Here is a 46,480-nt window from a genome sequence, read left to right as displayed (position 1 = left end):
CGCGCCATGCCTGGCGCACAACGGAAAAACCCCGCCGAGGCGGGGTTCACATCATCCGTTCGGGGCGATTAAACCGCCCGCACGAACCGGTTACTTGCTGTTGGCTTCGTCACGCAGCTCGCGCCGCAGGATCTTGCCTACGTTGGTCTTCGGCAGTTCATCGCGGAACACGAAGGATTTGGGGACCTTGTAAGCGGTCAGGCGTTCGCGGCAGAACTCTTTCAGTTCATTTTCAGTAACACCTTCCGCGGTTGCCACCAGGTAGACCTTAACCGCCTCTCCACTCTTGTCATCGGGAACACCGACAGCGGCACACTCAACCACTTTCGGATGACCACTGACCACGTCTTCAATCTCATTGGGGAAGACATTGAAGCCAGACACGATAATCATGTCCTTCTTGCGGTCGACGATGCGGATGTAGCCATCTTCCTGGATAAGGGCAATGTCACCCGTCTGCAGGAAACCGTCGTCAGTGAAAGACTTCTGGGTGTCTTCCGGACGCTGCCAGTATCCGCGCATCACCTGTGGCCCCTTCACACACAATTCGCCGGGCTCGCCAAGAGGCGTTTCGTTGCCGTCGTCGTCGATGGTTTTGATTTCGGTGCCGGGAATCGGCAGGCCAATGGTGCCAAGCTGGATCGCGCTGTTCGGATTGAAGGTGACAACCGGAGAGGTTTCAGTCATGCCGTAACCTTCACTGATTTCACACCCTGTAACACGCTGCCACATCTTCGCGGTGTCGCTGGTCAGCGCCATGCCGCCGGACGACGTCAGTTTCAGGGCACTGAAATCCAGGGCCTTGAATTCTTCGTTGTTGCACAGCGCCACGAACAGCGTGTTCAGCCCCAGGAATGCGGTGAAACGATGGTTTTTGAGCTCTTTCACAAATCCGGGGATGTCACGGGGGTTCGGGATAAGAACGTTGTGGGCGCCAGCTTCAAGCATGATGCCGCAGTTCAGGGTGAACGAGTAGATGTGGTAAAGCGGCAGCGGAGCAATAACCACTTCCGTGCCTTCCTCCACCGAATCTTCCATCATCGGCCGAGCCTGCAGGAGGTTGGCGACCAGATTGCCGTGGGTCAGCATCGCGCCCTTGGCCACACCGGTGGTGCCACCGGTGTACTGCAGAACGGCGATGTCGTCTTTCTTGCACTCCACCGGGGAGAATTTTTCCCTGGCCCCTGCACTGAGCACCGCCGGGAGTTTGTGAGCCTGGGGCAGGCTGAATGCCGGCACCATTTTCTTCAGGTGCTTCACGGCGGCGTTCATCAGCGTACGCTTCAGCGGCGAATGCATGTCGGCAATTTCGGTCACAATGACATGCTCGATGCCGGTATGAGGAAGCACTTTCTCTGCGTTATGGGCCATGTTCGCCAGCACTACAAGCGCCTTGGCACCGGAATCATTGAACTGGTGTTCCATTTCGCGAGTGGTGTACAGCGGGTTGGTATTCACCACGATCAGGCCCGCGCGCATGGCCCCAAACACTACGACAGGGTACTGGGACACGTTGGGCATTTGCACCGCAATCCGGTCGCCCGGCTTGAGGTCGGTCTTGTTCTGCAGCCAGGCGGCAAAATTCCGGCTCTGGGTGTCCAGGTCGCGATAGGTGAGCGTGGCGCCAACGGCGCTGAACGCGGGGCGGTCAGCGTACTTGTTCACGGCCTGATCAAATACGTCAACCATGCTACTGTATTTATCCAGGTCTACGTTCAGGGACACGCCAGCGGGGTATTTGTCCTGATAGAACTGCTCAAAATCCATCACCATCTCCTGTTTGGCATTTGTGCTTATAATGTTTACCAATGTCGTTTTGGTCAAAAAATCAACCAGACAAAAGTATCAGCCTCGAAAAGTCGGGAGAGAATAGCAGTTTTGTGAACGATGAGGTAGTTTTCAAAGCAGAACTGTAGCGGTTGTAGCCACCAACCTAATCACACCAACACTGGAGCCCATCATGAGCGACACTTTGGACACGCTTGAGAACATCACCTACGACGAACTCCAGGAAGGCGACTCCGCAACCTATGTGAAAACACTGACCGAGGACGAACTGGTGTTGTTCGCTGCTGTCTCCGGAGATGTGAACCCGGTCCACCTGGATTCGGAGTTTGCCGCCGACTCCATGTTCCAGGAACGGATTGCCCATGGCATGTGGAGCGGCTCACTGATTTCCGCGGCCCTGGCCACCGTGATGCCGGGCCCCGGCACCATATACCTGGAACAGAGCCTGGCGTTCAAGCGCCCGGTAAAGCTGGACGACACCCTGACGGTGACATTGACAGTACTGGCCAAGGAACGCAAAAACCGCGTAACCCTATCCTGCGATGTCCGCAACCAGAACGATGAGCGGGTGGTGACCGGTGAGGCGAAAGTGATCGCTCCTACCCAAAAGATGTCCCTGAGCAAGCCACAGCTACCAAAAATTACCATAGCGCACTAGCGTATACGGGCCACTGAATTAACCCGGCAGGAAATCGATGGGGAATCGCACCGTCCTGGGTTCCACATCGTCCTGGCCAAAATTGAACAGGCGCACGCGCATGGCAATGCGTTGCTCCAGGCTTTGATTGCCCAGCTCGGAGCTCACCACCTCGCAACGCGATACTGACCCATCCGGTTCGATCACCAATTCCAGCATAACCTTACCTTCCAGCGTCGGGTCCTGACGCAGCTCGCGTCGGTAGAGGGAGTAGAGTGACGTTTTCTGGGCGTCGAACACCTGGCGGATGTTGCTCATGCCCCGCTGCCCCGGTCCGCCGGTGGGCTCCGGCGCAGCTTCTGGTACTGCTTCCTGCGCCACCTCCACGTTTCGAACCTGATGGCCAGCCACTGCCACCTCAGTTTCTGGCGCGGCTTCCCGAGTGACGCCGCCGCTGCCAGCAAGCGCCCTGCCGGGGTCAGTTTCGGCACCGAACAGATCTCCATCGCCGCTTGCGGTCTCGGCATCGACGTTGGCCGCCAGGGTGTCCACGGCGTCCGGCTCTGGAGCCCGCATACTGGCAAGTTGGTCCTGCATTGCCATCAGACCCGACCTGGAGGCGGTTTCACGCGCCTGCTCGACCGTTTGGGAAGGAGCGGGTGTCGGGCGCACAGGCTCGGGTGGGGGCACCTCTTCAGCCAATTCCGGCTCCACCGCTTTGGGTTCTGTACTTTCAGGTTCGGGCTCGGGCTCAGATTCCGGAGCCGGCTCGGGTTCAGGTTCAGGTTCAACCTCAGGCACTGGAATCGGCTTTGGCGCCTCGCGTTGCTCTACCAGTCGCGCCAACTGGGGCGGAATCTTCTCCGCCTCGCTGCGGTCGGGTTCCGGAAGCTGAAACGCCGGAATAAGCAGCGCAGGAGGCAGAAAGACCGCCACCATCACCAACAATGCCAGCACAAAACGGCGGTTTTCTCCCTTTTCCGCGCCCCATGGCAATCCGGATGAAAGGTGTTTGGTCGCGAAATTGTTGGGAGACACCTTTTTGAGAGAAAGGTCCTGACGCTCAGCCATTGCCGACCTCCTTCGCCGACTCAACGGCCAGCCGGACCTGCCGGAAGTCTTCATCGATGCAGGTTTGCATGATCTTTCTCAATAACCGGTAGTCGGTGGCGCGCCCTGCCATTATGGTCACCTCATGACCCTGCTCCGGCACCTGGCCCCTCCGGTTACGCACCCAGGCAAGCTCATCCGCCAGCCCACCGATGGTGCTGTCCCCGGTTTCAATGCCATCCAACCGTGCAACTTCCCGGCCCTGCACGAGAATGGACCGGCCGATTACCTGGACCATCAGGGTTTCGACCGCCTCCTTGTCCGCGGTCGATTGCGGCAGTGGGACATCGGCCGTGTTCTGCATAACCTTTACATCGGACGAGTTCACCATCAGGAAGAACACCAGGATCGTGAAGATGTCCATCAGGGACACCAGATTCAGGCCTCCCGGGCGGTGCATACGGCTGTAGTGGCGCTGGATACGACGGGCACGGCGGGAGGTCTTCATGCACCCTCCCCTTCGACCGATAACGTCCGGTTTTCAGGTGCGTCTGCCAGTGCCACATCCGGGAAAAGCTCTCCCTTCACCACACTGGCCGCAACAACTGCCGGATAGGAGCGGAGCGTATCCATCGCAGTCACCAGAGTCTGATAGTCGATGTCCGGGCTGACCTCCAGAACGATGTCAGTCTTCTCCGGCACCCGCTTCTTGATCTGCTTGAGAGTTTCCCTCAGGCCGTCGAAGTCCTGTTCCCCCTCAATCAACGGCAGGGTCCGGATCACGCCTCTCTCACTGTCCAGCACTTCCAGGCCCTGGGGTATCAACGCCACCACCAGCCGCAGTTCATCAGCCTGTGGCGCCTCACCCGACTCCATCCCGGGAAAGTCGAGCTCAATCATACGAATCTGGCTAAAGACCATGCCCAGCAGCAATACCGGGACTAACACGATCATCAGATTCAGGAATGGCGTGATATCCAGTTCCGGATTACTGACAAGCCTGCGATGTTTTCGTCTCATGCGGCAAACCCTGGCTCAGGCGGATTGGGGGGCGGGCTGCTCGGAGATAATGTTCAGCAGCTTCACCCCGGCCATCTCGAAACTGTCGACGATTTCATTGGTGCGGGTCTGAAGCAGTGCATGAAACATCAACAGGGGAATGGCCGACATCAGCCCGAACGCCGTGGTATTCATGGCAACGGAGATACTTTCCGACAACAGCGACGCCTTCTGGGACGGATCTGCAGCGGCAACTGCCGTAAACGCGGCGATAAGGCCGATGATCGTGCCCAACAAGCCCAGGAGTGTCGCGATGTTGGCCAGGGTTGCCAGGTATTGGGTACGTTTCTCAAGACGGGGCAAGACTTCCATCAACCCCTCTTCCATGGCGTACTCAACATCTTCGCGGGAGTGATTATTCAGTAGCCGACCAATGCCGGCGCTCATGATCGACGCGATGGCACTGTCAGAGCCTGTCGCGGCTTTCATCGCCCGCTGGTAATCCCGCTTCCTCAGCAGCGGCAGTATGCCCTTTTCAAAGGCAAGCCGGTTCCGGCGGCGCACCGAAGCGAGATAGATGAAACGCTCAACGGTAATCGCCAGGCCGATGGCCAGCACAATGGCAATCGGATACATGAAGGGACCACCTTCCTGAAAAAAACGAACAACAGTTTCCAGCATATTCAGACTCCCGGTTCTCTACTGCAGGGAAAGAGTGGAATCCAACAATGGATTCAGGGTTTCACGAAACGTCCGGTGACGCTCAAGGGTCAGCGGGTCCTTGGGTTCGAGCAGTTCCTCGCTTCCGGCATCCAGTTCAGCGCGTGAACGCCGCGGCAAGGTCGGCGGCTGCCAGGGCAGGATATAAAGCACGCCGGGATCATCGTCTCCGGTATGGTGGTTGATTCCCTCCACGCCCAGTGCGACGGTGTTATCCGCGGCCTGAGACACAACCGCTTCCGAGGCATTGGACGCCTCATTGGCAAAGGCCATCACTGGACCAAGCATCAAAATCATGCTGGCAGCCGTCAATCGTCGATAAAGGCGCATTCAGTCCAACCTCCTTTCAAGGTCCGCAATCCACCCGGCCACCTGCTTGTCCTCGGTGCCCGCCAATGAGCGGTAACGGCGGTAATGCGCCAGTGCGCCGTCCAGGTCCAGCAGATACAGCTCTGAGATAACGGCAAGGTTGTAATGCAGTTCGGCGGTAACCGGGGAGTGGCTGAGCCCCGTCTCCAGCACCGTCACCGCCTCCTCAAATCGTCCCTGTTCTCGCAGTAACAATGCCAGGTTGTTGGCCGTGAGCGCGTTGCCCGGGTTCATATCAAAAGCCTCACGGTACCGTTCGAGGGCCTCTTCCTTGCGTCCCTGCTGGTGTGCCTTCCAGGCCTGACGTGCCAGTTCACTGGCCTCGGCGGTGTTGACGACCACCGGCTCCGGCCTGGGCTGGCTGGCGCACCCCGCTAGCAACGCGAGACACCCAGTGAGCAGAACCGCACGTGCTGTTTCAGGCATCATCGTTGACCTCCTCATTCCACGTCATCCAGCGCACCTCCCGGTCGTACCTGCCGGGGAACAGGTCCGCCAGAACTTGCAGGCTGCGTTCCATCCACTCATCAAACCTTCCGTCCGCCAGGCGTTGATGATTCCTTGCGTGCAGGTCAATAGCCTTCTCTTCGAACGGGTAGGCCTCCTCTTCAAGCAACATCCGGTACTGGGTTGCCTCAAGGTCGCTCAGATTCGCCGGCGCTTCTGACGTCATGAGATCCTGCGCCATCACCCGGTACAGCTCTGCCCGACGGAACAGAATTTCCGAACCTGCGCCCTCGCCAATCAGCTTCTCAGCTTGTGAGAGACGCTCCCGCGCAGCCGAGAGGGCCGCTTGTTTGCGCCCCAGGGATTCGGCCAATGGAATCTGTAGCGGAACATCGGCAAACCGCTCGGACTCCTCCGCCCCCAGCACGATGGCTGCCCGCCCAGCCCACGTCAGCGTGTCTTCCGAATGCCACTGGCTGGCGAGCTCTCGCTCTACCAACTCGATTCGATATCGCCGCGGCTCCACATCGTCGAGCACAAGACGCTGGCGCAGGGTCTGACTAAGGATATGGCTCTCGGAATCGGCAGCAGCGGAATCGCGGTTGAGCCACACGACGTAGATGCGATTGCGACGCGCATGGGCCTCTGCCTTGTGATACAGCTCAGCCGCCCTCAGTTGCTGATCCCAGGACGGCGACTCTCCTTCGTCGGCACGCATGATTTCATCCGCCGCGCGCACCCATTGGCCCGATGACTGATAGGCAAACACCAGCTTTTCGCCTACGGTTGGGGTCAGGTCATGCTGAGGGTAATCCGTGCGAAATCGGGTCAGTTCATTAACGGCAGCCTGCCAGCGCTCTGCCTTCAGAAGTGTATTCGCTGCGTCGTAACGGCCCTTGATCGCAATGTCCGACCCCGGAAACGCAGACTCCACACGCTGAAAATGCGCCACGGCGGTGTCAATGCGGCCCTCGCTCGCCGCTTTCTCCCCCTGGTAGTAGATGCTGCTGGCTAGTTGCCGTTTCAGACTGTCGGTATCTTTGGCCCGCCCTTCCTGTAACAGCCCCTCTGAAATCAGTGCCAGTGCTTGACGCCAGGCATTTTCAGCAAGCCCATAAGACGCCATCGCCAGGTTCGCCTCACCGGCTGCGACCCAGGCACTGTAGCGTTCGGCTGGGCTGACCAACGGATGGGCTATGGCAAGCTCGGCAAACCGATGGGCGTCAGCATAACGATGCTCCGCGAGCATTCGGTTGGCGATATCCGCCGTCAGACCAGCCTGACGTTCGTCCTCTGGGAACTCAGCCGCGAAGCGGTCGGCGGCTGCAGCCAGGTCGTCCAGTGTCGCGGGAAGTGAATTGCGATTGTCCAGCGCATCACGCTGAATTACGATGGCAGCCCAGGCGGCATCCGCCGCCCCCGGATACTCTTTTGTCTCATGATCCGTGTCATAAGCCGCACGCTGGTAATGCTTGAAGGCGTCAGTGTGGTCACCTGCCTGCAGGAACGCATCACCGGCCATGCGAAGAACGTCTCCCTTCTGGCCGCTCCGGCCAGCCAACTGACTGTAGTAACCCCCAGCCAACCGGAAAGATGCCACTTGGCGCTCCACTTGCCCCTCTTCGGCCTGATCATAGTGATAGTCCGCCAGTGACCGGCTGAAATTCTGCCAGCGTTCCTGATCCGCTTTCGCGAGTTGCTGGTAACGGGCATCGCCGGCAAATGCCTGGACATACTCAGCCCTGGCGGCCCTTGCGCGATCAGTTTGCCCCGCCATGCGCCAGACATCCACATTCTGGGCCAGAAAGGCCGGTACGGCGTTATGCGCCTGGAAATCGCGAACAAAGGCATTGTTCACCGCCACGCTGTCTTCAAAACGCCGGTTGCTGGCGTAGTAATCTGCCAGCCTGTCGTACAGCAGGTACCCGAAGCCCTTGCCACCCGCATCGGTCAACCAGCTTGCCAGGGATTCAACGCCCCGGTCTTCCGCCGCCATCAGAGCGACAATCCTGAAGGTGTCGTCAACCAGTTCAGCGTCGCTGGCAGGAATGCGGCGAAACCCACTGGTTTCCTCACCGACACCGTCCAGTACCGCCAGGAACGTCTTTGCGGCCCTTGTCCGGCCAGAAGACCCTTGCTTGTACTGGCTCCAGCCCTGCATATATCGGGCCTTGGTTTTCAGGCTATCGGTGCCGTCACTCGAGATCACACGGCTGTACTCGGACTCAGCCTCGGCATAGTCTCCCGCCGAAAACGCTGCCTCGGCAATGCGGAAGCGGGCCTCAGGTACCAGGGAGGACGAAGGATACAGACCAACCAGTTGGCGTAACCGGTCAATAGACTCCTCCGCCTGCCCCGTGTAGGCATGAGCCTTCGCCATCTGGTATAGCAATTCATCAAGCCGGCCCTGGTAGGCGCCCCTGTCGAGAATGGATTCGTAACTTTCCAGCGCCTGCCGGTATACCTGTTGTTCGCGTTCTTCGCTGAAGCTGACGTCCTCGTCAGTCACCTTCTGGATATTGGAAAGTCGGTTAAGTGCATCAATGCGTACTTCAGGTTCATCAGAGTGTTCAAACAATCGCTGGTATCGACGGGCAACTTCTGTTGGCGATATGGCCGGCATCGGTCGGGACTGGAATTCCAGAAAAACCGGGCGCATATCAGCGATGGTTTCGCCGTCGCGACCGAGCTCTACCCGGAAAGATTCCTGTGCCTGGGCACTCGCCGCGAACGCCGTAAACAGCACCGTCAGGGAAATTGACACCACTGGCTTCATTGCTGACCTCGCTCAAGGTTTTCCAGGGCCAGATACTCGTACAGGTGGGCAATCTGCTGCTCGGTCCGATCCAACGCAAACGCCATACGGTGATCCTGCTCTTCGACATAGGCCAGAGCCAGTTCATCCAGTTCCGACTCTGCCCTGCTCAGAAGTGCATCGGCCGTGCGACGAACCGTCCGTATCCGCTCCAGCGCATGGTCGGTGCGTGTCACCAGTTCAGTGAGCTTGCGATCTTTCTTTTTCAATCTTCCATCAAGCCTGCCAACGGACGCTTTCAGATCGGCCAATGTCCTGGCTACACCTTTCAGCGCCTCTTGTTGTGCAGGAGAGATGGTCCGGGCTTTCAGGTTCGCCAACCGCTGCACCAGCTCTTTGATTTCTTCGTTGAAGGGACCGCCATCAACGTTGTGCCCCACAGGCCCCAAACGTTCACTGATGGCCCCCCGAAAAACAGCAAGGCTGTCTTCCCGCTGATTCAGTGTTTGCCTCATCTCCTTCAGTTCAGCCACCCGGTTGACGGCGGCCTGGGCAGCGGGCTGCTCAATGAAACGAATCAGATAGGCAGTACGGGGCTGTGTGAGCGTACGGTTGTCGGCAAGGAACCATTGGGCCTCAGAGTTCCGTGCGTCCAGTACCAGCGCCTGATACGCACCTTTCTGACGGATCTGGTCAGCCAGTTTGCGAAGGGTCACCCGTTCACTTTCATAGGACGCATTTGCTGCCAGATAAGCTTCACCCGCCTGCCCCAGGTAACCGGCGAGGTCGTACCCCCTACCCGTTCCAAGCCAGGCATTGGCCACACCGGGATAGGCCAGTGGGTACTTTTTGGCGCGATGCCAGGACTGCATTGCCGCCCGCTGGTTGCCACTGGCAGAGAGCGCAAGACCGTGAAGGTAGAGGCCATGGGATGTGCTGTAGCTTTCCAGGGAGATTTTCTCCAGGAAGCCGATGGCCTTTTCGTAGTCTCCGTGATCGTAAGCAAGGTAGCCGGCGCGAACCAGTAGTCGGCTTCTGAGTTCCTGGCTGCGTTGGCTGTCGACGTCTTCTTCGGACATGGCCAGAGCCACTCGAAGTGCAACCAGTGCTCGCGATGGATTCCGGTCCTGCCTGCCGTAGTCAGCCGCAATGTTCATGTAACCCAGCGCAGCCCAATAGCCTGGCTCCATGGACGCCAGCACCTTCCCGGCCCGATCGGTATGCCCCGCCTCCCGCTCAATCTCGGCCAATCGATAAAGCGCCTTTTGCCGGTCACTGCCACTGGCCCGCTTCGCAGCAGTTTCAAGGTATTCCCGGGTTTTGTTGTCTCCAGAGTCCGTCGGCAGTTCCGCCAGCAATAGTGCCGCCTGCCCGCGGTAATACTGTCCTTCGATCAGTTCTTTCAGCAGCCGTTCAGCCTCCTGATGACTCCCCGTGACTAACAATGCTTTAGCGCGAACCAGGCGTTCGGCTTCGGTAGTGGCATTCCGGGTATAACGCAATGCTGCAGCCGGTTCATGGGTGTCCAGGGCGAATTGTGCGAGCCCCAAGTGCAACGACGCCAAATCGCTGCCTCCGGACGCCAGCCCCGGGATAAGGGCCGCGGTCAGACTGAGAGCAAACCGTGTGGAGACTTTCCGAAACTTAGCGAGCACGACCATCCTTTCGCCCTATTTCCATTCCTGAAACGAAACCACTGGTTCGTAGTCCGGCGCCGCGGCATCCAGAGACAGCTGTATGCGGGATTCACCGGGCCGCTTCCGAAATTGATGGGTCGCTTCACGGCGAACAAAGCGTTCATTCGCTGAACGTGCCGTCAGAACCGCTTTTAGTTGATGGGCGCCATGAGGCAGGTTACCGATATAGAGCCGCTGGACACCGCCCTGCTTCAGGGAGTCACGTTCCTGGTCGGTATAGAGGTGGGAAGCAACTGGCGTGTCGTTCAGGTACAGTTCCACCGAGTCCAGATCCAGCCCCTCCCGATTCCTGAGTGTCAGGAAAACTGCCACTTGCGTGTCGACTGGGTAGAGTACGTTCTCCTCCAGTTGGTACAACGTCTGGCTGAGGTCCGCCACATCGGCTTTCAGGCGGTCGATCTCCTGGTCCAGCGATTCAGCAAAGGCGCTACGCGTCAAACCGAGCTGAGATGCCACCATCATGACCAAAATGACCGGCCACGCCACCCTGACCTGGCGCCCAACCGTTACTGTTTGCTGCGCTCCGGCGACCATACGCTTCCTGCCTCTAGCAATGCTCTGTAACAAACCGGCAGAAAGAGTAACACTTGGTAACAGGCAAGAACGGTATCCAGATCACCAATTGGAAATCCGAAACCGTCGGATTTTTTGACAGGAGCAAAACGTCGAGGAATCTCCCGTTCACGGGAGATGCACGGAAATTATTCTAATCAACTGATTTATATCCACTATTTTAAACTGGCCCCGGATTTGCTCCGAGAGAAGCGCGGGACAGCCTTCTGGCCACCCCGTTTGATATGCCGAGCTTAGCCGATGCTCTCAACCGCATCGGCTTTTTTTATTTGCTCAGTTGTTTCATGGCCGATTCCAGGCCTTCAATGGTCAACGGATACATGTGGTCATTCACCAGCTGACGGGTCATACCGAGCGACCCACCCATGCCCCAGTAGCTCTCCGGCAATGGATTGATCCACACCACCTTGCGGAAGTGATCGGTAATGCGCTGAAACCACGTTGCGCCCGCTTCCTCGTTCCAGTGTTCGATGGACCCGCCGGGGTGTGACACCTCATAGGGCGCCATGGTGGCATCCCCTACAAAGATCACTTTGTAGTCCGGCGTGTACTTGTGAAGAATGTCCCAGGTGCTCGTTGTTTCGTTCATCCGGCGGATGTTGTTTTTCCACACGCTTTCATAGATGAAATTATGAAAGTAAAAGTACTCCATGTGCTTGAATTCGAGCCGAGCAGCCGAAAAGAGCTCCTCGCAGACCCGCACATGAGGGTCCATGGAGCCACCCACGTCGAAGAAGATCAGGACTTTGACCGCATTGTGCCGCTCGGGAACCATCTTCAAGTCGAGGTACCCGGCATTGCGGGCAGTGGAGCGGATAGTATCGTCCATGTCGAGCTGGTCCGCGGCACCCTGGCGGGCAAACTTACGCAGCCGACGCATGGCCACCTTGATATTGCGAATGCCGAGAGTGACGCTGTCGTCCAGGTCCTTGAACTCCCGTTTTTCCCAAACCTTTACGGCGCGGCCATGACGCCCCTTGTTCTGGCCAATGCGAAAACCTTCCGGGTTGTAACCGTTCGCACCAAAGGGTGAGGTACCACCAGTGCCAATCCACTTGTTGCCGCCCTGATGACGCTCCTTCTGCTCTTCCATGCGTTTCTTGAAGGTATCGATCAGCTCTTCCAGCCCGCCGAGGGAATCGATTTTGGCCTTGTCCTCTTCTGACAGCTGCTTTTCAAATTCTGCGCGCAGCCAATCATCCGGAATCAACGCCTGCATCAGGTCATCGAGGTTTTCTATGCCCTCGAAATAGGCCTGGAACGCCCGGTCGAATTTATCGAAATGGCGCTCGTCCTTGACCAGGCAGACACGAGCCAGGTAGTAAAACTCTTCCATATTCGCAAAGGCGAGCCTGTTCTGCAGAGCTTCAAGCAGGTCGAGGAGTTCGCGCAGACTGGCGGGCACCTTGGCCCGCCGGACTTCGAGAAAGAAATCAATCAACATAGGGTGCTGCTCTTGCTGTATTTCAGCTGCGACGACGGGCCATGAAGGCCAACTTCTGCAACAGGTGAACATCCTGCTCGTTCTTCACCAGTGCGCCATACAGCGGCGGCAAGGCGGAACTGGTGTCCTTCTCCTGCAACATTTTGGCAGACAGGTCATCCGCCATCAGCAGTTTGAGCCAATCGATCAGTTCTGAAGTGGACGGCTTCTTCTTCAGCCCTGGCACCTTGCGAACGTCGAAGAAAACTTCCAGCGCATCGCGAACCACCTGCTGCTGCAGACCCGGGAAGTGCACGTCCACGATGCTCTTCATGGTGTCGTGATCCGGGAAGCTGATGTAGTGGAAGAAACAACGGCGCAGGAAAGCGTCCGGCAGTTCCTTTTCGTTGTTACTGGTGATCACGATGATAGGCCGATGCTTGGCACGCACAGACTGCTGTGTCTCGTAGACGAAGAATTCCATGCGATCGAGTTCGAGCAGAAGATCGTTCGGGAACTCGATATCCGCCTTGTCGATTTCATCGATCAGTAGTACCACCTGTTCCTCGGATTCGAAGGCTTCCCACAACTTGCCCTTGACGATGTAGTTGCTGATGTCCTTGACCTTCTCGTCACCGAGCTGGGAATCCCGCAGACGGGAGACCGCATCGTATTCGTACAGTCCCTGTTGGGCCTTAGTGGTGGATTTGATGTGCCAGGGAATCAGGCGCAGGCCGAGGGACGCAGCCATTTCTTCGGCCAGGAGGGTTTTACCAGTGCCGGGCTCGCCCTTGATCAGTAGCGGGCGTTGCAGCGTTATGGCTGCGTTGACGGCCATCTGCAGGTCATCAGTCGCAACATATTTCTCGGTACCGGTAAACTTCATGCTGATAGTGTCCTGTTCAATTAACGGTTAAACGTCTGTTTGAAAATAGACTCAGAGTATAGAGAACCGAAGCCGTTCTGATAAGAGCCCTGTTCGATTAACCGCCAACTACCGATCCTTTCCGCCATCCTTATCGTCGTTTTCAGACTCGTCGTCGGTGGGCTCACTATCCTCATCAGTGGCTGGCAAATCGTCGAACTCGGAGAGATCAAAGTCCTCCAGCCCGAATTCGTCTTCACCGTCCTCCACTTCCGCATCAGCAACGGGGATATCGTCCTCGGGCAACGCTTCGTCTTGCTGGAGTTCCGGCACTTCTTCAGGTTCCGGCAATTCTTCCGGTTCGGGTTCTGGTTCCGGCACCGGTTCTGGTTCAGGTATCTCTGCGGGTACGTCTTCAGGCGCCTGTTCAGGTTCGGGTGCGGCGGTAGCCTCTTCCTCCGGCGTTTCCTCTGCGACCAGGGGCGGCTCCTCGTTGTTGCCCTGATCCTGCGCGGATTTTCTGCGCTTGACGAACAGGAATGCCACCCCGGCGACAGCCACCACACCCAAGGTGCCGGCAGCGGCCCATACCCAGAACGGAATGCCGCTCGCCGCCTCCTCAACGGTGGCCGGCGTTTCCGGTTCCGCCTCTTCCTTATCGACAGGCTGCTCCTCAAGCGGCTTCGGTTCTGGCTCTTCAACCTGGCTGATATCGATCGGCCCGGAACTGGACACAGGCGATTCAATTTCGGGAGCGGGTGAGGCCTCTGGCAACTCATCCTCCATCACTGGCGCTTCCTGCGAGGGCTCGTCAGAAACGACTGCCTCAATTGGGGCTTGTTCGCCCTCGGGCTGAATATATCGGGTAACGGTACTGAAGCGTCGGGAGAACGTTTGACCGTCCGCAACAACGCTGAGTTGGTATTCACCGGCATCAGGCAGTCGTGTGATGGTGTCCGTATAGACGCCGTCCTGCGGCGGCTCATCCGGAGACAACACCTTGTTACCGCTGCGCCCGTCCTCTGAGGTTAATGACACACTGACATCGATAACCCCCAGGAAGTCCCGGTTTTCAATTTTTCGGTCTTCCTCAAAGAAGGCCACCTGAAGGGATACTGGTTCGTTTTCCGTGAATGTTGGCGGGACCGGGCTCACCACCATCCGCAGATCGCTGACGACAGTGACCCGACTGCCCTCACCCAACTCGCCGTTGATCGTCCAGTCGCCCGCCTCAGGATCGGTGACGGTAATCAGGTCGTATTCCGTTTCGCGCACCCAACGCATTCCCTCGGTGGCTGAGTCCGGCCCTGCCTTGGTGCCGCCGGGACTGACCAGTTCAAGCGTTCGGTTGGCGGCAGACTCGTCACCAGCGCGAAAAATCAGCGCGGTAAATTCCTCTACGCCACCATCCACCTGAAAGCCATTATCCTCAATGGGAATCTGCTGCTGCGGTACAGCGGTGTTCAGCGCTTCAAGAAAAGCCAGAGTCAGTGCATCAGCGGACGATGCCAGGGCATAGCGGCCCCCGGTGCGTTCCGCAAGGCTCTTCAAAAGAGAAAGATCTGCCTCCTCGGACAATGCGACGGTATGAAGGGTGGCACCACGGCTGCTCAAATCGTCCAGCAATGCCCCCAGAATCCGCTCACGCTCGCGATCATTGGCGCTCTCGTTGTCGGAGATATCCACTTTGCCATCGGTGAGTAGAATGAAGTCCGTATTGTCGAGGCTCTCCGAGCCCAACAGGTAATCATCACTGGCAACCTGAATCGCCTCCCCCAGATTGGTCCGAAGGGCGACCGAATTGATCTCATCTGAGCGTTCGACAGCCAGCCCCCGCCAGTCATCAGCGACTTTGCCATGGGGCACCAGCATGTTGACGTACTGACCAAAGGTCCAGACTCCGGCATTGGCTTGCCGAGGCAGCATACGCGCCAACAGGCGCACAGCCGGGCGGCGCAGGTTGTCCGGATCGTTGGTTTTCATGGAGCCGGAGATGTCGACAATAATTCGGACATCGGCACTGTCGGGTAACTGCAGGGTTGGCGCCTGCTGTGCAAGCGCCGTAATTGGCAGGATGAGGATGACAGCAAACAGGCGGCTTAGAAGTCGCATCAGGGCAGCTCCATGCGAGGTGGTGATCAAGGAAAGTCTCAGCGTTTAACCAGCCGGTATCTGACGAGGTCAAGAACCCACACCAACACCATAACCAGGGATGCTATGCCCATGTTCACAAAGGCCCGGCCCGCGTTGGCGGCATCACCCAGAATGGTTTCGTAGCCGCCGTGCAACCAGGCCGGCATCCACCAGCCAGCTACCTCACCGGACTCGACCGGGGTCAACAGGAGGACAATCAACGCGGCCTGCAACAGCGTGCGGATGGCATAAACCGGAATTACCCGAAACAGGCGGGATATGGTGTAGAAGAACACCACGAAGGCGACGGCGTACAGGGCCCAGAATATTCCGTAAGCAAGGTTTGTTTCTGCGTCTATCATCAAAGGATCCAGTGAATTATGTGTTCTTCCCAATCGTCTTCCGGTACATCGGCTTCCGAGATCACGCGATTACGCACCGATACACCCGCTTCATGAACCGTATCGGGGTCACCCGACCGTAGCGGGTGCCAGTCTGCAAGCGCACGCCCTTCCGCCAGTGTGCGGTAGGCACAGGTATACGGCAGCCAATGGTAGTCGCTCAGCGTATCCGGTGTCAGCACCGTGCATGCAGGCACTTTCTGCAAACGCTCGGAGTACACGCTGCACTGACAGGTGTCCTGCTCCATGTAACGGCATACCAGCTCAGTGTAGTAGACATCGCCGGTGTCTTCGTCTTCCAGCTTGGCCAGACAACATTTTCCGCAGCCGTCACACAGGGACTCCCATTCCTTGGCGGTCATCTCATGGAGACGTTTGCGTTGCCAGAACGGAATCTCTGCAATCATTCCCGGCCGGGCTCCGGTTTACGGCGAAAGTCTACAACGTAGCCGCTGGATTCCTCAGGCATCTGCAGGAAGAAATCCTTGTCGGCAATAGCCTCCAGAACCTGCTTGCCAGACGTTCGGGCAAGCTTCCGTTCCGGTGTCATGATCAGGTCCATGGCGTGTATTGGCTGGCCGAATATGCCCCGCAGGCTATCCGGCAGTTCATCCCAGGCCTGGCCCCGTCGAACGTAGATATACGTGTCCGGCTTCTTACTGCTGCGAAACACCGACACAAAGGTCTTTTCGGTCATGATTTCAGTAATTCCTCAATCTGTTCCTGCACCGGTGCCAGGAGGTCACGGCGCCAGCCCTCGTCAAACAGCCCGGCAGCCAGGTTTCGCTGTTGTACAACAGCCTCAAGACGCTTGCGAGGCGCCAGCAGTTCCACCGGCACATCCCGTTCCTCCGCCGCCTTCACCATCAGGCGTTTGAGCTGTTTATAGAACATCTGGTCCTGGCGGCTCAGCGGAGCGGCAATAACGTCGATGCCGGAATTATCCGCGGTCGATGCCTCCGCAACCATATTAATAATCGTATCCCCGTAGCGCCTGACCACGGCCGGAGGCAAGCCCTGGGTATTCGATAGCTCCCGTACTGACTGTGGCAGTCTCTGGGCGATGGCAATCAGCAGCGCATCGGCCACAACACGGTTGCGGGGCCGATCCCGGAGGCGCGACTCATGTTCCCGCCAACACACCAGGGTTTTCAGCACCCCCTGCTGTTGGCGGCTCAATGTCCAGCCGCCGCGCAGTTTCAGGTAATGGCTGTCGGGATTATCCTGGGCTGCCAGTTCCTTTGAAAATCGAGTGGATTCGTCAGCCAATGCCGCTTCAAGGCCCCGTTTCTGCAACCGAGTAATCACCCAGTGATACAAGGGAACAAGGAAGCGAACGTCATCCAGAGCGTAGCGTTCCTGAGCCGCGGAAAGCGGGCGAGAAACCCAATCCGAGCGCGTCGCCGATTTATCCAGTGATTCACCGAAGAGAGTTTCCACCAGCCGGGCATAACCGACGGAAAAGCCGGCACCGCCCAGCGCGGCGCCGATCTGCAGGTCGAGAATGCCCTCCGGTTCCAGCTGCAACCAGTGCCGGAACAGTTCCAGATCCTCACTCATGGCGTATAGCAATTTGGGGGTGTCCGGGTCGGTGAGCGCGTTGCGAAAGCCCTCTGACGCCTCTGCGACCGACGGGTCTACCAGGCAGAACCGCTGCCCCATCCCCAACTGGACCAGACCAGGAATCGGGAAGAAGGTGTTGACCCGTTCGAACTCGGTATCCAGTGCAAGCGGTTCGCCTTGCCCTTCGGCAAGCCAGCGGTCCAGGTCGTCCGGCTCCCGAATCCAGGTAACCGTGTCGGGAGCCGCAGGAACGGAAGCGGCCGGGGTGTTGGAATCCATATAATAATCCCGGTCAGGTTTAATCAGTCAGAGGTTTTCGGCCACGGAAGGCATGGGTCAGGGTAAATCCGTCAACATAACCCAGTTCGCCCCCCACCGGGATACCATGGGCAAGACGGGTAATCAGGATATTGCGGCCATCCAGCCTGTCGGCAATGTAGTGGGCAGTCGCCTCACCTTCCACAGTTGGATTGGTCGCAAGGATCAGCTCCGTCACCCCTTCTCCGTGGATGCGTTGCAGCAGCCGCTCAATACCGATTTCCTCGGGGCCCACGCCGTCGATGGGCGACAGATGCCCCATCAACACGAAGTAGCTGCCGCGATAATCGCCCGCCTGCTCAATGGCAAGAAGGTCGGAGGGGCTTTCCACCACGCAGAGCGTACCATTCCGTCGTTCAGGGTTTTCGCAGATATTGCAGGTAGGCGTATCGGCGAAGTTCTGGCAGCTCTCACAGCGGCGCACACCGGTCATGGCACGATCCAGTGCGTCAGAAAGCCGCGAGCCTCCAGAGCGGCCGCGCTCCAGCAGGTGGAAGGCCATACGCTGGGCCGTTTTCTGACCGACGCCAGGCAGACAGCGGAGAGACTCCACCAGTTCGTCTACCAACGGACTAAAAGCCATCAGCTATCCTCGATCAGAACGGCATCTTGAAGCCCGGAGGCATACCCATACCGGACATCATGCCGGACATTTTGTCTTTCTGGTTTTCCTCAACACGGCGCACGGCGTCGTTGATAGCAGCCGCCAGCAGGTCTTCCAGAATCTCCTTGTCTTCGCTCAGCAGGGACGGATCGATATCCACTTTCCGCACGTCATGACGACCGTTCATAGTCACCTTGACCAGGCCCGCGCCGGCTTCGCCGGTAATCTCGGCCTTGGCGGCCTCTTCCTGGGCCTTCTTCATTTCTTCCTGCATCTGCTGGGCCTTTTTCATCAGGTCGCCCATATTGTTCATCACGCTCACCTTCTACAGAATTGCCTTAGAGAGTTGCCACCACGTGGCTCCAACCGCAGACCTTAGCCGGACTTTGCCTGATTCGGCGGCCGGATACTGTTTTCGACGACCCGAGCCTCGAATCGTTCAACAATCGACTGCACTGCGGGATCACTGCGAATTGAGTCTTCCGCTGCCTTCTGGCGCGCCTGCCGCTGGCGCTCTTCCCAGGCAGCCGGCGTTTTGCCCTCAGCATCGCCCTGCTCCACACGCAGGGTTATGGTGGCGCCAAACCGATTCCTCAACGCCTCGATAATTTTTTCTTCATGGCGGGCGTTCAACAACCGTGCGTGACCTTCATCGATGGTCAGCACGATTTCATCGCCGTTGCGAGTCATAGCCGCATTACTGGCGAGGTTACCCGGCATGCCCACAATGCCCAGGCTGCGAAAATCACGTTCCCAGACAAATTCGCCGGTATCCGCAGGTTCTTCGATCGGTTCGGCCGGCTCAGTCGATTCGGTCGACGCTGCTGATTCTACCTGGGGCACATCGGCCTGAGGCGCTTCGACGTATTCCGGCTCAGGCGCTACGGGCTCGGGCTCATAATCCTCCGTGCTGGCCGCTTCGGCCGCTGCAGATTCAGCCGCTTCATCCAGGCTCGCCAGCCAGGCAGCGTCAGGCTCCTCTGGCGCGGGAGCGGGTTGGGATTCCAGTACGGGCTCCTGGGCTTCCGGTTGAGGCTCCGGCTGGGGCGTCGGTTCGGTTCGTTGTTCTGGCTCTGCCCGCTGTTCTGAATCTGGCTGTTGAGGCGCTTGTTCAGGCTCAACAGCCGCTGTTATTGTCTCCGACGCTGCCGGGCCAGGCTCAGGGTCTTCCCGGGACTCCTGCCCTGATGATGACGTCCCGGAGGCCACCACCGGTGGTTCACGGCGGTCAGTGCCAGGCCGGAAGGCCAGCATTCGCAGCAACGTCATCTCAAACCCCATGCGGGCATCGGGAGTGACCGCCAGGTCCTTACGGCCCATCAGCGCGGCCTGATAGAAGAGTTGCGCGTCTTCCGCGCTCAGCCGGCGCGCCAGGGATTCCACCTGCGCGGCATCCCCAAGGGCATTATCGACACTGCCCGGCACCACCTGTTCCATCGTCACCCGATGGAACAGCGACAACAGGTCCGCCAGGATCACGCTGTAATCCGGCGCAAAATCGGAAATACGATTGATCTCGGACAGCAGCGCGGGCCCGTCGTCTTCCACCAGCGCATTCACCAGGTTCTCGATATCGCTTTGATCAATCGTGCCCAGCATGTTGCTGACATCACTGCCGCTGAGCGTCTGATTGCCGAAGGCAATGGCCTGGTCTGTCAGGCTCAGGGCGTCCCGCATACTGCCATCCGCGGCACGTGCCAATAGCCACAGGGCCGGTTCTTCGAAAGGAATGCCTTCCTGGGTCAGCACGTGGCGCAGGTGCCCGGCAATGTGTTCGGGCGTCATCCGCTTGAGGTTGAACTGCAGGCAACGGGACAACACGGTCACCGGCAGCTTCTGGGGATCCGTGGTCGCCAGCAGGAATTTGACGTGTTCCGGGGGTTCTTCAAGGGTCTTGAGGAAAGCGTTAAAGGACTGGTTGGTCAACATATGTACCTCGTCAATGAGGTACACCTTGAAGCGGCCACGGGTTGGCGAGTACTGGACGTTATCGGTGAGTTCCCGCATATCATCCACGCCAGTACGGGAGGCTGCGTCGATTTCGATCAAATCAACAAACCGCCCTTCCTGGATTTCCTGGCAACTGGAGCAGGTTCCACACGGCGTGGCGGTAACGCCGGTTTCGCAGTTCAGGCATCGGGCCAGCAATCGGCCAATGGTTGTTTTGCCTACGCCCCGGGTACCGGTAAACAGATAGGCGTGGTGCAGCCGCTGGTTGTCCAGGGCGTGGATCAGTGCCTGGAGCACATGCTCCTGGCCGACCATATCTTCGAATGTCCGGGGGCGCCACTTACGGGCAAGTACCTGGTAGCTCATGTTCTGCCAACTGCCGTTAAAAATGGGTTTAACCATAGCACGGTCAGGATGTTAGAAGAAGCCAACAAGAAGCAATCAGAGAGGGATAATCGGGGGCGTTAAAAGGAAAAATCTGGGGGTGACTCCATCAGCGACACTCCGGCACACAAGTCCACCGCTTCGGCTGCTCCCTTCCGGGCCTGACCGGGTTCACGGTTTATCGTTGCGGAGGCACCAATGGAGCCACCATAACGGGCTTTGGGGCGAAATCCCTCAAAGCGGCGCGCATATTAGCAAAAGGGTTCCGGCACTACAATGGCAGCGGCACTTCATCGCATCGGAACCAGCAGGCGACGCTGTAACGGGTACGGTGGGCCGGCAACACCTCATGGGGAATTTCTTCGCTCATAAACAGCGCCATCCGCCCTGCCAGTGGCAATACGACGCCACATACCTCGTTCTCGTTTTCACGATTGAAAATCTGCAACGCGCCGCCGTCGGCCTCCTGCCAACCCTCATTAAGGTACAAAACCAGGCTGACAACCCGCGACGCCCTGCCCTGGAAGCTATCCACATGGCGACGGTAGAAATCACCGTTGTGATAGGTGGCGTAGTGTGCCTCAAACCGTTTCAACCCCAGGAACAACCGCTCATTCAACCCCAGCCTGACCGACTCGAAGAACTCGAACAACGCCGCCTGAACCGGCGTCACGCCCTGCAGCCACGCAATCTTGTCTCGCCTTACGGATCTGTCCTGGAGCAAGTCCTGACCACGCCCCACACCCGCCTTACGCAGTGCCTCGGTCCGGTCCAATATCCGAACTTCACTACGAAGCCCCTTCAAAAGGGATGGAGTTAACAGCACAGACACATCCTGGCTCATCCAGCCGTGCTCCGTTAGACCATCCGCCAAGTCATCCAGCCACTGATCGCCTCCCGGCGTCGATAGGTCGACTCCGGCCTGGCAAGACTCGGGAACTGAGGCAGCAATCTGGTCAATCATTCATCAAACTCCGACGGGGACGGCCGATTTTATGATGGTTTCTCGCCGTAAGCACAGTTTTAATTTACCCTGAGTATAGGGACATGCCGTAACGCTTGCGGCACCTCAGACCGACAATCCATTGACCACCCAGAAAGCTGTAACGAGGCACTACGTGACACTAAAACCCGGGCACTGGTCGTTCACCCGATGGACAACCATCGGGCAACTGGAAGCCATGGAGGTACACCACCCCTTGTTCCACGCCCGCCTTTTCCTGCAGGGCGCTCACCTTACTCACTTTGCCGCCCGTGACGAACCACACTGGCTGTGGATAAGCGACACCGCGCGCTTTGAACCCGGCGTGGCCATCCGTGGTGGCATCCCGATATGCTGGCCCTGGTTTGGGGCGCCCGAGAAAAATCCCCCGGAAGTTCGCCGCAGGCTGCTGACCACCAGCTCCCACGGTTTCGCCCGCACAGCAGTGTGGAAGCTGGAGGATGTCAGGGAAACCGCGCACGACGTGGAAATCAGCCTGTCACTTGATGCAAACAGTGACTTTTCTGATGCCTGGGACGGCCGCGCCCGGTTACTGATGACCTTCCACTTCTCGGCTGACGGCTGCCAACTGGCGTTGACCACCACCAATCCGGGTTCGGAACCGCTGGCGTTTACCCAGGCACTTCACACCTATCTTCCGACCCCGGACATTTCCAAAACGCTGGTCAGAGGCCTCGAAAACTGCGGATACGTGGACTCCCTGAAAGACTGGAGCTACCACACACAGCAAGGGCCAGTGAGCTTCGAGGGTGAAACCGACCGCATCTATGAAAGCGGCAATTCGCTGATCGTTGAAACCCCATCAGGGAACCGGCGCATCACCGCCATCGGCAGCGACTCCACGGTTGTCTGGAATCCGGGGCCGGAGAAAGCGGCACGATTGTCGGATTTCCCCGACGTTGCCTGGGAGTCCATGCTGTGCGTTGAAAGTGCCAATGCCCTCGGCGATTACCGGGTGCTGAATACAGGCCAGAGTCATACCCTTGGCGTTATGATAGGAAAAGAGTAGAAACCACATGGGTCTAACATCGATTCTGAAGTCACGGTTGATCCCGGCGGAGCTGGAGAACCACATCAACCGCATCCGCAAGCCGATAGGTTCTCTGGGATACGATCCCTGGGGCTACAACAACGAAGTGATGAAGTACGGCTTCTCCCTTACCCGCCAGATCTATGAAAAATATTTTCGGGTCGAAGCCACCGGCGTTGACAAAATCCCGTCAGAGGGACCGGTGCTGATCGTCCCGAATCACAGTGGGCAACTGCCGATTGATGGCCTGTTGATTGCTTACGCCCTCGCCTCCCGCGAGCATAACCCCCGCATTCCCCGGGCGATGATCGAACGCTTTTTTCCGACGGTCCCCTACCTTGGCAATTTGCTGAACGAATTTGGCGCGGTTTTGGGCGATCCCACCAATTGCGCCAAGATGCTGGCCAACGGCGAGGCCGTCATCGTATTCCCCGAAGGCATTCGCGGGTCTGGCAAGCTGTATCAGGATCGCTACCAGCTCAAGCGGTTCGGTAACGGCTTCATGCACCTGGCCATGAAGTACAAGGCACCCATTGTGCCAGTGGGCGTGGTCGGGTGTGAGGAAACCATTCCCGCCATCGCCAACATCAAACCACTGGCTCGGTGGCTCGGCATTCCCTACGCTCCGGTGGCCATGCCGTTTGTCTTGCCGGCCAAAGTCCACCTGAACTTTGGCGATCCAATGGTGTTTGACGACCTGGAAATTCCCGAAGAACAGGTGACAGAGCGGGTTGAACAGGTGAAGGCAGCGATCAGTGAATTGATCGATACCGGACTGAGCGAAAGGAAAAGGCTGTTCTGATGGTTGAAAAAAGCAGACCCCAGATTCTTGTAACAGGTGCAGCCGGCGCCCTGGCTCAACAGGTAATCAGCCGCCTGCGGGATACCTGCAACCTCGTTGCCGTGGATTTTCGAGAACAGGTCTATCTGGGCGACGATATCCCCAGCTACTGCATCGACTTCAACAAACGCTCCTTCGAAGACCTTTTCCGGCGTTACCGGTTTGATGGCGTCATTCATCTCGGCCGCATCATGTCGAGCCAGCTCACCCGAATGCGCCGGTACAACGCCAACGTTCTCGGTACCCAGAAACTGCTGGACTTGAGCCACAAGTACAACATCAAAAGGGTGGTGGTCCTGTCGACCTTCCACGTCTATGGCGCGGTGGCCTACAACCCGGCGCTGATAGACGAGGAAGCTCCGCTGAAAAGTGCGGGGCTGAGCGCGGACCTGATTGATTCCGTGGAACTGGAGAACCTGGCCAACATCTACCTGTGGCGCTACCCGGACCTGAATATCACCATTCTGCGGCCCTGCAACATTGTCGGCCCAGGCGTGCGCAACTCCATCAGCACCTTGCTGGGCATGGAACGGGCACCTGTTCTGGCCGGTTTTTCACCGATGATGCAGTTTATCCATATCGATGACATGGCGGATGCCATCGTGCTGGCTTACAACAAACCCCAGCGGGGAATTTTCAATGTCGCGCCGCAGGACTGGGTGGCCTACCAGCATGCGTTGAAGCTCTGCGGCTGCGGCCGCATACCAGTACCATCCATTCCCCCCATACTGCCCAGGATGATACTGCGCACACTCAACCTGCGAAGTTTTCCTTCGTACCTGATGCACTTTTTCAAGTATCCTGTAGTCATCGACGGCAGGGCGTTCGCCAGGGAATTCGGTTTCACTCCCAGGCGCCCGCTAAAAGAGATATTCCGGTTCTACCGGGAGAACAAGAAGCCGGTGTGAACGGCACAGGATCGAAATCGGTGCCGTTATGGAAAGTGGCGCATAGCGCAGGAAGCGAAACATGTTGAATAATTTCAGCCTGATCAGTCATTCCACGGCAGCCATTGCCTTTGGGTTGCTATCGCTGCTGATTGCCACACGATACCTGCGCCGGGACATTGATCGTTCTTTGCTCCTCGCCGCCGTGGTCACCACGCTGTGGGCCGGCTCACTTGTTACCCAAAGCCTTTGGGGCGAACCAAGCTTTTTTATTCGCTACCTGCTGGAACTTCTGCGTGATGCCGCGTGGATTACCGTCCTCTTCGCCCTACTTCGCGATTCATTCCGGTCTGCCAATCTTGTCGGTCGCCTACGAAAAGTGCTGGCGGCAGCCACCCTGATCCTGGTTGCTCTCCTACTCGGCAGCGGTGTCCTGGAATATTTCTTCGGGCTCAGCATTCTGGACGGTAAAACCAAAGTGGTTGGCCAGATAGCCCTATCCTTACTCGGCTTATCGCTGATTGAGCAGATCTGGCGAAACTCCGTGTCATTCGGTCGGTCCAGCATGAAGTATGTCTGTATTGCCGTTGGCAGCCTGTTTGCCTTTGATTTCTTCATGTATGCCGACACCCTGCTCTTTGGCCAGGTCTCGGAGTCGTTCTGGAACGCCCGTGGCCTGGTCAACGCTGCACTGGTGCCCTTGTTTGCTGTCAACGTGATTAACACCCGCAAACAGCCAGTGGATTTCCAGCTCTCCCGTTCAGCCGTCTTCCACGCCGGAGCCCTGATACTCGCCGGTGGTTACCTGTTGTTCCTGTCACTGGGTGGCTACTACGTCAAAACCCTGGGAGGCGAATGGGGCGACGCCCTGCAGGTACTCTTCTTCAGCATCGCACTGGTATTCCTCGTCACCCTGCTGGTCTCGCGCCGTGTGCGTTCCCGGCTAATGGTGTTTATCAGCCAGAACTTTTTCGATTACAAATACGACTACCGCGACGAATGGCTGAAAATGACCCGGGAAATGGCCGACCTCAGCGACAGCCCGCCACTTCCGGAACGGGTCATCCGCATTCTTTCGAGCCTGGTTGAAAGCAACGCCGGCGCACTCTGGATACGAGAGGAAAGAGGCGACTTCATCCTCAAGAACGCAGTCAACATGGTCACGCCCAAGTACACGACCATCGACGCCAACTCCGAACTTGTCCGCTTCTTTGGGGAACGGGAGTGGATTATCGACCTTCATGAATATCGTGGCGATCCGGTCAGCTACAACCTGCTGGAGATCCCCGACCCGATATCACATACACCGGATGGTTGGCTGGTCATTCCCCTATACCTCAGCAACGACTTATACGGTATTGCCATGGTCGGCAACCCTTACGCGCGCGTTGAACTCAACTGGGAGAACTTTGACCTGATCAAGGTTGTCGCCCGACAGACCTGTAACCTGCTTGCACAAACTGACGCCCAGAACCGGCTTTCCAGGGCCATGCAGTTTGAGGCCGTAAGCAAAGCGTCTGCCTTCATGGTGCATGACCTGAAAACACTGATTGCTCAACTATCGTTGCTGGTGAAAAACGCCCCCAGGCACCGGAACAACCCGGCCTTTATCGACGATATGATTCACACCACTGACCATGCCGTGCGCAAGATGTCGAACCTGGTGGATCACATCCGCAAGCCAGCGGACGAAACCCTGGTGACCGAAGTGATCGACCTGACTGAGGTTGTCAGCCAGTTGGCGGAGCACTACTCCCGCCGCCAACCTGCACCGAGGGTTGCCGATAATCCCGGAAACATTTTCATCAATGCCGATCGGGAGCAACTCTACAGTATTCTCGGCCACCTGATTCAGAATGCGCAGGATGCCACCCCACCCGATGGCGAAATCACTCTCACCCTGAAAACCGCCAAGGGCAACGTTGTGCTGTTCATCCAGGACACCGGTTCCGGCATGACCGAGGACTTTATCCAGACCCAGTTATTCAAACCGTTCGAAAGTACCAAGGGGCTGACGGGCATGGGCATTGGTGCCTATCAGGCCAGGGAGTATGTGCGCAATGTTGGGGGTAATATAGATGTAACCAGCGAACCGGACCTGGGCTCCTGTTTCTCAATCCGGTTCCCGCTTGCCCGGTTCAAACCGGAACAGGCCCCGGAAGAACCCGAGCGACTGATTACCGGCGACCCACTGCCGCAGCAGAATGCCAAATAATTGGCGAAACCGAAATACAACGAACACTATCATTGCAAAGTGTCAATCTTCGGTTAAGAATCAGGGTTTAGAGGATTGATCGCAAGACCGTCACCATTACAAAAAGGGATTTGTAACCGTTGTGAGTAGACGACTGCTAATCGTAGAAGATGATCCGGGTTTACAAAGCCAGATGCGCTGGTGTTTCAGCGAAGATCTGGAAGTAAGCGTTGCGGCTGACCGGGAGTCAGCCCTGACCGCACTGCGTCGAAGCGAACCCGATGTCATTACTCTGGATCTGGGTCTGCCTCCGGATCCAGGTGGTGCAAAAGAAGGCTTTCTACTGCTTGAAGAAATTCTTCGGTTGTCGCCCATGACCAAGATCATTGTGGTCACCGGACGGGAAGACAAGGAGAACGCCGTCAAGGCCATCGGCATGGGGGCCAGTGACTTCTACCAGAAGCCGCTGGACGCGGACATTCTGACCTTCGTGGTGAACCGTGCCTTGCGATTGGCCGAACTGGAACGTGACAACCGGGAGCTGGCCCGTCAGCGTAATGGCACCAACATCAAAGGTATCGTCGCGGCCAGCCCACAGATGCTTGGCATCTGTCGCACCCTCGAAAAAGTGGCCCCCACCGACGTCACTACCCTGATTACCGGTGAAACCGGCACGGGCAAGGAGCTGCTGGCAAGGGCGCTTCATGATTTGAGCCACCGCTTCGATAAACCTTTTGCGGCCATTAACTGTGCCGCTATTCCTGAGAACCTCCTTGAAAGCGAACTCTTTGGCTTTGAGAAGGGCTCGTTCACCGGCGCCACCCAGAGCAAGAAAGGCAAAATCGAAAGCGCCAATGGCGGCACCCTATTCCTGGACGAGATTGGCGACATGCCCATGCCCCTCCAGGCCAAGCTGCTCCGCTTTCTCCAGGAGCGCGTGGTCGATCGGGTGGGCTCGGTCAACCCGGTTCCTGTCGATGTCCGCGTGGTGTGCGCAACTCACCGGGACGTACAGCAGTTGATCGATCAGGAGACTTTCCGCGAGGACCTTTATTACCGGATCAGTGAAATTACTCTCGACGTTCCCGCACTTCGTGAGCGCGAAGGCGACGCCCTCGTTGTTGCGCAGTCGCTGTTGCAGTCATTGGGCAAACAAATGGATCGGCCCAACCTGGCCTTTACCGAAGACGCCATCAAGGCCATCAAGACACACCCATGGCCCGGCAACGTGCGTGAAATGATCAACAAGGTGAAAAGGGCCACAATCATGGCCGACGGCAAACGTGTTACCGCCGCCGACCTTGAGCTAAACTGCGACCTTGAAGGCCCCGAAAGCCAACTGAATCTCAGGCAGGTCAGGGAAAATGCGGAACGTGCCGCCATTGTGCAGGCACTGCAATCCTGTAGCTTTAATATGGCGCAGGCCTCACGTCTGCTCGGCGTAACCCGACCAACGCTGTATAACCTGACTGATAAATATCGGATTGAAACATCCCCCGAATCGTCAGGCGCCTGAATAGCAGGCAAGGAATCCAGAACAAGACCCGATAAGGAAAAGGACCAGGGCCATGAAGCCAGTTTCAGCAGTACGTGCCACCCTCCTCTCAGTCGCAATCTCATTCGCTCTCGCCGGTTGTGGCGACAGCAATGAGATGAGCCAGGACGACATCCAGTACCTGAGTCATATCGACCAGTCACGTTTTTTCCAGCGTCAGGGTGAACTCAAGGCGAGCACATTGGAAGCCAGGAGCGCGATCGAGCTTCAACCGGAAAAGATCGAACCGTATTTCCTGATCGTCAACAATCTCCTCAAGGCAGGCGATGCGGCCAATGCCGAACGGCACCTTAACCAGATCCTGGAGCGCCTCCCTGCAGAGCAGATCGATGCAAAGGTTCAGAACCGCGCCAGCCTGATCCTCGCAGAAGCCAATCTGCTTCAGGAAGATTTTGAAGACGCCCTGGCGGCTCTCGATGACATCACCTCCCCGGACCGACCGGTGGAAACCCAGGCGGCACTGCTGGAAGGCCAGATTTACCTGGCATCCAATGAACTTGAAAAAGCCCGCACTGCGTTCAACAGAGCACGGGAAATAGACTCCGGAGAAGTTGAATCGGTGATAGGACTTTCGAAAACGGCGTTCGCCGGCGGCGACGTATCGAAGGCCCGAAAACTGGTCACCGAGGCGGAAGAGGTCGATGAGGCGAATGGTGAATTATGGCTCTGGAAGGCCGAGCTCGCCGCTTCTCAGGAAGAGTGGCAAAAAGCGGAAGATGCCTATATCCGGGCCCTCGAAGACATCGGTCAGTACGATGTAATGACCCAGCGCAAATACGCCACGATTTCGTCCCTTATTCGCGTCCTTAGAGCCCAGGGGAAGCAGTCAGAAGCTTTCGTATACGAAGAAATACTGGCCAAGTCCGCCCCCGGTACGATCAAGAGCAACCTGATGGCCGCCCAGGCGGCAGTGGAACAGGGTGACCTCGATGAGGCCGCGCGTTATCTGGAGGAAGTCCTGGCGCAAGCTCCCAACCATGAACAGACATCGTTGATGCTCGGCCTTGTCCGGTTCAGGCAAGGCCGGGTAGAGGATGCTGAAAAGCTGCTGGCACCCATCGCAGAAGCGGGAAATTCAGAAACCGCCAGCAAATTACTGGCCGCCGCACGGCTGCAAATGCGAAATCCAGAAGGCGCCCAGGCCATACTCTCCAATCTGGAGGACAAAGACTCCGATCCGGAAACGCTTGCCATGGTGGCCATTGCCACGCTTGCCAGCGGCGACCTGAAAACGGGCGAAACGCTTATGGACAAGGCCCTGGCAAGCAACCCCGACAACCACCAGCTGAGGCTACGGTATGCGACCTACCTCAACCAGCGGGGTGAACATGACCGGGCGATCGCCGAGGCAACCCGGGTTCTTGAAAGCGCCCCTGAGTTGGAGCAGGCACGCAGCGTCATCGTTGAAGCTCAGGCTCGCTCTGGCAACATGGACGAGGCTGTAAAATCCGCCTCTCAGTGGATTAAAGAAGCTCCTGACAGTATCAATGCCCTGATGACCAGGGGAAGCCTCGCAGCCACCGCAGGCAATGTGGACGCGGCTAAAACAGACTTCAACAAGGCCAGGGAAACAGCGCCCGAATCATCAGCACCGCTGATCGCTCTTGGTAGACTGGCGCTGACTCAAGACGATCAAGCGGAAGCGCAGAAGCAGTTCCGGGCAGCAGTCAGGCTAGCCCCGGATAGCCGCCAGGCGCTTCAGGGGCTGGCGACCGTTCTGGATCGCGAAGAAACCACAGGTTTCATGCGGGAGATTCTCAAAGAGAATCCGGAAGCGACCGGCCCTCGCCTGATTCTGCTTGAGGTTGCCCTCTTGGATAACAATCAGCAGGAAGCGGACGATTTAACCGCCTCCCTGCTGGAGCGAAACGAGCAATCGACCCCATCACCCGCAACGCCCTTCGTTGCAGGCATCTATAGCAGCGCAGCAACCGCATTCCAGAGCTCGGGAGAAACAGCCCGGGCGGCCGCTCTCCTTGACCGGGCTCGCGCACTGTTCCCGGACAACCAGGACATCGCTCTTCAAGCCGCTCAGCAAGCCTTCAACGAAGGCGAGGAAGACGAAGCGCGGAGAATTATTCAGGAAACCAAGCAGCAACACCCGGAATCCTCTGCGCCCTACGTGACGGAAGCCGCTTACTTCGAACGGCAAAAAGAGTATCAGCAAGCGGCTGAACTCTACCAACTCGCCCTCGACAAGCGCCCCAGCGCCGAGCTCGCAAATGGATACGCGACAAACCTGCAACGATCCGGCAAGGCACAGGAAGCACTCTCTTTCCTTGAGTCCGCCCGCAAAACGTATCCCGGCAGTAACCAGCTGCTTCTTACGCTGGCGCTGCTGCAGCAATCCGAGGGACAGCATGAAAGCGCCAAGTCGAATTATGAGACCCTGCTTGAAAGCGCACCCGGCAACGTTGTGGTGCTAAATAACCTGGCCTGGATCTATCACGAAAATGGGGACAAGCGGGCAATCGATCTGGCGAAGCAAGCCTACGAGCTTAGCCCTGGCAACGCGGCAGTCGCGGACACCTACGGATGGATCATGCTCAAGGCCGGTAATCACGAAGCCAGTGTACCCATTCTCGAAAAGGCCCATGAACTACAACCGGAGTCGGAAGAAATCGCACTGCATCTGGCAGAGGCGTATCGAAGCGTAGGCAAAAATTCTGCAGCAAGGAAAGTGCTGGAAAAATTTGGTGGCCAGGGATAAAAGGAACTTATGCACACGGTTACAGGATATTCCCGGCAGTACCTGTGGTTGCTAACGGTTCCTTTGCTCGTCTTTGGGCTTTGGGCTGAATGGCAGACCTTCTTTAGCCTCTGGTACGACTCCATCATCTACAACCATGGGTTCCTGGTGCTGGCCGGCACCCTGTTTTTGCTTTACCTGAGAAGGGAGTCTCTGGCTAAACTGCGCATCAATGCCTCTCCACTGCCCTTATTCCTGCTAGCCGGTGCCAGTGTCGTCCTGCTGCTGTCTCAGGCAGCGGACATCCGGGTGTTTCGGCTGCTGTTGGTTCCCGTGCTTATTATTTTCTGGGGTTGGTCCATTTGGGGAAAGGGATTCCTGAAAGCCGCCGGCGGCCCGATTATGCTGCTCATATTCGCGGTACCGGTTTGGGATGACCTGTCTCCCCTGCTCCAGCACATCACCGTTTTCTTCAACAATATCTTCCTTCAGTTGGCCGGGATACAGGCCACCATTAAGGAATTCTACATCATGCTGGAAGTGGGCACCTTCCTGGTCGAGGACGGATGCAGCGGTGTGCGATACCTTATGGTTGCGCTCTTTCTCGCCAGTTTCTACGGGCAGCTCCACTACCGCTCATACATGGCCACGGTCCAGCTTGTCCTCATCTCCGCCTTACTGTCGATGCTGGCTAACTGGATTCGGGTCTTTGGCATTATTGCGGCCGGCCATTACACCAACATGGAAACCTCGCTGGTTGAAGACCATGAACTCTTCGGCTGGGTGGTGTTTGTTATCTTTACCCTGGTCCCCCTCTTTTACATCTCAGCGAGGCTGGACAAGCCATCTGAAGACACTGCAGATACGCCAGCCGTAGCCCGCCCCCCAGCACGGGCGCGCTCATCCATCGCCTGGCCAGTCATTGCTTCTCTGCTTATTGTCTGGCCTTCGCTGGTACCGCTTGCCGTTCACGCGAAAACCGAAAGAATGGCCGCGGAGTGGAACCCCACCCTGCCGGACTCAGTACCGGAATGGCGAGGCCCGCTCAGACACGCCAACATCTGGCAACCAGACTACCAGAAACCGGACATAGACCTGGGTGGTGTTTACGTATCCGATGACCTACAGCAGGTGCAGTTGCAAATCACCGGTTATCGCCTTCAAACCCAGGACAAAGAGCTGATCTACTTCCGCAATCGGCTTTTCGATAGCGATGACTGGACTCTCGTATCCCAGACCGGGCAGACACTGGATATCGACTCCTATCCTGGCCTGAACCGCGTTAACGAAACCATCATCAAGCGCCAGGGGGGTGGAGAACAGATCATCATCTGGTCATGGTACGACATAGGCGACACCCTTACGGACTCGCGGATCAAAGCCAAGATCATTGGCGCCTTCAAAAAGATCACCGGCGACAGCCGCGGCGCTCTATGGGCACTGGCAGGGCGCTGTAAGGGCAAGGAAATTGCTGATTGCGACCAGCAACGGGAAGCGTTCAACCAGTTTCTTGAGAGTGTTCAACGCTAGCTTCATTTATGTTTTTCAAATGGGGCATTGCACTGAACTCATTGATCAGGGAGGCGGTTATCCGCTTATCACGGGCGGCCTTATCGGCAAGGTAATCTGATATCACTCCGTCCCTAATCCGCTGCCAGGTTATGCGCTTCGCCCTGACATCAAACATATCATTCAGATACAAACGCCCCTTGGTTTCTAATTTGGTTGCCTGGCAACGCGACTGCTCAATATCCGACACAGCGCAAACCATCATCTGCACGCCAAGCTTAGCCACTTTCTCACACAGGCTATTAGGATGATCCTCTTCTTTGATCTCTGGGCGTCCCTGATAGATCACGTCACCATCGTCCACACCCTCTGAGACGAAATGCACAGTCGCACCCACACACTCCGGCTCGCGGTTGTATATCGCCCAATCTGTGGTGAACAATCCCCGGTAGAACTGGGAAAGCCCCCCGTGCAGGTTTAGCACGCCATGCTTTGGAATAGACAACATATCCGCTTTGAGAATCGAAGCACCGCAAACAGCAATAACGTCTGGGTTCAAATTACGAATCCAGCGTTGATATTCAGGGTTACTGCTTTTCTAATAATTCCGTTTAATTAACGCTGCAGATCGCATCGATAGAGCATGTGTTGATGTGCTATTTATGTTTTCAAAATCGCAACTCCTGTTGGTAACGTTGCTTTTAGCCAGAGCGCGCGCTAGTGTCTAAATCCAACAGTCTATCCAAAATACTGGGTTGCTCTGGTTTAAAAACTTCAGGTCTGAGCATTTAATTGAAAGATTTCATTTTTTTCTAACGATAGGTTTCTTCTGAAGAAAATCGGCAAATTCTAATCATGCATGTTAACTCGAAAAAGATCAGGTGGCTGTTAGCGGTTGTTTTAGCCGGTATGGTCAGTGGCTGTGAAAATAGTGAACTGGCCCCCGCAACCCCCGCCGACTCACATTCGGTGCCAACCTGTATTGATATTACCGCTGAGGATTCCACCCAAATTAACATGGAGGATATCCGCGTAGAAGCAATTGCGACTGGTCTCGAGGTTCCTTGGGACCTGGAAGTTTTGGATGATGGCAGGGTACTCGTCACCGAACGAAAGGGAACAATTCGATTAATTGATCCTGAAACCGGCTTGAGACAAGAGCCCTGGGCAACTATACCAGTGCTTTCGAAAGGTGTGGTGGGTTTAATGGGGATTGCTCTGTCGCCTCAGTTTAATGAATCCGGATACGTTTATGTCGTGGGCACCTATGACGCTGTCGGGAAATCCAGCGTCGACTCGCTGGTGTACAAGATAAAGAAAATCATCATTGCTCCTTTTCAGCCGGATATTCAGTTTCCTGTTCGTAACCGCGTATACCGCCTGAGAGACGAACATGGTTATGGCCGCGACCCGACCATAATGATTGATAACCTGCCCTCCCACGAATGGTACGGCACCAGCTCATTGGCTTTTGGTCCGGACAACATGATTTACATTACGACGGGAGATGCCGCAGTACCTCACTTGGCACAGGATGACTCCTCCCTGGCAGGAAAATTGCTCCGTTATCGAGAAGATGGTGGCATCCCTGATGGTAATCCGGTCAATAACTCACCTGTTTATGCCAAGGGATTTCGTAATTCTCAGGGTTTAGACTGGGATTCGAAGGGCAACTTATTTGCCACTGAACATGGCCCCGTTGGTTATGACGAACTCAATCTGCTAATCCCCGGCGGGAATTATGGGTGGCCAAATTTTATAGGACCGAACGTGGGCGCAGAATACCACGACCCAATACTCACCTGGTTTGCTGGGATTGCGCCTTCCGGGCTCGCCGTCTTTGATCGCCCAGGGCATCCGTGGCATGGCGATTTGCTGATTGCCAGCCTGAAAACAAGACAATTGAGGCGAGTAGCTACTTATGAAGATACAGGTGGAAATAACAGGATTTGTGAGCAGGTTTTGCTATCGGGAACTTACGGTCGCTTAAGAGGTGTGCATATGGGCAGCGATGGGCATGTCTACCTGACTACCAGCAATCGCGATCAAAGAGGACAGCCTGAGCATATGGACGATCGGATTCTCCGATTACACATACCTTGACTTTCTTTCAAATATTACCTGTAAGTGACCTCATATGAATAGTTTAATTTCAGGGTCGCCACACATGATTTCTTTCATCCGTTAAAGGACCGATTTCAAAAATGAACTCTAACTTGCAGGTCTATAATAACTTCGTTCATGAATATACGGACTACACGTTAACTCCCACGGAAATCAATATTTTACATCGATTCAAGGATAATTGGCATAACACGTCTATGCTCGATATCGGTGTCGGTACCGGGAGGACAACCTATACATTCTCAGCCTTGGTCATGGAGTATCACGGTATAGATTACAGTTCCGGTATGGTTGAGCGTTGCAAGCAGGCCTTGGGCAACAGGGCAAATACTGAAATTACCGTTCAAGATGCAACGAACCTGTCAAAATTTTACGGTAGGGATTTCGACTTCGTGATGTTCAGCCTTAACGGTATCGATTCGGTTGAGCACGAAGAGCGAATCCAGATTTTGTCGGAAATTTCAAAGGTTATAAGCCGAGAAGGTTACTTTTTCTTTTCGACTCACAGTCTTTATTCACTCCCATTCTCCCCCAAGCTCCCGAAGCTGAACTTTAAACGGCCACTATCCAGCCTTTACTACTGGCTTAAGGCATTAAAGCGTCTACTGCGTACAAAATTCCACTATCGGAATGTCGATACAGAGGCCGTATTACGAAACGACAAATACACCCTGGTAACTGGGGATCATGATTTTCAGATGGCCATATATCATATCAAGCCGGCGCACCAGGTTACGCAGCTGGAAGACTTGGGATTCGAGATATGCACGGTCTATAGCCAGCAAGGCGAGGTTGTTGATCCAAAAAGCTATACAGGCAGTGGCTACATGTACTTTCTTTGCAGGCCGCGACAAATCGCGACTTAACGATTATTTTTTGAAAAAGTCACAGCAACAGATAAACCTATGGGTTTATTTAACCTGATTAAGAAAGGGAAGTATTAAATGGGTGAAAACTTCAGGTTAGTAATTCTTTGCAGCGAGGATCGCTCCGATTTGTTCTTTGCGAACAAACTTGCAGAACGATTTGATCCGGTAGGTATCTTCGTGGAGTCTCAGCGGGCAGACCCTTCGGCAGAACCCGCGCTGCAGAAATATCTTCGTCTCGCAAAGGCTCCTCATCAGATACCATGGAAAATTTTCAATCGCATCGCAGAGCAAACTTGGCGAAAGAATGCATTATATAATCGTAGCGAGTACAAAACCGATTTTGGCGAGGCCGGCCGACGCATTCTCGAAGCAGACAAACAAAACGTTATTTACACCACCGGTGCTAGTCGTATAAATGCGCCGGAGTATATTGAGGTGCTGCGGGAAATGCGCCCCGATCTCGTGGTGGTTTGCGGTGCGTCGATCCTTCGCGATGAATTCTTGTCAGTCCCAAGATTCGGAGTGCTGAACCTCCATGGAGGATTGTCTCAACGATACCGAGGCCTATTTACAACGGAATGGGCGGTTTACAATGCTGAGCCCGAATACGTCGGCGGTACGGTACACTTCGTAACATCGGGCATTGATGACGGCCAAATCGTTTATCAGGGCAGGCCGCTGATCGAGGCAAACGATACGCCAAATACGTTATACGAGAAAGTCGTGCATCTCGGAGTCGAGATGATGGGTGCCGCTATCGTAGACATACGTGATGACAGACTTGCGGCAGTCGAATTACAGCAGCCTGGCGCGCTATATACAAATAGCATGTTTACGCCCCACGTTCTCAAGGAAACCTGGCGGCAGTACGAGCGTGGCGTTATCCGTGACTACTGCGAGAACAAGCACAAACTTGATCTGCCAGTCATACGAGGCTTGATTAATGAATTTGCTGCCCCGTCGAACTTGCCGAAGACTTCAGGAAGAACTGAACTGAACTGAACTGGAGGTTATTGACTTCAGGCAACCTTACTCGGGCGCGAGGTTTTGCGCTCCGAGTCAGTCTCCTTCCTGAACACTGAGCGGATGCCTCGGAGAACGGGTATTAGCCGATACTCAAGACTGTAGAGTAGAAATCCTTTCAAACCCGGCTTGAATAGTTCAACCGTTACATGCTGTGCGTAAGTATCGGTCCAATGGGTCAGATACTGGTAGTCATCGGCGCAACTGTAATAAGTTGTCGCATCCACCTGTTCAAACAGGCTGCGCAATGCATTCAACTCTGCGATAAACCCGGGAGAAAGTTTCCTATATTGCTCATTGAAGTCGGCACGAATAGGGTAGCTGACACCACCCCATAAAAGGTGTAACTCAAACGCGATCGGTTCACCAGTGTCAGTGCGCGCCATCCAGACTGATACCGATTGGCTAGGCCCCAGTTGATCGAACAGTGACTTGAGAAAACGTACCGAGTTCTCTCGCGAACTGAGATCGGCTCCCAGTGAACGTTTCCAGCTCTGACTTGAGACTGCAATCATCTCTTCGACTATGAAATCATCGCCCGATTGAATTGTTGTTTGTTCGATTTTAGCGCCGGAACGCTCGAAACGATTAGTCGCTGAACGGACACGCTGACGGAACTTTTTCGATTTCTCGGCAAGGAATGTATCCCAATCGCCGTTGGTATCGACCACTGGCGTACTCAATGCCGGGTTTACTGCCACGCGAATCCCCATCGACTGAGCGACTTCACTCAACAGTTGATGAGTTGAACCCCTGTCTTTGAGTCCGCGCAATTCAATCAGATCACAGTCGAGATGCTTGATGAGCTCTCGCATGATATTTTTACGCATCCCGTGTTCAACTTCGGGTGCAAAAAGTATGTCACAAAATGGGGAGTGACCGTTCGATAAGAACTTGATTTTCCTGATACTGATTTGACGGTATTGGTCCTGCACCGCCGCCAGCGGGGCGATCGCGATTATTCGTCCATGCTGGCGAATAATTGTGAGCCTTAGTCTTGCTCCGTTTGAAAATCCACTCCACCAAGATATCATCCAGGCTAAAGTCAGGGGCAACGGTAAGGCTCCACCAGCGTGAGTATCGGAAGAAAGTTGTTGCCAGTCATCCTTGAGTTCAAGGAAACAGTCGGGATCGGATAACGTTTCGATAGAGAAGTCGCACGATGCACTTACACTTGGATCCACGTTCATAGCCACTCTATGGTTATTGCTCCGGTGCGGTTCCATTCCTGGGCTCAGGAGCCAACCCGTTTGGGAAATACCTTGCGGAGTACCTGAAAGAAATTATATTTGAGTCGATACAGCCAGCGCACAGGGTGAAGCATGATGCGATCTTTTATCCAATAGCTGCGCAGCGGCTCTATCCGATGCAGAGTTTGGTCATCGCTGTGCACAAAGAAGTTGACACCAATGTTCTGACCTTCCGACTCCACGTAGTGCCAGTAGCCTGCCGGGATAAAGACAACGTCTCCGGCATTCACGGTGCCGCGAAAGCCCTTCAGTTCCTTGAATCGTTTCTGGTACCGTTTTTGTACAGTCATCGGGCGAATCTTACTGTGTAGCACTTTACCCTGATATAAAGCCTTGAAGTTGAACACGCTGAACGGGTGAAGATTGCGCGTATCGGTGTTGCGGAATACAAAGAATTCTTTCTGTCCTTGCCGAAGCAGTTGAATGCTGTTCCACGGATCGTAATGCAAGAGTGTTTTGTTGTTGCCTGCACCTATCCAGAGATTGGCTGAGCGAATTTTTTCGCGCTTGAACCAATTGGGCACTTCAAGCGAGTCGGCAAGACTTGCGAGACCGTCCTTACCACTTGGCTTGCCTCCTTCTCCAAGGATTTCCCTCGCACCAATGTACAAATTATCTCCTGATTTAATTCGAGAGATAAATTCTTTCATAGGAATTGCGAAATACTTGAAGAAGTAGTTCACGCCATCGGTTTCAGGCTGTTGCACCGGCACCGAGCTTTCCATTTGTTCAAAAAATGACAGGTCCCATTTTTCGAGAAACGACAACTGGTTCGCGAGACCTTCAAAGATCATTGGCCGACGCGCCGTCGACATCAGGCTCTGGATATCGTCTACGGTTTTAAAGTTGATTCGTTCTATTTCTGCGAATGAAAGGTCATGAATTTTCATCGGGCCGTCCTCTGGTTTGCACTCTCGATCAATCTTTATGGATTGCCGATGCGTTGAATTTATACTGTAGTACATTCCAACGCTTGACAAGCCCCCCGCGTAATCCCCCGAGAAAATAATCAAGGTTTTTAGTAGGGACTGCTGAGGAAAACCTTAAAATATTGTCTGGAATTAGTTGACCGCTACAAACATCTCCTGAATCGAATTTCAGTTATACCTCTTATAAGTAATTACGATAACTAAGAACCGCAGATTCCCAAATGTTCCATACTTTCATTGGCCCTATAGCCTCTTGCGACCAATACTTGAGTAGGCGTCACTATTACCCCATTAAGGAGTTAGTCGTGAACACACTCAGGAAACCGCTATTGGTACCCTTATTCTTTGCGATAGGTGGCTGCCAGGTGTGGCAGGGACGAGATATCGACTCATTACCTCCAACGGCATCATTGCCGGAGCAAAGTGAACCCGGGCAGGTAGACATCCGATACTGGATGGATATTCCGGGCGCTGAACCGAGTGCGCTGACCGAACTCACGCGTTACCCGGATAACCCAGACAACATAGAAACACTGAATACTCTGCAACAGACACAGAACCGTGCGGACTACTATGGCGCAATGGCACAGGGTTTTATAACCCCGCCCCGAGACGGACTCTATCGTTTTTTTGTCAGCGGTGATGATCAGGTCGAATTCTGGCTGAGCGATTCCCAGACACCAGATGGCGCTACGAAAATTGCGACAGTACCTGCGTGGACCTATCCCGATGACTATGAGAAGTACTCGTCTCAGGGATCGGCTGCGATCAACCTTGAAGCCGGAAAGCGGTACTACTTTCAGATCATCTTCAAGGAACGCTATGGAGACGACCACTTCGCTGTCGCCTGGGAGGGACCCAACCTCAGCCGTCAAGTTGTGCCAGCATCAGCAATCTCAAGCTGGGCCCAGCCCTCATACCCTTCAGAGGAGGACGCCGTCAAGGCATACAACCGCGGGTATAGAATTGGCTATTTTGATGCGCAGAACGGGTTATCTATGAACCCACAGTATCCTCCCCTGGATGAAGATCAGGACGGACTCTACGACAACTGGGAAACCTTCCATGGGCTTAATCCAAATGATCCGGAGGATGCGTCGTCTGACCGGGATGATGACTTCCTGACAGCTCTGGAGGAATTTGATCTGGGAACAAATGCAGAGCGAGCAGATACCGACGGCGATGGAATTCCAGACGGTGCCGAGTTTGCTTATAACTTAGACCCGCTGGCACCCAACGACGCTGGCGAAGATGCGGATGGCGACGGAGCAACGAACCTTGAGGAGTATCAACAAGGAACCGATCTTAATGACTCTGAGGACGTTCCTGTAGCGTCCCAAGCAATGATCGATGGTTTTGTGGGGCAGTATTATGTCGGCAAATCCTTCCAAACCCTGGCTACTTACCGGGTCGAAGACTCCGTCAATCATGACTGGGCAAGCTCATCTCCTCTTCAGGGCTTGCCTGAGGACAATTTCAGCGTTCGCTGGAATGGTGTATTTACTGCGCCACACGATTCAGGGACACGGGAGTACGAATTCATCGTACGCACCGACGACGGTGTTAGGTTGTATCTCGATAACAACCTTGTCATTGACTCATGGGTAAATCGTGCTGCAGCAACTGACAGATACGCGATTGCATTGGATAGCGGAGAATCCGTGCCAATCAAAATGGAATATTTTGACTCCATACGGTTGGCCTCCGCACAGCTAACGATTGTTGATCAGCAAACCGGCGATCAAATCAGTCAGTCTGCAAACGTCGATACACCAGACCCTGGTAGCGAAAGCAGTCAGGACTCAGATGGGGATGGGATTCCTGACTATTGGGAACTCCGATACGGCACCGACATGATGGCTCAGGACGCCGGTACCGTCGTTGCCTCCGGCTCTGATGTAACCGTAATGGAGGCGTATCAAAGCAATCTTAACCCATGGACGCTGGAACCCATCTCAGGCTCGGAACCCGACAGTCCCGATACCACGGAACCGGTACCAACCGAGCCTGACGGATCCGTAGAGATGTCCTGGAGTGTGCCGCAAAAAAGAGCGGATGGTTCCAACCTTAACGCAGGCGAGATCAGCCACTACAAAATCTTCTACGGACTGGAGGAGAACAATCTGGACATGGAGACTCAGGACATTTCGAAAGACCAGACTTCCTACGTGATTGACGGACTCGATCGAGGGATCTGGTTCTTCTCCATACGGGTCTACGACACGAATGGCCTGGCGAGCCAGCCTTCAAATGTTGAGGCATTTCAGATTAACTAATCAGAATAAGGCACTCTCGTTATAACGAGAGTGCCTTATTGATTATTATTGGTTTGATTCTTACCGACGGAGCTTTCGCTGGTACCCAGCAAAGATGCACAAAAGCCCTATCGCCATCATCATGGCAGGAGTGGACTCGGAAACCTGGACAATGGAATGAATATCCCCGAAAAGATCATTCTCTGTCCATGAGCTGCCCTCGGGGCCTAGCTGGGCAAAAAAGTTGAAAGAAATATTGCCCTGAAGAAACTGATCGACATCCAGCCAACCATCACTCTTAACCAGTTTATCTTCTTCTGCAATGTCAACCGCCCCTGTTGTCTCCAACCCAAACAGTTGAAGATAAATGTCCCATGGGTCGATCGCACCAAGCGTGCCTGCCGGGGCATTAAGCAGCGAGGAGGAGCCACTTGAATAAAAGCGCTCGGGGGCCGAGTCGCTATGCAGGTAATATGCACTGGCCTCTTGCCGAGTGAACAACCACCCCCCAAGCGATCCACTAAAATTGATCTTATGGCTGCCATCCAATTGCTTCTGCATAGACATGCGAATTGAAAATGAATCTCCAACGCCAATGTCCGCCAAATATCCTGCAGCTTCTTCGGAGCCGGACACAGTTCCCTCTAGGTCGTACGTCCAAATTGGAGCAGCGTTGGCCTGAACTGAAAAGCACCACAAAATAGCTAAGAGAGTACCTACTCGCATACAGATCTCCTTATCCGATTTTCAACGGCAAAATAAACGCAATATACGGACCATACATCAGGAAACATCCCGAATTCCTTGGCACTATGGATGCAGGCCGAGCTATCTTCATTATAAGACCAAACAGGGTGTAAAGAATATCGACTAACAAACTAGTCGTTACAATGCTCAGATGCCAAGCGCTCAAAAACCGATATGATTGTGCTGATATCGCTCAGCCCCACGCCCTCATGGGTTGGTAGAGTAATCAATCGCTTCGCGAAGTTACTGGCGTTTGGATACCTGCCGCTTCCCCCTACACGAATAGAAGCGGCATCCATGATTTCAGGAAGTGTGCGACCGTAAAAAATGTTGGCACCAATTCCATTTTCATTCATTTCCGTGACCACCTGGTTTCTCAGGTTTTCATTGGGCGCCAAAAGGGCATACCGAAGCCGAGGCGTAGGGTCTTGCGCATCTATCGTTCCGGCAAACGCCCAGCCAGCCTCCCGCAGGAACGACAGTTCACGGTCATAAACGAGATGCAGGGGCTCCCTTGCAAAGTAAGCGCGCACCCCCGCAGCCAGAAGCGATGATGGAAGCTCCAATACCCGAATGGCCTCCAATGGGTGGAACCGGGTTTCTCCAACATGGAGAAACGGCGCGCGCTCAAGAAGCGGATAGATATAGCGCGACAACAGCGCGTTGAACAACAGTCGCTTGATGTGCCAACCAATGTTAGTACGCATTTCCAATACGGAGCAATCAGCACACGCACTCTGCACCACTGACTGCTCAGTTCGACGAAAAAGCAGAGCGCCCCCACCCATCAGGTTAATCGGCTTGCCCCTGCCAAAACTCAACACCACGAAATCCGCCAAGCCATGGGAACAACTGGAGGGCGGGAAGCGCTGTGCCGAATCCTCGATCAGAACCAGGTCATTATCCGAACAGATTCGCGAGAGCTCTTTCAGTCTCTCACAAGCCCCGAGAAAATTGACCGCTATAATCGCGACAGTGCGCTCTGTCAACGCTTGACGAATGCCTTCTTCGTCCATTACCGGTTCATCCGGGGCGAAGTCAACTAGAACCGGCCGGGCGTCCTGGGCAACAATGGCCGCAACCAGGTCGGGACAGCCATAGGCAGGGATAATCACTTCAGGTGTATCCGAGCCGGCTTTCATCGCAATGGCCGCCTTTACACCCAGCGACAACGCTTCTGTACCAGACCCGGAATACAACGCTGTATAGTGCTCGTCCCAAGGCATCAGTAGGTCATCAACGACCTGGGGTTTCGGTACAGGGCTTCCGACCGGTCTCAACTTTGCAAACATAGCCAAACGTCCGCGTTTCATCGATCAGCGTTGGGAGGGGGCCCAGACGGTCATCCTTCGCCCGGCAAGAAAGCTTACAGTTGCATGGGCAACCGCTAGGTTTACCTGCACAAAGAAATAGGGAATCTTCACCAGAGTGTGCTTACGCAACTCGGGCGCAAAATGCCCTGCGAGAACACACCCGTAAAAAGCCAGTTGCAGCAGCAATGCCAGTGCGTATATACCGCCCTTCCCCGCGACGGCAAACGAGACCAAAAGCAATAGTACCTGAAACCAGGGAACGGCCCACCGCATCAGCTTGTGGCCAAATACCTGAAACGCAAAGCGGCCGAACCTGAACGGATTGAGTACCTCGGGATGCCGGCTCAACGCCGTCAGTCCCCGGATGATGGTGCGCACCTTACGCTGATATTCCTTCGAGGCGTCCGCCACGTCCTGATAGTATCCAAGGACGTCCGGCGCCGTTACAGCCACCAGCCCCCTTCGGGCACTGTTGAGGGCAGTATTGAAATCACTGGGGGAATAGATATCCCAGTTTTCCTGGCATACCTCCTTGCGGGCCGCAAAGAAGGAACCGCTCAGCCCCACAAGGCCCGCACGTTTCGATTCCAGGCCCCGCAACCACATTTCGTAACGCACATAGGCGCCTTCGCCAACCACACTGCCATCCCGGCTGATAAAGCGATCCTCGCTGGACACCGCACCCACGGTGGGGTCATTGAAATAAGCCACCATACGGCCAATCGCGTCTTCGGGAATCGATGTCGCAACGTCCGAAAAGATCAGGATGTCACCTGTTGCGGCGTAGATCGCCTGCAGTTGGGCATGCTCCTTTCCCTTCCGCTCCTCTGCGCGGGCCAGCTTCACGCCGCGATTAGTGTACTCGCCTACGATCTGGTCGGTTTCGTCACTGGAGGCATCCGAGGCAATAATGATTTCCAGGCCCGGGTAGTCCAGAGCCAGGCAGTTCTCGATTTTGTCGCGGATTCGATGGGCTTCGTTATGAGCCGTCACAATCAGGGAAACGAGCGGCGGAGTGTCTGACAGGGCATGCTCGCGCTCTGCTTCCGGACGACTGGGCATAAAACGAAGGATTAATGGGTAAATAAAATAGCTGAAAAGCGCTCCAAATGCAGAAAACCAAAACAGAGTAACCCACATAGATCTTACATCCTGTAAATAGCTTTTTACCGATTCGGAAACCAGTAATATAAATAATGAAAATACCAAATTTCATCATAAATTAGATTTAACAATTCGCATTTTCCCTGACTTTTCTCGCTGTATGGACTCTACGATATTTATACTATAATTAATATCTTCATCTATATTTCTCTTCAAAGATCCAACAACTTCACCCTTCACTTTGTCGGTCCAATTATTGTTAGCTATGATATTCACTGTAATCTCGAACCTAGATTCCTGAATAACTTGGAACTGCTTGAATGCGTTAGTACTTGTTTGAATATCTTCAAATACATAGATTATCGCTTCTGGATGCATCTTTCGTCCAGATGGCATCTCCAGAATGTCGTATGCTCGGCCATGTATCGACTGAATCAGCGGTAATGAACGACCACATTCACAGACCTCTTTGGTCAACGTCGCATAATCACCAAGCCGATAACGGATCAGTGGTGTTGCGGTATTATAAAGGTCAGTGACAATTAACTCTCCGGTATTTTCGACATCATCATCCACCTCCACATAGAGGTTATCCGCCATAAGATGCATGTTACCCTGTGAACATTCATGAGCAATGGAGCCCACCTCTCCGCATCCGTACTCATTATAGACCTTAACGCCAAAAGCTTTTTCAATCGTATGACGAGCCCCCTCACTTAAAACCTCAGATGTTGTAATTACAGATTTAACCGAAGGCAATGGGTGAAGAGAGTTTTCCAGTAGGTAACGAGCAAAATTTTCAATAACACTGACATAACCATATAGATAACGCGGAGAGAATTTAACAGCTAGATTATAATAATTTAGAAATGATTGTTCTGTGAGATCAAAGGCAGAAATGCGTTTCCTATTTGCAATCAAGTCGGTTAAGTATGCCTTTCTAACACCACGTTGCGAGTGAGGCACACCCCAAAATCGCAATTGAGGATCACCAATTTCAATACCTGCCCACTCATAGGAACGCGCAGTCGCGCAACGCTCGCGTGCCAAAGCCAGTGGGTTTTTATAGAGCTTTACAGGTTGTCCGGTAGACCCACCAGTAGTTTTGCTATCGCAAAGAAGACGATTTCTATTTTCAGACATAGCATCCAAATTGAAGATCAGGTCCTCCTTGGATATTGTGGGGATATCTTTTACGTCGTCTAATGAGCGAATATCACCAATATCGACACCTTGCGCATCAAAAATATTCTTATAGAATGCACTATTCTTGTACGCATAATTAATTATGCTTTTTACTCTCGTAAACTGGTGCTCTCGTAAGCTTTCTAAACTTGCCCACTGCCTTTCCCTATACGAGTTTATCAAAAAAGCTATAGGCTCCCCTTTAATAAGGGTCGAGGGGTAAAAGAAAAGTGATCTTGACAACAAACTATTCATCAATCTAGGTCCTTTTTGATCTTAGAATACTCGCATAAGTCAGTTGATCAGATGAGTGTCAGGGCTATCGATGATGACATCTCTCCACACTACTGGCAGAATCTCTATGGCAATAAACTATACATGGACGAACAAGCCAAAACCATTGGCGAAGCCGACGGAGGCCCAAGGCGTGGCATTCTTCAGATCTCTTGTTAAATCAGGTGTGCTTTCCGTGCTGGCGTGCTACGGCTGGCTGCGCGTCCGTCTGTCGAAAAAGCCAACGCTTCTAATCCTCACTTACCACCGAATTCTCCCAGCGGATGCGCCCGAGCGTGCCGCGGAGCAGCCAGGCATGGTGACCAGCCCGCAAACCCTCGAAGACCATATTCGGTTTGTCCGTAAGCTTGGGGCGGAACCCATCCACCTTTCCGATTGGCTGGACCGTAACAGTCAAGGCAAAACGCTTCCAAGGCTCTCGGTTGCATTCACCTTTGACGATGGGTGGCAAGACAACTATCAATATGCCTATCCTGCTCTGAAGGCACAGAACGCCCCGGCAACGATCTTCCTGGTCACCCAAATGATCGACACCGGCAAAACCTTCTGGCCGGAACAGGTGCTCAACTTGTTGACCACTCAAACCATTCCAGAGAATGACCCAGCTTTTGACTGGCTGCGACCTCACCTGCCTTATGGGTCAACGCCTGGCGGGAATCGTCCACTTTCACTTCTGCAAGCCGACGACATCATTGCACGCTTAAAGTCACTTGAAGACGCGACGATCCTTGAGGCTCTTGAACAGGTCTACACATCACACCCGGATATGGCTCCCACGGAAACCTCCAGATCCATTCTCAGTGGCTCTGAACTGACTGAAATGGCGCAAAACGGTCTTGTGATGTACGGCGCGCACACCAGGCATCATTACCGCCTGAACCGCCTGAAAGATGAGAAAACACTTAAAGAGGAAATCGTGGACTGCCTGCAGGACCTCAAATCCCTGGGCGAAGCCGCCATTCCGGTGTTCTGTTATCCCAATGGTGACATAACCGGCAAGGGC

The 46,480-nt window shown here is 55.0% G+C and carries 40 protein-coding genes, 1 other RNA gene and 1 pseudogene (1 of these 42 cut by a window edge); 13 read left to right on the top strand and 29 right to left on the bottom strand.

The genetic code is table 11. From position 1 onward, the window contains the following. Window positions 1-90: 90 nt before the first annotated feature. Window positions 91-1,767, bottom strand: a complete 1,677-nt coding sequence (locus B2590_RS13080; protein ID WP_091641125.1) for a long-chain fatty acid--CoA ligase — start codon at window positions 1,765-1,767, stop codon at window positions 91-93. A gap of 193 nt (window positions 1,768-1,960) precedes the next feature. Between B2590_RS13080 and B2590_RS13075 the strand changes: the two genes are divergently transcribed. Beyond that, window positions 1,961-2,446 (top strand): MaoC/PaaZ C-terminal domain-containing protein, encoded by a 486-nt coding sequence (locus B2590_RS13075; protein WP_036205454.1) that lies wholly within the window; start codon window positions 1,961-1,963, stop codon window positions 2,444-2,446. An 18-nt stretch (window positions 2,447-2,464) separates the two neighbouring features. On the opposite strand, the gene B2590_RS13070 is transcribed toward B2590_RS13075, so the two are convergent. From B2590_RS13070 to B2590_RS12970, 21 genes are all read right to left on the bottom strand, one after another. Continuing rightward, entirely contained in the window at window positions 2,465-3,496 is a 1,032-nt protein-coding gene (locus B2590_RS13070) for an AgmX/PglI C-terminal domain-containing protein (RefSeq protein WP_143071126.1), read from the bottom strand. Next, a complete protein-coding gene (locus B2590_RS13065; RefSeq protein ID WP_036205453.1) occupies window positions 3,489-3,983 on the bottom strand; it encodes an ExbD/TolR family protein in 495 nt (164 codons plus the stop codon). The genes B2590_RS13070 and B2590_RS13065 overlap by 8 nt, the downstream gene beginning before the upstream one ends. After that, window positions 3,980-4,495: an ExbD/TolR family protein gene (locus B2590_RS13060; RefSeq protein ID WP_036205451.1), complete on the bottom strand. Its 516-nt coding sequence runs from the start codon at window positions 4,493-4,495 to the stop codon at window positions 3,980-3,982. The genes B2590_RS13065 and B2590_RS13060 overlap by 4 nt, the downstream gene beginning before the upstream one ends. Before the next feature lie 15 nt (window positions 4,496-4,510). After that, on the bottom strand, window positions 4,511-5,155 hold the full coding sequence (locus B2590_RS13055; RefSeq protein WP_036205450.1) for a MotA/TolQ/ExbB proton channel family protein: 645 nt from the start codon (window positions 5,153-5,155) through the stop codon (window positions 4,511-4,513). A gap of 18 nt (window positions 5,156-5,173) precedes the next feature. Beyond that, entirely contained in the window at window positions 5,174-5,524 is a 351-nt protein-coding gene (locus B2590_RS13050; protein WP_091641130.1) for a hypothetical protein, read from the bottom strand. After that, window positions 5,525-5,992 (bottom strand): tetratricopeptide repeat protein, encoded by a 468-nt coding sequence (locus B2590_RS13045; RefSeq protein ID WP_091641133.1) that lies wholly within the window; start codon window positions 5,990-5,992, stop codon window positions 5,525-5,527. Then, window positions 5,982-8,786, bottom strand: a complete 2,805-nt coding sequence (locus B2590_RS13040; protein WP_091641136.1) for a tetratricopeptide repeat protein — start codon at window positions 8,784-8,786, stop codon at window positions 5,982-5,984. Before B2590_RS13040 ends, B2590_RS13045 begins: the two co-directional genes overlap by 11 nt. Further along, window positions 8,783-10,426, bottom strand: coding sequence for a hypothetical protein (locus B2590_RS13035; protein ID WP_091641139.1), 1,644 nt, complete (start codon window positions 10,424-10,426; stop codon window positions 8,783-8,785). Before B2590_RS13035 ends, B2590_RS13040 begins: the two co-directional genes overlap by 4 nt. Window positions 10,427-10,435: 9 nt before the next feature. Beyond that, window positions 10,436-10,924 (bottom strand): hypothetical protein, encoded by a 489-nt coding sequence (locus B2590_RS13030; RefSeq protein ID WP_036205916.1) that lies wholly within the window; start codon window positions 10,922-10,924, stop codon window positions 10,436-10,438. 376 nt (window positions 10,925-11,300) lie between these two features. After that, window positions 11,301-12,479: a vWA domain-containing protein gene (locus tag B2590_RS13025; protein ID WP_007152565.1), complete on the bottom strand. Its 1,179-nt coding sequence runs from the start codon at window positions 12,477-12,479 to the stop codon at window positions 11,301-11,303. 22 nt (window positions 12,480-12,501) lie between these two features. Further along, window positions 12,502-13,344 (bottom strand): AAA family ATPase, encoded by an 843-nt coding sequence (locus B2590_RS13020; protein WP_075196100.1) that lies wholly within the window; start codon window positions 13,342-13,344, stop codon window positions 12,502-12,504. A 108-nt stretch (window positions 13,345-13,452) separates the two neighbouring features. Next, window positions 13,453-15,435, bottom strand: a complete 1,983-nt coding sequence (locus tag B2590_RS13015; protein WP_091641145.1) for a VWA domain-containing protein — start codon at window positions 15,433-15,435, stop codon at window positions 13,453-13,455. 38 nt (window positions 15,436-15,473) lie between these two features. After that, window positions 15,474-15,818 (bottom strand): hypothetical protein, encoded by a 345-nt coding sequence (locus B2590_RS13010; protein ID WP_036205445.1) that lies wholly within the window; start codon window positions 15,816-15,818, stop codon window positions 15,474-15,476. After that, complete coding sequence (locus tag B2590_RS13005; protein WP_036205444.1) at window positions 15,818-16,264, bottom strand: YcgN family cysteine cluster protein; 447 nt, start codon at window positions 16,262-16,264, stop codon at window positions 15,818-15,820. Before B2590_RS13005 ends, B2590_RS13010 begins: the two co-directional genes overlap by 1 nt. Further along, complete coding sequence (locus B2590_RS13000; RefSeq protein WP_036205443.1) at window positions 16,261-16,554, bottom strand: YcgL domain-containing protein; 294 nt, start codon at window positions 16,552-16,554, stop codon at window positions 16,261-16,263. The genes B2590_RS13005 and B2590_RS13000 overlap by 4 nt, the downstream gene beginning before the upstream one ends. Further along, a complete protein-coding gene (locus B2590_RS12995; RefSeq protein WP_286810688.1) occupies window positions 16,551-17,699 on the bottom strand; it encodes a ribonuclease D in 1,149 nt (382 codons plus the stop codon). The genes B2590_RS13000 and B2590_RS12995 overlap by 4 nt, the downstream gene beginning before the upstream one ends. A 19-nt stretch (window positions 17,700-17,718) precedes the next feature. After that, complete coding sequence (gene recR / locus B2590_RS12990; RefSeq protein WP_036205441.1) at window positions 17,719-18,321, bottom strand: recombination mediator RecR; 603 nt, start codon at window positions 18,319-18,321, stop codon at window positions 17,719-17,721. A 13-nt stretch (window positions 18,322-18,334) separates the two neighbouring features. Beyond that, entirely contained in the window at window positions 18,335-18,658 is a 324-nt protein-coding gene (locus tag B2590_RS12985) for a YbaB/EbfC family nucleoid-associated protein (protein WP_174447635.1), read from the bottom strand. A 59-nt stretch (window positions 18,659-18,717) separates the two neighbouring features. Further along, a complete protein-coding gene (gene dnaX / locus B2590_RS12980; protein WP_286847956.1) occupies window positions 18,718-20,658 on the bottom strand; it encodes a DNA polymerase III subunit gamma/tau in 1,941 nt (646 codons plus the stop codon). A gap of 122 nt (window positions 20,659-20,780) precedes the next feature. Then, window positions 20,781-20,877: signal recognition particle sRNA small type (ffs, locus tag B2590_RS12975), an RNA gene on the bottom strand. Window positions 20,878-20,947: 70 nt separating this feature from the next. Further along, window positions 20,948-21,640 carry a 2OG-Fe(II) oxygenase gene (locus B2590_RS12970; protein ID WP_036205439.1) on the bottom strand — a complete coding sequence of 231 codons (693 nt, stop codon included), beginning with the start codon at window positions 21,638-21,640 and terminating at the stop codon, window positions 20,948-20,950. Window positions 21,641-21,794: 154 nt separating this feature from the next. On the opposite strand from B2590_RS12970, the gene B2590_RS12965 reads away from it, so the two are divergent. From B2590_RS12965 to xrtA, 7 genes are all read left to right on the top strand, one after another. Further along, window positions 21,795-22,688 carry a D-hexose-6-phosphate mutarotase gene (locus B2590_RS12965; RefSeq protein WP_286810686.1) on the top strand — a complete coding sequence of 298 codons (894 nt, stop codon included), beginning with the start codon at window positions 21,795-21,797 and terminating at the stop codon, window positions 22,686-22,688. Between the two features lie 7 nt (window positions 22,689-22,695). Further along, window positions 22,696-23,511 (top strand): lysophospholipid acyltransferase family protein, encoded by an 816-nt coding sequence (locus tag B2590_RS12960; RefSeq protein ID WP_286810685.1) that lies wholly within the window; start codon window positions 22,696-22,698, stop codon window positions 23,509-23,511. Continuing rightward, window positions 23,511-24,458, top strand: coding sequence for an SDR family oxidoreductase (locus tag B2590_RS12955; protein WP_036205431.1), 948 nt, complete (start codon window positions 23,511-23,513; stop codon window positions 24,456-24,458). The genes B2590_RS12960 and B2590_RS12955 overlap by 1 nt, the downstream gene beginning before the upstream one ends. A 61-nt stretch (window positions 24,459-24,519) precedes the next feature. After that, entirely contained in the window at window positions 24,520-26,652 is a 2,133-nt protein-coding gene (prsK, locus tag B2590_RS12950; RefSeq protein ID WP_036205430.1) for an XrtA/PEP-CTERM system histidine kinase PrsK, read from the top strand. A 121-nt stretch (window positions 26,653-26,773) separates the two neighbouring features. Next, complete coding sequence (gene prsR, locus B2590_RS12945) at window positions 26,774-28,147, top strand: PEP-CTERM-box response regulator transcription factor (RefSeq protein WP_036205429.1); 1,374 nt, start codon at window positions 26,774-26,776, stop codon at window positions 28,145-28,147. Window positions 28,148-28,199: 52 nt separating this feature from the next. Then, a complete protein-coding gene (locus B2590_RS12940) occupies window positions 28,200-30,896 on the top strand; it encodes a tetratricopeptide repeat protein (protein ID WP_286810683.1) in 2,697 nt (898 codons plus the stop codon). A 9-nt stretch (window positions 30,897-30,905) separates the two neighbouring features. After that, window positions 30,906-32,405: an exosortase A gene (gene xrtA / locus B2590_RS12935; RefSeq protein WP_286810682.1), complete on the top strand. Its 1,500-nt coding sequence runs from the start codon at window positions 30,906-30,908 to the stop codon at window positions 32,403-32,405. On the opposite strand, the pseudogene B2590_RS12930 reads toward xrtA, so the two are convergent. Next, a pseudogene (locus B2590_RS12930) lies at window positions 32,374-32,964 on the bottom strand (formyl transferase); the annotation flags it as partial. The gene xrtA and the pseudogene B2590_RS12930 sit on opposite strands and share 32 nt — an antisense overlap. A 275-nt stretch (window positions 32,965-33,239) precedes the next feature. On the opposite strand from B2590_RS12930, the gene B2590_RS12925 reads away from it, so the two are divergent. From B2590_RS12925 to B2590_RS12915, 3 genes are all read left to right on the top strand, one after another. Next, window positions 33,240-34,487 carry a PQQ-dependent sugar dehydrogenase gene (locus tag B2590_RS12925; RefSeq protein WP_091641165.1) on the top strand — a complete coding sequence of 416 codons (1,248 nt, stop codon included), beginning with the start codon at window positions 33,240-33,242 and terminating at the stop codon, window positions 34,485-34,487. Window positions 34,488-34,588: 101 nt separating this feature from the next. Beyond that, the gene (locus B2590_RS12920) at window positions 34,589-35,374 is read left to right on the top strand and encodes a class I SAM-dependent methyltransferase (protein WP_091641168.1); all 786 of its coding nucleotides are present in this window, start codon (window positions 34,589-34,591) and stop codon (window positions 35,372-35,374) included. A gap of 78 nt (window positions 35,375-35,452) precedes the next feature. After that, complete coding sequence (locus B2590_RS12915) at window positions 35,453-36,379, top strand: formyl transferase (RefSeq protein ID WP_091641170.1); 927 nt, start codon at window positions 35,453-35,455, stop codon at window positions 36,377-36,379. A gap of 17 nt (window positions 36,380-36,396) precedes the next feature. Here B2590_RS12915 and B2590_RS12910 read toward each other — a convergent pair whose 3' ends face one another. Further along, complete coding sequence (locus tag B2590_RS12910) at window positions 36,397-37,590, bottom strand: GNAT family N-acetyltransferase (RefSeq protein WP_177190588.1); 1,194 nt, start codon at window positions 37,588-37,590, stop codon at window positions 36,397-36,399. Window positions 37,591-37,634: 44 nt separating this feature from the next. Then, a complete protein-coding gene (locus B2590_RS12905; RefSeq protein WP_177190589.1) occupies window positions 37,635-38,540 on the bottom strand; it encodes a cupin-like domain-containing protein in 906 nt (301 codons plus the stop codon). A gap of 344 nt (window positions 38,541-38,884) precedes the next feature. Between B2590_RS12905 and B2590_RS12900 the strand changes: the two genes are divergently transcribed. After that, window positions 38,885-40,855 carry a PA14 domain-containing protein gene (locus tag B2590_RS12900; RefSeq protein ID WP_286810681.1) on the top strand — a complete coding sequence of 657 codons (1,971 nt, stop codon included), beginning with the start codon at window positions 38,885-38,887 and terminating at the stop codon, window positions 40,853-40,855. Window positions 40,856-40,915: 60 nt separating this feature from the next. Here the strand turns inward: B2590_RS12900 and B2590_RS12895 are convergent, their stop codons facing one another. From B2590_RS12895 to B2590_RS12880, 4 genes are all read right to left on the bottom strand, one after another. After that, complete coding sequence (locus tag B2590_RS12895; RefSeq protein WP_085680464.1) at window positions 40,916-41,560, bottom strand: hypothetical protein; 645 nt, start codon at window positions 41,558-41,560, stop codon at window positions 40,916-40,918. Between the two features lie 152 nt (window positions 41,561-41,712). Continuing rightward, on the bottom strand, window positions 41,713-42,873 hold the full coding sequence (locus tag B2590_RS12890) for a DegT/DnrJ/EryC1/StrS family aminotransferase (protein ID WP_286810680.1): 1,161 nt from the start codon (window positions 42,871-42,873) through the stop codon (window positions 41,713-41,715). Between the two features lie 24 nt (window positions 42,874-42,897). After that, window positions 42,898-43,956: a glycosyltransferase gene (locus tag B2590_RS12885; RefSeq protein WP_286847955.1), complete on the bottom strand. Its 1,059-nt coding sequence runs from the start codon at window positions 43,954-43,956 to the stop codon at window positions 42,898-42,900. 153 nt (window positions 43,957-44,109) lie between these two features. Next, the gene (locus B2590_RS12880) at window positions 44,110-45,438 is read right to left on the bottom strand and encodes a phenylacetate--CoA ligase family protein (RefSeq protein WP_286810678.1); all 1,329 of its coding nucleotides are present in this window, start codon (window positions 45,436-45,438) and stop codon (window positions 44,110-44,112) included. A gap of 172 nt (window positions 45,439-45,610) precedes the next feature. Between B2590_RS12880 and B2590_RS12875 the strand changes: the two genes are divergently transcribed. Further along, window positions 45,611-46,480: the 5' portion of a polysaccharide deacetylase family protein gene (locus tag B2590_RS12875; RefSeq protein ID WP_286810677.1), read on the top strand. It continues 162 nt past the right edge of the window; only the first 870 of its 1,032 coding nucleotides appear in the window; its start codon is at window positions 45,611-45,613; its stop codon lies beyond the right edge, outside the window.

The organism is Marinobacter sp. UBA3604, from assembly GCF_002375325.1.
Taxonomy (GTDB): domain Bacteria; phylum Pseudomonadota; class Gammaproteobacteria; order Pseudomonadales; family Oleiphilaceae; genus Marinobacter; species Marinobacter salarius.
Note: the sequence above shows the minus strand (reverse complement) of the source record. Positions and strands in the feature narration are given on the sequence as shown.

Bases quoted from the DNA above. Each gene is read 5' to 3' on its own strand.
- B2590_RS13080 (WP_091641125.1), bottom strand. From the start codon at position 1,767: ATGGATTTTGAGCAGTTCTATCAGGACAAATACCCCGCTGGCGTGTCC.
- B2590_RS13075 (WP_036205454.1), top strand. From the start codon at position 1,961: ATGAGCGACACTTTGGACACGCTTGAGAACATCACCTACGACGAACTC.
- B2590_RS13070 (WP_143071126.1), bottom strand. From the start codon at position 3,496: ATGGCTGAGCGTCAGGACCTTTCTCTCAAAAAGGTGTCTCCCAACAAT.
- B2590_RS13065 (WP_036205453.1), bottom strand. From the start codon at position 3,983: ATGAAGACCTCCCGCCGTGCCCGTCGTATCCAGCGCCACTACAGCCGT.
- B2590_RS13060 (WP_036205451.1), bottom strand. From the start codon at position 4,495: ATGAGACGAAAACATCGCAGGCTTGTCAGTAATCCGGAACTGGATATC.
- B2590_RS13055 (WP_036205450.1), bottom strand. From the start codon at position 5,155: ATGCTGGAAACTGTTGTTCGTTTTTTTCAGGAAGGTGGTCCCTTCATG.
- B2590_RS13050 (WP_091641130.1), bottom strand. From the start codon at position 5,524: ATGCGCCTTTATCGACGATTGACGGCTGCCAGCATGATTTTGATGCTT.
- B2590_RS13045 (WP_091641133.1), bottom strand. From the start codon at position 5,992: ATGATGCCTGAAACAGCACGTGCGGTTCTGCTCACTGGGTGTCTCGCG.
- B2590_RS13040 (WP_091641136.1), bottom strand. From the start codon at position 8,786: ATGAAGCCAGTGGTGTCAATTTCCCTGACGGTGCTGTTTACGGCGTTC.
- B2590_RS13035 (WP_091641139.1), bottom strand. From the start codon at position 10,426: ATGGTCGTGCTCGCTAAGTTTCGGAAAGTCTCCACACGGTTTGCTCTC.
- B2590_RS13030 (WP_036205916.1), bottom strand. From the start codon at position 10,924: ATGATGGTGGCATCTCAGCTCGGTTTGACGCGTAGCGCCTTTGCTGAA.
- B2590_RS13025 (WP_007152565.1), bottom strand. From the start codon at position 12,479: ATGTTGATTGATTTCTTTCTCGAAGTCCGGCGGGCCAAGGTGCCCGCC.
- B2590_RS13020 (WP_075196100.1), bottom strand. From the start codon at position 13,344: ATGAAGTTTACCGGTACCGAGAAATATGTTGCGACTGATGACCTGCAG.
- B2590_RS13015 (WP_091641145.1), bottom strand. From the start codon at position 15,435: ATGCGACTTCTAAGCCGCCTGTTTGCTGTCATCCTCATCCTGCCAATT.
- B2590_RS13010 (WP_036205445.1), bottom strand. From the start codon at position 15,818: ATGATAGACGCAGAAACAAACCTTGCTTACGGAATATTCTGGGCCCTG.
- B2590_RS13005 (WP_036205444.1), bottom strand. From the start codon at position 16,264: ATGATTGCAGAGATTCCGTTCTGGCAACGCAAACGTCTCCATGAGATG.
- B2590_RS13000 (WP_036205443.1), bottom strand. From the start codon at position 16,554: ATGACCGAAAAGACCTTTGTGTCGGTGTTTCGCAGCAGTAAGAAGCCG.
- B2590_RS12995 (WP_286810688.1), bottom strand. From the start codon at position 17,699: ATGGATTCCAACACCCCGGCCGCTTCCGTTCCTGCGGCTCCCGACACG.
- recR (WP_036205441.1), bottom strand. From the start codon at position 18,321: ATGGCTTTTAGTCCGTTGGTAGACGAACTGGTGGAGTCTCTCCGCTGT.
- dnaX (WP_286847956.1), bottom strand. From the start codon at position 20,658: ATGAGCTACCAGGTACTTGCCCGTAAGTGGCGCCCCCGGACATTCGAA.
- B2590_RS12970 (WP_036205439.1), bottom strand. From the start codon at position 21,640: ATGATTGACCAGATTGCTGCCTCAGTTCCCGAGTCTTGCCAGGCCGGA.
- B2590_RS12960 (WP_286810685.1), top strand. From the start codon at position 22,696: ATGGGTCTAACATCGATTCTGAAGTCACGGTTGATCCCGGCGGAGCTG.
- B2590_RS12955 (WP_036205431.1), top strand. From the start codon at position 23,511: ATGGTTGAAAAAAGCAGACCCCAGATTCTTGTAACAGGTGCAGCCGGC.
- prsK (WP_036205430.1), top strand. From the start codon at position 24,520: ATGTTGAATAATTTCAGCCTGATCAGTCATTCCACGGCAGCCATTGCC.
- B2590_RS12940 (WP_286810683.1), top strand. From the start codon at position 28,200: ATGAAGCCAGTTTCAGCAGTACGTGCCACCCTCCTCTCAGTCGCAATC.
- xrtA (WP_286810682.1), top strand. From the start codon at position 30,906: ATGCACACGGTTACAGGATATTCCCGGCAGTACCTGTGGTTGCTAACG.
- B2590_RS12925 (WP_091641165.1), top strand. From the start codon at position 33,240: ATGCATGTTAACTCGAAAAAGATCAGGTGGCTGTTAGCGGTTGTTTTA.
- B2590_RS12920 (WP_091641168.1), top strand. From the start codon at position 34,589: ATGAACTCTAACTTGCAGGTCTATAATAACTTCGTTCATGAATATACG.
- B2590_RS12915 (WP_091641170.1), top strand. From the start codon at position 35,453: ATGGGTGAAAACTTCAGGTTAGTAATTCTTTGCAGCGAGGATCGCTCC.
- B2590_RS12910 (WP_177190588.1), bottom strand. From the start codon at position 37,590: ATGAACGTGGATCCAAGTGTAAGTGCATCGTGCGACTTCTCTATCGAA.
- B2590_RS12905 (WP_177190589.1), bottom strand. From the start codon at position 38,540: ATGAAAATTCATGACCTTTCATTCGCAGAAATAGAACGAATCAACTTT.
- B2590_RS12895 (WP_085680464.1), bottom strand. From the start codon at position 41,560: ATGCGAGTAGGTACTCTCTTAGCTATTTTGTGGTGCTTTTCAGTTCAG.
- B2590_RS12890 (WP_286810680.1), bottom strand. From the start codon at position 42,873: ATGTTTGCAAAGTTGAGACCGGTCGGAAGCCCTGTACCGAAACCCCAG.
- B2590_RS12885 (WP_286847955.1), bottom strand. From the start codon at position 43,956: ATGCCCAGTCGTCCGGAAGCAGAGCGCGAGCATGCCCTGTCAGACACT.
- B2590_RS12880 (WP_286810678.1), bottom strand. From the start codon at position 45,438: ATGAATAGTTTGTTGTCAAGATCACTTTTCTTTTACCCCTCGACCCTT.